At 63.5% G+C, this 54786-nt stretch carries 59 protein-coding genes (2 of these 59 cut by a window edge); 32 read left to right on the forward strand and 27 right to left on the reverse strand.

Translation table 11 applies throughout. From position 1 onward, the window contains the following. The 3 genes in view from AC07UC_RS02330 to bcoG are tightly spaced (at most 17 nt apart) and all read right to left on the reverse strand, a layout consistent with a single transcriptional unit that may run on beyond the window. On the reverse strand, positions 1 to 625 hold the 5' portion of the coding sequence (locus AC07UC_RS02330) for a carnitine 3-dehydrogenase (protein WP_140770327.1). The gene continues 470 nt to the left of window position 1, outside the view; the window shows 625 of its 1095 coding nt (coding positions 1-625); it begins with the start codon at positions 623 to 625; its stop codon lies beyond the left edge, outside the window. Then, entirely contained in the window at positions 622 to 1251 is a 630-nt protein-coding gene (locus tag AC07UC_RS02335) for an HD domain-containing protein (RefSeq protein ID WP_140770329.1), read from the reverse strand. Before AC07UC_RS02335 ends, AC07UC_RS02330 begins: the two co-directional genes overlap by 4 nt. Positions 1252 to 1268: 17 nt before the next feature. Next, a complete protein-coding gene (gene bcoG, locus AC07UC_RS02340) occupies positions 1269 to 2186 on the reverse strand; it encodes a 3-dehydrocarnitine:acetyl-CoA trimethylamine transferase BcoG (protein WP_056570308.1) in 918 nt (305 codons plus the stop codon). Between the two features lie 136 nt (positions 2187 to 2322). On the opposite strand from bcoG, the gene AC07UC_RS02345 reads away from it, so the two are divergent. Beyond that, on the forward strand, positions 2323 to 3303 hold the full coding sequence (locus AC07UC_RS02345) for a GlxA family transcriptional regulator (RefSeq protein WP_140770332.1): 981 nt from the start codon (positions 2323 to 2325) through the stop codon (positions 3301 to 3303). Here the strand turns inward: AC07UC_RS02345 and AC07UC_RS02350 are convergent. The 3 genes from AC07UC_RS02350 to xylA form a co-directional block, all read right to left on the reverse strand. Then, positions 3300 to 3503, reverse strand: a complete 204-nt coding sequence (locus AC07UC_RS02350) for a hypothetical protein (RefSeq protein WP_140770334.1) — start codon at positions 3501 to 3503, stop codon at positions 3300 to 3302. The two genes, AC07UC_RS02345 and AC07UC_RS02350, sit on opposite strands and share 4 nt — an antisense overlap. A 176-nt stretch (positions 3504 to 3679) precedes the next feature. Beyond that, positions 3680 to 4159, reverse strand: coding sequence for a GNAT family N-acetyltransferase (locus tag AC07UC_RS02355; RefSeq protein WP_202324939.1), 480 nt, complete (start codon positions 4157 to 4159; stop codon positions 3680 to 3682). 90 nt (positions 4160 to 4249) lie between these two features. Further along, positions 4250 to 5575 (reverse strand): xylose isomerase, encoded by a 1326-nt coding sequence (gene xylA / locus AC07UC_RS02360; protein WP_140770338.1) that lies wholly within the window; start codon positions 5573 to 5575, stop codon positions 4250 to 4252. Between the two features lie 113 nt (positions 5576 to 5688). Between xylA and AC07UC_RS02365 the strand changes: the two genes are divergently transcribed. Beyond that, positions 5689 to 6051 carry a nuclear transport factor 2 family protein gene (locus tag AC07UC_RS02365; RefSeq protein ID WP_494903798.1) on the forward strand — a complete coding sequence of 121 codons (363 nt, stop codon included), beginning with the start codon at positions 5689 to 5691 and terminating at the stop codon, positions 6049 to 6051. A 32-nt stretch (positions 6052 to 6083) separates the two neighbouring features. Here AC07UC_RS02365 and xylB read toward each other — a convergent pair whose 3' ends face one another. From xylB to AC07UC_RS02380, 3 genes are all read right to left on the reverse strand, one after another. Continuing rightward, positions 6084 to 7538 (reverse strand): xylulokinase, encoded by a 1455-nt coding sequence (gene xylB, locus AC07UC_RS02370; RefSeq protein ID WP_494903800.1) that lies wholly within the window; start codon positions 7536 to 7538, stop codon positions 6084 to 6086. Between the two features lie 81 nt (positions 7539 to 7619). Beyond that, positions 7620 to 8942, reverse strand: a complete 1323-nt coding sequence (locus tag AC07UC_RS02375) for a tetratricopeptide repeat protein (protein WP_494903802.1) — start codon at positions 8940 to 8942, stop codon at positions 7620 to 7622. 175 nt (positions 8943 to 9117) lie between these two features. Continuing rightward, a complete protein-coding gene (locus AC07UC_RS02380; protein ID WP_244735596.1) occupies positions 9118 to 9264 on the reverse strand; it encodes a hypothetical protein in 147 nt (48 codons plus the stop codon). Between AC07UC_RS02380 and AC07UC_RS02385 the strand changes: the two genes are divergently transcribed. After that, positions 9219 to 11957, forward strand: coding sequence for an autotransporter family protein (locus tag AC07UC_RS02385; RefSeq protein WP_494903803.1), 2739 nt, complete (start codon positions 9219 to 9221; stop codon positions 11955 to 11957). The genes AC07UC_RS02380 and AC07UC_RS02385 overlap by 46 nt on opposite strands. A 31-nt stretch (positions 11958 to 11988) precedes the next feature. Here AC07UC_RS02385 and AC07UC_RS02390 read toward each other — a convergent pair whose 3' ends face one another. Both AC07UC_RS02390 and AC07UC_RS02395 read right to left on the reverse strand, forming a co-directional pair. After that, positions 11989 to 12612 (reverse strand): LysE family translocator, encoded by a 624-nt coding sequence (locus AC07UC_RS02390; protein WP_140770348.1) that lies wholly within the window; start codon positions 12610 to 12612, stop codon positions 11989 to 11991. Positions 12613 to 12769: 157 nt separating this feature from the next. Next, positions 12770 to 12892, reverse strand: coding sequence for a hypothetical protein (locus AC07UC_RS02395; RefSeq protein ID WP_080680899.1), 123 nt, complete (start codon positions 12890 to 12892; stop codon positions 12770 to 12772). A 239-nt stretch (positions 12893 to 13131) separates the two neighbouring features. On the opposite strand from AC07UC_RS02395, the gene AC07UC_RS02400 reads away from it, so the two are divergent. The 4 genes from AC07UC_RS02400 (at position 13132) to AC07UC_RS02415 (ending at position 17785) form a co-directional block, all read left to right on the forward strand. Next, entirely contained in the window at positions 13132 to 13899 is a 768-nt protein-coding gene (locus AC07UC_RS02400; protein WP_140770350.1) for a L,D-transpeptidase, read from the forward strand. A gap of 186 nt (positions 13900 to 14085) precedes the next feature. After that, positions 14086 to 15252 carry a diphosphate--fructose-6-phosphate 1-phosphotransferase gene (locus AC07UC_RS02405; protein ID WP_494903804.1) on the forward strand — a complete coding sequence of 389 codons (1167 nt, stop codon included), beginning with the start codon at positions 14086 to 14088 and terminating at the stop codon, positions 15250 to 15252. A gap of 17 nt (positions 15253 to 15269) precedes the next feature. Continuing rightward, positions 15270 to 15989, forward strand: a complete 720-nt coding sequence (locus AC07UC_RS02410) for an MBL fold metallo-hydrolase (protein ID WP_494908882.1) — start codon at positions 15270 to 15272, stop codon at positions 15987 to 15989. A 254-nt stretch (positions 15990 to 16243) separates the two neighbouring features. Beyond that, positions 16244 to 17785: a DegQ family serine endoprotease gene (locus AC07UC_RS02415; RefSeq protein WP_494903805.1), complete on the forward strand. Its 1542-nt coding sequence runs from the start codon at positions 16244 to 16246 to the stop codon at positions 17783 to 17785. Between the two features lie 56 nt (positions 17786 to 17841). On the opposite strand, the gene coaA is transcribed toward AC07UC_RS02415, so the two are convergent. From coaA to hisB, 9 genes are read right to left on the reverse strand one after another with little or no spacing between them, the layout of a single operon-like run. Next, positions 17842 to 18801, reverse strand: a complete 960-nt coding sequence (coaA, locus tag AC07UC_RS02420) for a type I pantothenate kinase (RefSeq protein WP_056568914.1) — start codon at positions 18799 to 18801, stop codon at positions 17842 to 17844. Between the two features lie 24 nt (positions 18802 to 18825). Then, a complete protein-coding gene (locus AC07UC_RS02425; protein ID WP_494903807.1) occupies positions 18826 to 19149 on the reverse strand; it encodes a phosphoribosyl-ATP diphosphatase in 324 nt (107 codons plus the stop codon). Between the two features lie 9 nt (positions 19150 to 19158). Beyond that, the gene (gene hisF, locus AC07UC_RS02430) at positions 19159 to 19953 is read right to left on the reverse strand and encodes an imidazole glycerol phosphate synthase subunit HisF (protein ID WP_494908883.1); all 795 of its coding nucleotides are present in this window, start codon (positions 19951 to 19953) and stop codon (positions 19159 to 19161) included. Continuing rightward, a complete protein-coding gene (locus tag AC07UC_RS02435) occupies positions 19950 to 20786 on the reverse strand; it encodes an arginase family protein (protein WP_494903808.1) in 837 nt (278 codons plus the stop codon). The genes hisF and AC07UC_RS02435 overlap by 4 nt, the downstream gene beginning before the upstream one ends. Further along, entirely contained in the window at positions 20783 to 21532 is a 750-nt protein-coding gene (gene hisA / locus AC07UC_RS02440; protein WP_494903809.1) for a 1-(5-phosphoribosyl)-5-[(5-phosphoribosylamino)methylideneamino]imidazole-4-carboxamide isomerase, read from the reverse strand. Before hisA ends, AC07UC_RS02435 begins: the two co-directional genes overlap by 4 nt. A 3-nt stretch (positions 21533 to 21535) precedes the next feature. Next, positions 21536 to 21826, reverse strand: coding sequence for a DUF1330 domain-containing protein (locus tag AC07UC_RS02445; RefSeq protein ID WP_494903811.1), 291 nt, complete (start codon positions 21824 to 21826; stop codon positions 21536 to 21538). A gap of 3 nt (positions 21827 to 21829) precedes the next feature. Further along, on the reverse strand, positions 21830 to 22480 hold the full coding sequence (hisH, locus tag AC07UC_RS02450; protein WP_140770364.1) for an imidazole glycerol phosphate synthase subunit HisH: 651 nt from the start codon (positions 22478 to 22480) through the stop codon (positions 21830 to 21832). Between the two features lies 1 nt (position 22481). Further along, a complete protein-coding gene (locus tag AC07UC_RS02455) occupies positions 22482 to 22958 on the reverse strand; it encodes a DUF2628 domain-containing protein (RefSeq protein WP_140770367.1) in 477 nt (158 codons plus the stop codon). 4 nt (positions 22959 to 22962) lie between these two features. After that, on the reverse strand, positions 22963 to 23562 hold the full coding sequence (gene hisB, locus AC07UC_RS02460; RefSeq protein WP_140770370.1) for an imidazoleglycerol-phosphate dehydratase HisB: 600 nt from the start codon (positions 23560 to 23562) through the stop codon (positions 22963 to 22965). 259 nt (positions 23563 to 23821) lie between these two features. On the opposite strand from hisB, the gene hslV reads away from it, so the two are divergent. The 5 genes from hslV to AC07UC_RS02485 all read left to right on the forward strand — a co-directional run bounded on the left by hslV (position 23822) and on the right by AC07UC_RS02485 (position 27963). Then, positions 23822 to 24373: an ATP-dependent protease subunit HslV gene (gene hslV / locus AC07UC_RS02465; RefSeq protein WP_137928919.1), complete on the forward strand. Its 552-nt coding sequence runs from the start codon at positions 23822 to 23824 to the stop codon at positions 24371 to 24373. Continuing rightward, the gene (locus AC07UC_RS02470) at positions 24363 to 24914 is read left to right on the forward strand and encodes a GNAT family N-acetyltransferase (RefSeq protein WP_140770372.1); all 552 of its coding nucleotides are present in this window, start codon (positions 24363 to 24365) and stop codon (positions 24912 to 24914) included. The genes hslV and AC07UC_RS02470 overlap by 11 nt, the downstream gene beginning before the upstream one ends. A gap of 3 nt (positions 24915 to 24917) precedes the next feature. Continuing rightward, positions 24918 to 25517 (forward strand): DUF2585 domain-containing protein, encoded by a 600-nt coding sequence (locus AC07UC_RS02475; protein ID WP_140770374.1) that lies wholly within the window; start codon positions 24918 to 24920, stop codon positions 25515 to 25517. Positions 25518 to 25519: 2 nt separating this feature from the next. Next, positions 25520 to 26830: an ATP-dependent protease ATPase subunit HslU gene (gene hslU / locus AC07UC_RS02480; protein WP_140770376.1), complete on the forward strand. Its 1311-nt coding sequence runs from the start codon at positions 25520 to 25522 to the stop codon at positions 26828 to 26830. A 173-nt stretch (positions 26831 to 27003) separates the two neighbouring features. Next, the gene (locus tag AC07UC_RS02485; RefSeq protein WP_140770379.1) at positions 27004 to 27963 is read left to right on the forward strand and encodes a DUF1402 family protein; all 960 of its coding nucleotides are present in this window, start codon (positions 27004 to 27006) and stop codon (positions 27961 to 27963) included. 25 nt (positions 27964 to 27988) lie between these two features. On the opposite strand, the gene AC07UC_RS02490 is transcribed toward AC07UC_RS02485, so the two are convergent. The 4 genes from AC07UC_RS02490 to AC07UC_RS02505 are packed head-to-tail and all read right to left on the reverse strand — an operon-like array spanning position 27989 to position 30912. Continuing rightward, entirely contained in the window at positions 27989 to 28192 is a 204-nt protein-coding gene (locus AC07UC_RS02490; RefSeq protein WP_494903816.1) for a hypothetical protein, read from the reverse strand. Positions 28193 to 28232: 40 nt separating this feature from the next. Further along, positions 28233 to 29462, reverse strand: coding sequence for an NAD(P)/FAD-dependent oxidoreductase (locus AC07UC_RS02495; protein WP_494903818.1), 1230 nt, complete (start codon positions 29460 to 29462; stop codon positions 28233 to 28235). A gap of 5 nt (positions 29463 to 29467) precedes the next feature. Then, positions 29468 to 29782: a Rieske (2Fe-2S) protein gene (locus tag AC07UC_RS02500; RefSeq protein ID WP_202324958.1), complete on the reverse strand. Its 315-nt coding sequence runs from the start codon at positions 29780 to 29782 to the stop codon at positions 29468 to 29470. Positions 29783 to 29820: 38 nt separating this feature from the next. Beyond that, entirely contained in the window at positions 29821 to 30912 is a 1092-nt protein-coding gene (locus AC07UC_RS02505) for a fatty acid desaturase family protein (protein WP_202324959.1), read from the reverse strand. Positions 30913 to 31079: 167 nt separating this feature from the next. Here AC07UC_RS02505 and AC07UC_RS02510 point away from each other — a divergent pair, with 167 nt between their 5' ends. Next, positions 31080 to 32111, forward strand: a complete 1032-nt coding sequence (locus AC07UC_RS02510) for a LacI family DNA-binding transcriptional regulator (protein WP_494903821.1) — start codon at positions 31080 to 31082, stop codon at positions 32109 to 32111. A gap of 65 nt (positions 32112 to 32176) precedes the next feature. After that, the gene (locus tag AC07UC_RS02515) at positions 32177 to 32971 is read left to right on the forward strand and encodes a hypothetical protein (protein ID WP_494903823.1); all 795 of its coding nucleotides are present in this window, start codon (positions 32177 to 32179) and stop codon (positions 32969 to 32971) included. 110 nt (positions 32972 to 33081) lie between these two features. Here the strand turns inward: AC07UC_RS02515 and AC07UC_RS02520 are convergent, their stop codons facing one another. Beyond that, a complete protein-coding gene (locus tag AC07UC_RS02520; protein WP_202324962.1) occupies positions 33082 to 33879 on the reverse strand; it encodes an FkbM family methyltransferase in 798 nt (265 codons plus the stop codon). A gap of 627 nt (positions 33880 to 34506) precedes the next feature. Here AC07UC_RS02520 and AC07UC_RS02525 point away from each other — a divergent pair. The 7 genes from AC07UC_RS02525 (at position 34507) to AC07UC_RS02555 (ending at position 40959) form a co-directional block, all read left to right on the forward strand. Beyond that, positions 34507 to 35448 (forward strand): sugar ABC transporter substrate-binding protein, encoded by a 942-nt coding sequence (locus AC07UC_RS02525; protein WP_140770393.1) that lies wholly within the window; start codon positions 34507 to 34509, stop codon positions 35446 to 35448. A 108-nt stretch (positions 35449 to 35556) separates the two neighbouring features. After that, positions 35557 to 36633 (forward strand): ABC transporter permease, encoded by a 1077-nt coding sequence (locus AC07UC_RS02530; RefSeq protein WP_140770395.1) that lies wholly within the window; start codon positions 35557 to 35559, stop codon positions 36631 to 36633. Positions 36634 to 36635: 2 nt separating this feature from the next. Beyond that, positions 36636 to 37403 carry an ATP-binding cassette domain-containing protein gene (locus AC07UC_RS02535; RefSeq protein ID WP_027040720.1) on the forward strand — a complete coding sequence of 256 codons (768 nt, stop codon included), beginning with the start codon at positions 36636 to 36638 and terminating at the stop codon, positions 37401 to 37403. Positions 37404 to 37527: 124 nt separating this feature from the next. After that, positions 37528 to 38523, forward strand: coding sequence for an inositol 2-dehydrogenase (gene iolG, locus AC07UC_RS02540; RefSeq protein ID WP_494903826.1), 996 nt, complete (start codon positions 37528 to 37530; stop codon positions 38521 to 38523). Positions 38524 to 38555: 32 nt separating this feature from the next. Next, positions 38556 to 39350 (forward strand): SDR family oxidoreductase, encoded by a 795-nt coding sequence (locus AC07UC_RS02545; protein ID WP_494903828.1) that lies wholly within the window; start codon positions 38556 to 38558, stop codon positions 39348 to 39350. A gap of 88 nt (positions 39351 to 39438) precedes the next feature. Continuing rightward, positions 39439 to 39675, forward strand: coding sequence for a type II toxin-antitoxin system Phd/YefM family antitoxin (locus AC07UC_RS02550; RefSeq protein ID WP_494903830.1), 237 nt, complete (start codon positions 39439 to 39441; stop codon positions 39673 to 39675). Positions 39676 to 39867: 192 nt separating this feature from the next. Beyond that, positions 39868 to 40959 (forward strand): 3-deoxy-7-phosphoheptulonate synthase, encoded by a 1092-nt coding sequence (locus AC07UC_RS02555; protein WP_202324967.1) that lies wholly within the window; start codon positions 39868 to 39870, stop codon positions 40957 to 40959. Between the two features lie 206 nt (positions 40960 to 41165). Here AC07UC_RS02555 and AC07UC_RS02560 read toward each other — a convergent pair whose 3' ends face one another. Continuing rightward, positions 41166 to 41801: a LysE family translocator gene (locus AC07UC_RS02560; RefSeq protein WP_494903833.1), complete on the reverse strand. Its 636-nt coding sequence runs from the start codon at positions 41799 to 41801 to the stop codon at positions 41166 to 41168. A gap of 129 nt (positions 41802 to 41930) precedes the next feature. On the opposite strand from AC07UC_RS02560, the gene AC07UC_RS02565 reads away from it, so the two are divergent. After that, on the forward strand, positions 41931 to 42626 hold the full coding sequence (locus tag AC07UC_RS02565) for a helix-turn-helix transcriptional regulator (RefSeq protein ID WP_202324968.1): 696 nt from the start codon (positions 41931 to 41933) through the stop codon (positions 42624 to 42626). A gap of 12 nt (positions 42627 to 42638) precedes the next feature. Here AC07UC_RS02565 and AC07UC_RS02570 read toward each other — a convergent pair whose 3' ends face one another. Further along, positions 42639 to 43748, reverse strand: a complete 1110-nt coding sequence (locus tag AC07UC_RS02570; RefSeq protein WP_494903835.1) for a Gfo/Idh/MocA family protein — start codon at positions 43746 to 43748, stop codon at positions 42639 to 42641. 239 nt (positions 43749 to 43987) lie between these two features. On the opposite strand from AC07UC_RS02570, the gene AC07UC_RS02575 reads away from it, so the two are divergent. The 10 genes from AC07UC_RS02575 to AC07UC_RS02620 all read left to right on the forward strand — a co-directional run. Next, positions 43988 to 44833: a MurR/RpiR family transcriptional regulator gene (locus AC07UC_RS02575; protein ID WP_140770416.1), complete on the forward strand. Its 846-nt coding sequence runs from the start codon at positions 43988 to 43990 to the stop codon at positions 44831 to 44833. Positions 44834 to 45058: 225 nt separating this feature from the next. After that, complete coding sequence (locus tag AC07UC_RS02580) at positions 45059 to 46993, forward strand: bifunctional 5-dehydro-2-deoxygluconokinase/5-dehydro-2-deoxyphosphogluconate aldolase (protein ID WP_494903837.1); 1935 nt, start codon at positions 45059 to 45061, stop codon at positions 46991 to 46993. Between the two features lie 34 nt (positions 46994 to 47027). Next, positions 47028 to 48878, forward strand: a complete 1851-nt coding sequence (gene iolD, locus AC07UC_RS02585; RefSeq protein ID WP_494903839.1) for a 3D-(3,5/4)-trihydroxycyclohexane-1,2-dione acylhydrolase (decyclizing) — start codon at positions 47028 to 47030, stop codon at positions 48876 to 48878. Positions 48879 to 48985: 107 nt separating this feature from the next. Further along, positions 48986 to 49903, forward strand: a complete 918-nt coding sequence (gene iolE / locus AC07UC_RS02590) for a myo-inosose-2 dehydratase (protein WP_494903841.1) — start codon at positions 48986 to 48988, stop codon at positions 49901 to 49903. Positions 49904 to 49946: 43 nt separating this feature from the next. Then, positions 49947 to 50165 carry a DUF3329 domain-containing protein gene (locus AC07UC_RS02595; RefSeq protein ID WP_140770427.1) on the forward strand — a complete coding sequence of 73 codons (219 nt, stop codon included), beginning with the start codon at positions 49947 to 49949 and terminating at the stop codon, positions 50163 to 50165. A 199-nt stretch (positions 50166 to 50364) separates the two neighbouring features. Continuing rightward, entirely contained in the window at positions 50365 to 51177 is an 813-nt protein-coding gene (gene iolB, locus AC07UC_RS02600) for a 5-deoxy-glucuronate isomerase (protein WP_494903843.1), read from the forward strand. Between the two features lie 153 nt (positions 51178 to 51330). Further along, positions 51331 to 52038, forward strand: a complete 708-nt coding sequence (locus tag AC07UC_RS02605) for a DUF1045 domain-containing protein (RefSeq protein ID WP_140770433.1) — start codon at positions 51331 to 51333, stop codon at positions 52036 to 52038. Positions 52039 to 52074: 36 nt separating this feature from the next. Further along, a complete protein-coding gene (locus AC07UC_RS02610; RefSeq protein ID WP_494903846.1) occupies positions 52075 to 53214 on the forward strand; it encodes an alpha-D-ribose 1-methylphosphonate 5-triphosphate diphosphatase in 1140 nt (379 codons plus the stop codon). Then, complete coding sequence (gene phnN / locus AC07UC_RS02615) at positions 53211 to 53840, forward strand: phosphonate metabolism protein/1,5-bisphosphokinase (PRPP-forming) PhnN (RefSeq protein ID WP_181179708.1); 630 nt, start codon at positions 53211 to 53213, stop codon at positions 53838 to 53840. Before AC07UC_RS02610 ends, phnN begins: the two co-directional genes overlap by 4 nt. Positions 53841 to 54123: 283 nt before the next feature. Beyond that, positions 54124 to 54786, forward strand: the 5' portion of a protein-coding gene (locus tag AC07UC_RS02620; protein ID WP_494903848.1) for a MurR/RpiR family transcriptional regulator. It continues 261 nt past the right edge of the window; only the first 663 of its 924 coding nucleotides appear in the window; the start codon lies at positions 54124 to 54126; its stop codon lies off the right edge, out of view.

Below are 54786 nucleotides of genomic sequence, written 5' to 3' on the forward strand. Positions count from 1 at the left end.
AGATGCCGTCCTTGATCAGCCACAGCGCTTCGCGCCATGCCGCTTCGAGCAGGCGATCGCCGACGAAGGCCTCGATCTCCTTGCGGATGACGACCGGCTTCATGCCGATCGAGGCATAGATCTCCTTGGCGACCTCGATCGCCTCGGGGAAGGTCTGATCGCCGCCGACGATTTCGACCAGCGGCAGGAGGTAGACCGGGTTGAACGGATGGCCGACGACCAGCCGCTCCGGGTGCTTCTTCATCGCCACCTGCATGTCGGTCGGCTTGATGCCGGAGGTCGAAGAGCCGACAATGGCGTTGGCCGGCGCATGGGCGTCGATCTCGGCCAGCACCTTGTGCTTGAGGTCGAGCCGTTCCGGCACGCTTTCCTGGATGAAGTCGGCATCGGCCACCGCCTCGGCGATGGTCTTGGCGAAGGTCAGCTTGCCCTCTTTCGGCAAGCCGCCGGGCACCATCTGCTTGTAGGCGCGGCGCGCGCCCTTCATCACTTCCGATACCTTGCGCGAGGCCTCCGGGTCCGGATCGAAGATCGACACATCGATGCCGTTGAGCAGCAGCCGCGCCACCCAGCCGGCGCCGATGACACCGCCGCCTATGGCGGCCGCCTTGTTGATGATGCTCATGCGGAAGCTCCGGTTCTTGTCCTGGCTGTTTGGGGATCGATGAGAGGCACGCGCTCGCCGGCGCGGATCACCGCGGGGTCGTAGGCCTTGCGGGCGAAGACTTCGAGCACGAAGGGCCGAAAGAAGTCGATCGGCAGCGTCTCGTAATCGGGATCAAAGCTCGACTGGTCCCAGCGTTCGCAAAACTGGTCGCAGTCGTCGAAATAGGCATGGCCGGCGAAGCGGTCACGCGCATGGCGGTTGCCGCCGAGATGGTGGGCGTAATAGAGCCGCTGGAAGTCGCCGTGCTTTTCCACCACCCAGGTGCATTGTTCGCGCACGAAGGGTTTCAGGATCGAAGCGGCGTATTCATCATGATTGTAGGGCGCGTAGATGTCGCCGATATCGTGCAGCAGCGCGCAGGCGATCCAGTCGGTGTCGGCGCCGTCGCGCCAGGCGCGCGTCGCCGCCTGCAGCGAATGGCCGAGCCGGGTGATCTTGTAGCCGGACAGGCCTTCGTCGAGCTGCACCAAGGCGTCGAGCAGCCGCTCACCGGTCCTGGCGGCATAGTCGATTTCATGGGCGGTCAGGAACTCGTAATCGTCCTTGTCGCCATCCTTCATCGCGGTGAATTTGACGGTTGTCATTCTCGACGCCCTCCAAACTATGCCGCGATCGGCGCCCGCTTGGTCAGGTTGAGCTTCTTGCGCACTTCCTCCGGCCCCAGAATCCGGGCGCCGAGATTGGTGACGATGCTGGCGGCGCGCTCGACCAGCTGCGCATTGGTCGCGAGCACGCCCTTGTCCAACCACAGGTTGTCTTCCAGCCCGACGCGGACATTGCCGCCGGCAAGCACCGCGGCCGCTGCATAGGCCATCTGGTTGCGGCCGATGGAAAAGGCCGACCAGTTCCAGGTCGACGGCACGTTGTTGACCATGGCCATGAAGGTGTTGAGATCGTCCGGCGCGCCCCACGGCACGCCCATGCAGAGCTGCACCAGCGCGTCGGGGTTGAGCACCTTTTCCTCGACCAGCTGCTTGGCGAACCAGAGATGGCCGGTGTCGAAGGCCTCGATCTCGGGCTTGACGCCGAGCGCCGTCATCATGCCGCCCATGGCGCGCAGCATCCCGGGCGTGTTGGTCATGACATAGTCGGCTTCGGCGAAGTTCATGGTGCCGCAGTCGAGCGTGCAGATTTCCGGCAGGCACTGGCGCACATGTTCCATGCGGTTGGTGGCGCCGCCCATGTCGGTGCCCTTTTCGTTGAGCGGCAGCGGCGCTTCCGGCGAGCCGAAAACCATGTCGCCGCCCATGCCGGCGGTGAGGTTCAGGATGACGTCGACATCTGCCGCGCGGATGCGCTCGGTCACTTCGCGGTAGAGATGCACATCGCGGCGGGGCTTGCCGGTCTCGGGGTCGCGCACATGGCAGTGGACGATCGCGGCACCGGCCTTGGCCGCGTCAATGGCCGAATCGGCGATCTGCTTGGGCGAACGCGGCACATGCGGGCTGCGATCCTGCGAGCCGCCGGATCCGGTCACGGCACAGGTAATGAAGACCTCACGGTTCATCGCAAGCGGCATGGAATTCTCCTCCCAGTTCGAACAGCCATGCATGTCGCCCAAAAGTGGGAACCGGTTTTGGGGCAACGACATGCACAGGGACCCGCGTAACATTGCGCGACTTGCGGGAGACTGCTTTGCGCTTTACGAAGGCCGCATGATAAAAAGCGAAAAGACGACAATCTTTCGTGCCGAGCAGTCGCCGCTCAAGGTCACATTGCTGGTGTTTTCCGGGGCGTCCATCATGTGCGTGGCATGCGCCGTCGATCCGCTGCGTGCCGCCAACCGCATCGCCGGCGAAACCCTGTTCGACTTCAAACTGGTTTCGGTGACCGGGGAGGCACCGGTCACGACATGCGGCCTGCCCGTGGCGGTCAGCGGCCGGTTCGATGCGACGGAGCCAACCGATGTCCTGGTCGTGGTCGCGGGCTTCGGCACGCAGAACTATGCCACGTCGGCCTTGCTCGCCGGCCTGCGCCGCGCGGCGCGGGCTGCTCGCGCCTGCGGCGGCGTCGAGGCGGGCACATGGCTGGTGGCGCGCGCCGGCCTGCTGGAGGGGCGCAGCGCCACCACCCATTGGGAAGACATGGAGGATTTTTCGTCCGCCTTTCCCGGGGTCGACGTGCGCCCCGACCGATACATCATCGATGGGCCGGTCTTCACCACCGGCGGCGCGTCACCGACGCTGGACCTGATGCTGCACCTGATCCGCACCCGGCTCGGCATGGCCGTGGCGCTGGATGTGGCAAGCGCGTTCATCTATGACCAGGCGCGGGTGGCGACCGATGCGCAGCCGCTGGTCTCGCTTGGCCGGCTCGACGGCTACGATCCACGCCTGGCGCAGGCCATCCGGCTGATGGAAGCGCATGTCGACCAGCCGCTCACCATAGAAGCCATAGCCAAGCGTGCCGGCGTGACGGCGCGGACCCTGGAAAGCATTTTTCGCAAGTCGATCGGCGAGACGCCTGGCGCTTATTATCTGAGACTGCGCCTTGGCGCGGCGCGCAGGCTGGTGGTCGACACCAGGGTGGCGATGGCGGATATTGCCGGGCGGACGGGATTCTCATCCGCCGCGGCATTTTCCAGAGCGTTTTCAAGAGCATTTGGCGAAGCCCCGGTCAGGCTTCGTCGGGGTTAGGCCGCGTTCTGACGATCGGTGCCAGCGTCGATCTGTGAGCGCATCTGCCTCACAAGACGGACTTCAAAGCGGCTGCTGACGGCGCGATCCCATTCATTTTTCACGTCGTCGGTCGGCCGCGGCAGCGCCATCAGCCGGTCGATGATCGATCCGGTCTCACCGGATGAGAGCAGGGCGTCGATTTCGCGTTCGTGCTGCATATCGGTTCGCCTCCTTCCTTTTCACCCGCCACAAGGTCCCTTTTATACGAGATACGTGACGGCAGTTTGAAGGCAAGAGCGAGGTCATTGAGGGGCACCCAGGGGCAAAACCTTGTCGTCGAATGAGCGCTTTGGCGCAAAGCCGTTCCGCACGCCAAAATCCGAATCAGGTGACGTCAGCCCAGCCGCTTCTCGAACAGCACGGTGGTGAAACCACTGTCCCATTCGTCATCCGGATAGCGGTCTTTTTCGACATAGCCGACCGCCTTGTAGACATTCTGGGCGCGCTCGTTGAACGTGTCGGTCTCGAGCCGCGCCTGGCGGAATCCGGCAGCGCGGATAGCCTGTTCGGCGTGCGCCAGCAGCTTGCCGCCGACGCCCTGGCCCTGGCGGCTGACCCTGACATGCAAAGCCTCGATGAAATCGCCGCGCCAATGGATCAGGCCGGCAATCTCGCCATCGATCTCGGCAATGGTGAATTCCGGCCAGCTCTCCTCGACATAGTGCCCGCCAAGATCGGTCTCGACATAGCGTTGCGCCGATGCCTGGGTGATGTGCGGTAGCCAGGTGCCCTCGAACGTCTCCCGCAGCACCTTTTTGAGAGCCACGAGATCGCTCAGCCGTGCCTTGCGTACCGTGATCGGCCCGTTAGCCATTGTCATCTCCCTTCAGGAGAGCGGACTAGCAAAAGGCGATCACGGCGGCTTTCAGCCACACCGGGCAGATGTCGGTCCAGAAGTCAGGCGTCAGACGTAACGATTGACGATATTTTCCAGCAGTTCCTGACGGCCGGAGCGCGGCTGCGGCTCGATCTTCTTCTTCACCACGCGCTCGGCGATCTCCTCCAGCGTGCGCTTGCCCGCCAGCATCGCCTTGGCCTCGGCGCTGTTCCAGCCGGCATAGCGTTCCGCCAGCGGCGCGGACAACGCCTTGTCCTCGACCATGCGGGCGGCTGCCTTGAGGCCGCGCGCGCAGGAATCCATGCCGCCGATGTGGCCGATCAGCAGATCCTGCGGGTCGAGCGACTGGCGGCGCAGCTTGGCGTCGAAATTGGTGCCGCCGGTCTTGAAGCCACCGGCCTGCAGGACCTGGTAATAGGCCAGCGCCATCTCCGGCACGTTGTTGGGGAACTGATCGGTGTCCCAACCCGACTGGTAGTCGTTGCGGTTCATGTCGATGGAGCCGAAGACACCGAGCGCGTTGGCCAGCGCCAGCTCGTGCTCGAAAGAATGGCCGGCCAGGATGGCATGGCCCTGCTCGATGTTGAGCTTGACCTCCTTCTCCAGGCCGAAGCGCTTGAGGAAGCCGTAGACGGTAGCGACGTCGTAATCGTACTGGTGCTTGGTCGGCTCCTGCGGCTTCGGCTCGATCAGGATGGTGCCCTTGAAGCCGATCTTGTGCTTGTAGTCGACGACGAGGTTGAGGAAGCGTCCGGCCTGTTCCTGCTCGCGGGCAAGGTCGGTGTTGAGCAGCGTCTCATAGCCCTCGCGGCCGCCCCACAGCACATAGTTCTCGCCCTTCAGCCGCTTGGTGACGTCGATGCAGCTCTTCACCGTCGCCGCCGCATAGGCGAACACATCCGGATCGGGATTGGTGGCGGCACCCGACATGAAGCGGCGGTTGGAGAACAGGTTGGCCGTGCCCCACAGGAGCTTGACACCGGTCTGCTTCATCTTGGTGGCGAAATAGTCCGCGATCTCGTCGAGGCGGGCGGCACTCTCGGAAAAATCCTTGCCTTCGGGCCGGACATCGGCGTCGTGGAAGCAGAAATAGGGTGCGCCGAGCAGCGAGAACATCTCGAAAGCGACATCGGCCTTGAGTTTCGCCAGTTCCATCGTGTCGACGCCGCCGGCCTTGGGGAACCAGGGACGGTCGAAGGTCTGGCCACCGAAGGGATCGCCGCCCGGCCAGGCAAAGGAGTGCCAGTAGGCGACAGCGAAGCGCAGATGGTCTTCCAACCGCTTGCCGGCCACGACCTCGTCGGGGTTATAGAAGCGATAGGCCAGCGGATTGGTCGAATCCGGCCCCTCATATTTGATCTTCTGGATGTCGCCGAAAAATCCGCTGCTCATGATTTCTGTCCTCTCTCGAATAGTTCGCCCTGATTACCTCAGGCGTAATTGGTTTCGGTCCTGGGCCGGTCGAAAAGGCTGATGTCAAAGCCATCAAACAAAGGAGACAGACCATGACCGACCTCAACAAGATCGCCGAGGGCTACATCGCCGCCTGGAACGAAAGCGACGCCGGCCGCCGCGCCGACTTGCTGAAGGCCACCTTCACCGAAGACGTCAGCTATCGCGATCCGCTCATGCAGGGCGACGGCCATGAGGGCGTCGCGGCGCTGATCGACGGCGTGCATCAGCGCTTTGCCGGCTTCCGGTTCTCGCTGAAAGGCACGCCGGACGGGTTTGCCGACAAGATCCGCTTCTCCTGGAATCTCGGCCCGGAAGGCACATCTTCCATCATCGAGGGCACCGACATCGGTGTCATCGAGAACGGCCGCCTGAAGAGCGTCACCGGCTTCCTCGACAAGGTGCCGGCGCAGTGAGTTGCCGAGCCGCGGCGTGGGCGAGAAACCGCTCACGCCGTGGCGCCCTTGATTGCCGGATAGAGCGCCCGATAACGGTGATACGCATCGGCATAGGCACTGCCGAGCTTGGCATCCGGTTCGATCGTGGCATCTGTCCTGGGCGCGGAGCAGATGGCCAGCGGATCGGCGCCGGTCGCCGCGATCAGGCCAAGCCTGGCGGCGCCAAAGGCGGCGCCGAAATCGCCGTCGGCGGGAATATCCACCGGTACTTGCAGCGCGGTGGCGATCGATTTCAGCCAGTAGCGCGAACGCGAGCCGCCGCCGATCGCGGTGACGCGCGTCAGTGTGGTGCCGGCTTTCTTCAGGGCTTCGAGGCTGTCGCGGAAGGCGAAAGCGACGCCTTCCAGAACCGCCTGCGTCAGCACCGCGCGGCTCGATTCATGCGCCAGGCCGGTGAAGGAACCGCGAATGGCGGAATCATTGTGTGGCGTACGCTCGCCGGAGAGATAGGGCAGGAAGGACACGCCGCTTGGCGCCATCAGCGCGTCACCCAGTTCAGCGGTCAATTCGCCCGCGCCCTTGCCCGTGATCTCCGACAGCCAGTTGAGCGAATCGGTCGCCGACAGGATGACGCCCATCTGATGCCAGGTGTTGGGCAGGGCATGGCAGAAGGTGTGGACCGCGCTTGCCGGGTTGGGCAGATAGGACGCGTTGGCGGCAAACAGCACACCCGACGTGCCGAGCGAGACAAAGGCATGGCCGGCGCCAACCGTGCCCATGCCGCAGGCGGAAGCCGCATTGTCGCCGGCACCGCCGGCAACCGGGATACCGGCCTCGACGCCCCATTTCGACGCCAATTCGTCACGCAACCCGCCAGCCTTCTGCGTGCCCTCGACCAGGGACGGCATCTGCTCTTCGTCGAGCGACGTTGCCGCCAGCAATTCGGCCGACCAGCGGCGCTTGCCGACATCGAGCCAGGACGTGCCGGCGGAGTCGGACATTTCCGAAATGTGCTCGCCGGAGAGCCACAGCCGCAGGAAATCCTTCGGCAGCATCACCTTGGCAACCTTGGCGAAGACAGCGGGCTCGTTGTTCTTCACCCAGGCAAGCTTGGGTGCGGTGAAGCCAGGGAAAACGATGTTGCCGGTGAGCGCGCGGAAGCGTGGATCAGCGTCGAGCACTGCTGCCTCGGCATGGCTGCGGGTGTCGTTCCACAGGATGCAGGGGCGCAGCACGTGATCGGCCGCATCGAGCAAGGTGGCGCCATGCATCTGGCCCGACAGGCCGATGCCTTTAACCGCCGCGAACTGCTTGGGATGGGAAGCCCTGAGTTCGGCAATCGCGTCTTCGCAGGCGCGTATCCAGTGCGAGGGATCCTGTTCGGACCAGCCGGGATGCGGTCGCGAGACGTCAAGCGAGCCGTGGCCGGAGCCGACGACATTCTGTCCGGCATCGATCAGCAGCGCCTTGACGCCCGACGTGCCCAGGTCGAGGCCGAGATACATGTTTTCCTCCCACGTCCTTATTTTTTTCGGATCCCGAAAAAATCTGGCCGAGCCAGTTTTTAAGGCAAGATCCGCTCCGGGTCAATTCTCTGACAAATCGGCGGCGCGCCGTGAAAACAGGACCGACAGCGGACTGTCCGGCCGCGCCATCGATCGCTCGGCCGCGAGCGCCCTGGCGAGCACGCCGTCCCCGCCTCGCAGCGCGGCTTCGATGAGCGTCAGGTCGATGACGTCACGCTGCGCATGGCTTCCTCCGAAACGGTGGGCGATCGCGCGGATCGGCCGGATCAGGCGTATGGCCTCGGCGTAGTTGCCCTCGCCGAACGCCTTGATCGCCAGCGTCAGGGGATAGCCGACGTCCCGGGTAAAGGCGGCGTTGTCGTCGCTGCCACTCATGGCCTCGCGCTGTGCCTCGAGCAAGGTCCGGGCCGGGGCATCCAGCCCGGCGCCCACAAACGCCATCATCGCATGGGCGTCGTTGAAGGCATAGTCGCCGACGCCGGCCCCCGGCCAATTGGCGGCCAGCGCGGCCCAACGGTCGCCAATATCGACGCCGCCGAGATGGAGCCGCCACAGGAGTGCCGACGCATCGACCATATTGAGCGCCATCGTTGATGGTGTGCCGTAGATCGGCCCGTCGTAGAGCGCCAGCACCTGGTCGGTCTCGCCGAGATCGTAGTGAAACAGCGCCAGATGCCACCAATTGTGCACCTGCAGGAAGCTCTCCTTCGTCCACGCTTCGGGGTTGGCGCGCATCCAGGCAATGCCGTCTCTTTGCCGGCTTTGCATTTCCATCACATGGGCGACGGCGTGTTGCGCCCAGCCGTCGCGCGGCTCGATCTCGACCGCCAGGCGGCCGAGTTTCTCGGCCCTGACATAGTCACCCATCTCCTCCAGCCCGAAGGCCTGCATGCCAAGCATGGCATGGTAACCGGGCATGCCGCTCTGCCAGGATGGCAAGGCGCGCGCGATGCGGTCGCGCAGCATGCGGGCATTGCCGGTGAAAAAGTCGATCTGGTGCCCGACCTGCAGCGCAACGGCGTCGAGTGGGGTCTCGATGGTGATATCCTCAAGGATTCTGGCGGCGTCATGCCAGCGCCCGTTGGCGAGATGACCGAGGGCTGAGACATGGGCCTTTTCGCGCGTTGTCGCGGCAAGCGGCAACGCCGCCTCGTGGCAGGCCCTAGCCACGGACGTCGCCTCACGTTCGGTGGCAAGCCCGAAGAGATAGCCCTTGAAGACATGCGCCATGACAAAACCGGGGTCCTGCGCGATGGCGCGATCGACGGAAGCCACCGGATCGCCGATGAAGCACTGCAATTGGCTCACCGCTTGGCTGTAGGGCACGAATCCCGCTTGGGTCGCACCCGAAAGTGCCAGATCGAATGCATCCTTGATCGCCATGCAAACCCCCTTGACCGGCGCGTTGCGGGCACGATGCCCCTCGGTCCAACGCGATCTTAAAGCATGGGCCACGGACGCGCCAACAATGCGCCGCGCACACTGATTTCAGTAGATGTCGCAATTCATCAACCATGGCGAGCAGATTAGGCTTTGTAAAATCGAACGGATTGTGGCTTCATTGCGGCGCGGCGAAGGGCTTGTAATCGCGATCTGAGAGGGGACGCGATGCGGCATTTTGAAATACAGCTTCCGAACGCCCGTTCGGAGCACGTTGATATGCTGATTTCTTTGTTGCGGCGAAGGCCGCCGCAAATTCGACCATGGTTTATTAGCCTTCTTGCAACTACAGCGTTTGTGTTGCTGCCTGGGTCCGCAGCTTTCGCGGCCTGCGTGCTGGTTGCATCGGCGGGAAATACCACCTTCACCTGCGATAGCGGCGATTCAGGCGGCAGCCTCACCGACACCAGCGGCGACAATACGCTCACCTTTCCCGCCGGCGGCACCGGCCAGGTGAGCGGCAACGTCACTTTCGGCCCCGGCACGGACCGCATCAACATGCAGTCCGGCACCATCACCGGCACGGTCGACCAGGGCGACGGCACGGATTTCTTCACCATCGGCGGCGGCACCGTCGCAGGCAACGTCCAGCAGGGCGCCGGCATCGACGACTTCAACATGAGCGGTGGCCAGATTGGGTCGCTCAACCAGGGTGACGGGCTCGACACCTTCACCATGACCGGCGGGCGCATCGTCGATTTCTTCGACGATGGGGATCGTGCGGTGATGACCGGCGGCCGCATCGGCCGCGTCAACATGAAGCTCGACAAGAACTATTTCAACATGTCCGGCGGCACCATCGACCGCAACCTCGTCACCGGCTTCGACCAGGACACCATCATCCTCTCGGGCGGCACGATCGGCGGCAACATCAGCGTCAGCGGCGGCAATGACAGCGTGACAATCACCGGCGGCACGGTCGGTGGCGATGTGCTGATGAGCTTCGGCTCCGACAATTTCGTCTGGAATGGTGGCGGCATCATCTATGGCGCTGTCGATCTTGGCGCCGACAACGATACCGCCAAGCTCAGCAACCTCACCAACGCCAATCTCGGTGGCACGGATGCCATAAATGGCGGCCTTGGCACCGACGCGCTGACCTCCGACAACGTCAAACTGGACGGGATCGCCCGGGTCCAGAACTGGGAGAGCATCGACGCCACCAACGACACGCAGCTGACGCTCGACGGCAATCTCGTGCTCGGCGACAGCGGCACCGGAACGGGCTCGCTCAGCGTCGATGCCTCGAGCACGCTCTATGGCGGCGGCTTCAACTCGACGATCCAGGCCTTCACGGCTGGCCAGCTGGCTAAGGTCACCAATGCCGGGCGCATCGACCTGACCAACGGCACCACCGGAGCGATCGACCGGCTGACGATTTCGGGCAATTATGTCGGCGCCGGCGGCGTGCTGCTTGTCCAGACCGAACTCGGCGACGATTCTTCCGCGTCCGACAGGCTGGTCCTGTCAGGCGGGACAGCTTCCGGCTCGACCGGCATTTCCGTGGTCAATGTCGGCGGCGCGGGCGCGGCGACCACGCAGGACGGCATCATGGTCGTCCAGGCGGTCAACGGGGCCACCTCGGGCGCCTCGACCTTCGCACTTGACGGGCCGGTCGCCGCCGGCGCCTTCGAATACTATCTTTTCAAGGGCGGCGTCAGCGCCGGCAGCGACGAAAACTGGTATCTGCGCTCGACGCTGATAACACCGACATCGCCGGCCGCGGCGCCACCGGCGCTCGAGCCCTCGCCACCGGTGGAGCCGGTGCCCCCGGCGGCCGAGCCGCCGCCTCCGCCGCCCTCCGAACTGCCGCCGACGCCGCCGCCGAGCGAGGGCGACATCAACAATCCGCCGGTCGACCCGACGCCGCCGGTGCAAACCAGCGACCCGCAACCCGAACCACCGCCACCACCGCCACCAGCGCCTCCGGCGGATCCGCCACCGCCGCCACCGGTGGTGCCGACTGCCGTGCCCGACCTGCCGGTACCGGCGGCCGGTCAGGAAATCGTGCTCTACCGCATCGAGGTGCCGGTCTATTCGGCCTTGCCGCCCGTGGCCGAGCATCTGGCGATGACGACGCTCGGCACCTTCCACGAACGGCGCGGCGAGCAAAGCCTGTTGTCGGATACGGAGTTGTCGCCGGTCTGGGGCCGCATCTATGGCCAGGACGCTAAGATGGGCTGGTCGGGGACGGTGTCGCCATCCTTCGACGGCACCCTGTTCGGCCTGCAGGCGGGCTTCGACGTGTTCGGCCGCGACACCGCCTCGGGCGGTATCGATCGCGCCGGCCTGTTCGTCGCCTATGCCAGCATGAAGGGTGATGTGCGCGGCCAGGCGCTGGGATGGAACGACCTGTCCGTCGGCAGCCTCGACGTCAGCGGCACCAGTGTCGGCGGCTACTGGAGCCGCATAGGCCAGGGCGGCTGGTACCTCGACGGTGTCCTCATGGCCACCTTCTTCGGCGGCGACGCGACATCGTCGCGCGACATCGGCATCGATATCGGTGGGACAGGCGTCACCGCTTCACTTGAAGGCGGCTATCCCATTGCGCTGGCGCAGGGCTGGACGCTCGAACCGCAGGCGCAACTGGTCTGGCAGCATCTGTCGCTGGACGATACCAACGACCGCTTCTCGTCGGTTTCCTTCGGCACCGACGACAGCGTCAGCGGCCGGCTGGGTGCGCGGCTGCAGGGCGAGGCCACGATCAACGGCATGGCGCTGCAGCCTTATCTCAAGGCCAACATCTGGCACGATTTCGGCGGCACTGACCGTGTCAGTTTCGACACCACCGACATCACGACCGAGGGCAGGTCGACCTCGTTCGAGTTCGGCGGCGGCGTCGTTGCCAAGGTGACGGACAAGGTCAGCATCTTCGCCACCGGCGACTACACGACCAATATCGGCGGCGACAAGCGCCGCATCCTCGAGGGCAATCTGGGAATCAGCGTCAAATGGTGAGGCCCTCCGGGCCTCACCTCGCGTCAGGACGTCAATTGCCCGAACGCATTGCCACCGTGGCAATGCCGGCACCAACCAGCAATGTGCCACCGGTTCGGTTGAAGATGCGGATCGCCTTGGGATTGCGCACGACGTTTCGCGCGCGTGCCGCGATCAGCGCATAGCCAAAGGCATTGGCAAAGGCGAGCGCCAGGAAGGTGGTCTCGAAGATCAGCATCTGCGTCCAGAAGTCGGCGTGCCGGTCGAGGAACTGCGGCAGGAAAGCAACGAAGAAGGTGATGCTTTTCGGGTTGAGCGCGGTGACCAGCCAGGCATGCGCCATCATTTTTGCCGACGATACGGCATCGGTCCGGGGTTCGGCCTTCAGTGCGCCGCCGGCGCGGAACAGTTTCACGCCGAGATAGATCAGATAGCCGGCGCCGATCAGCTTCAGGATGGTGAAGACACCGGCCGAAGCGGCGAGCAGCGCGCCGATGCCCAGCATCGACAAGGTCATTGCGGTGAAGTCGCCGAGCGCCACGCCGACGGCCATCGGCAGGGCGGTGCGCCAGCCCTGGCCCAGCGCATAAGACACGACCAGCAGAATGGTCGGCCCCGGGATGATGAGAAGGATCGTCGAAGCGGCGGCGAAAGCGGCCCAGTTTTCGAAGGACATGTCTGTCTCCCTTGGGTTAAGGAAAAGGATAAATCCTCAGCCCCGGGAGAATGTAAAGGGGCATGATCTTTGTTTTTTGCGCAATTGCGCACGCAAGACCACCACGCATTTTTCCTGAAATTACCGCGCCATCAATTGCGCGAACGGCAGGTTGGCGTCAGTTCGCGCCGCCCAGCGTGCTCACGATATCGGCCAGGCTGACATTGGCACCGAGGACCAGCGCGGCCGCGACAATGGCAGCGGCAAAAAGCTTGATGTCGGTCTTTAACGTCTTGCACATGGAGGCCCCTCGCTGATCGCTTGCTGCGTAGGAGCCGCCGACGCCGGGATTATGACATGAGCTGGGTCTTTTTGTGCAGGACCTCTCGGTTGGCGGTCACCCGGGGGGGGCCGAACCCCGCCGGGCGACGCGCAAATGCACGCGGTGCAAGGCATTCACGCTTTATCAACCATGAATGATGAAAATGCCTGCTATCCGGCCGGACCGTGCTTCCCGCCGACAGCGTAAGGTTTGGGTATATGCGCGAGTTGCCGCAAGGTCTGACGCCGCCACGAAACGGCGACGCAATCGAAACCGATCATCATCTTTCCCGTCGCGCAGTCCTTTCCGGGGCAGGCGCGCTGGCGCTGCTCAGCGCCGCCGGCTGCTCGACTTCCGGCGGCGGCATGCCGGCGCTTGATCTCGACAATACGGTCACCGGTTCCGTGCCGCCGATGCGGCCGGCGATCAGCGTCGACAAGAACATCACCAGCCCCGACCTGATGTATGCCGCGTTGACGGACAACGGTTTCAACGTGCCCGAGGTGCCATATCTGAAGGTCAAGCCGGAATTCCGCCGCCAGATCGTCGTGGACACGACCGGCGAAGCGCCCGGCACCATTGTCGTCCATCTCAAGGAACGCATGCTCTATCTCGTCCAGCCGGGTGGCGACGCGATCCGCTATGGTGTCGGCATCGGCAAGGACGGCTTCCGCTGGTCCGGCCGCGCCAACATCCAGTATGGCCGCGAATGGCCGACCTGGACACCGCCGCCCGAAATGATCCAGCGCAAGCCCGAACTGGTGAAGTGGCAGGGCGGCCAGCCCGGCGGCCTCACCAACCCGCTCGGGGCGCGCGCGCTCTACATCTACCAGGACGGCAAGGATACAGGCTACCGCATCCATGGCTCGCCGGAATGGTGGAGCATCGGCCAGGCGATGTCGTCGGGCTGCGTGCGCCTGATCAACCAGGACATCATCGACCTCTACAGCCGCGTTTCGAAGAAGAACCCGGTCGTCGTCATGTGATCTTTCGAGCGGCCAACGCGGCCGCTTTATCGTCTTGTTCGAGCATGATTTCTGGACAAACGGAAACCGTTTGTCCGAGAGAACCGGTTTCCATTTTTCGGGATCGTGCCCGCGACTCCCCCGTTGCGCGATGCCGCGAGACAGGCGAAGGTGTCTTGAGACCCATCGCTTCGGGAGACGTCAGGAATGGCCGGAACTTTTGTTATCGCGCAAGGCGGCGGCCCAACCGCCGTCATCAACCAGACGGTTGTCGGCGCCACGCTGGAGATCCGCAAGCGGCATCCCGGCGCCAAGGTGCTGGGCTCCCTCCATGGCGTGCGCGGCATTCGTGACGGCAATTATGTCGACCTTTCGGCCATCCCCGAGGACCGGCTGCGGCTGATTGCCGGTACACCGAGCGCGGCGCTTGGCTCGACACGCGACAAACCGGACGCGGCCTACTGCGATGTCATCCTCAAGGGCTTGCAGAAGGCCGGGGCCGACGCCTTCATCTACATAGGCGGCAACGACACGTCGGGCACACAGCAGATCCTGACCGACGCCGCCGGCGGCTCCATTGCTTTCGTCCATGCGCCCAAGACCATCGACAATGACCTCGAGGAGAACGACCATACGCCGGGCTTCATTTCGGCGGCGGAGTTCGTCGCCGGCGCCTTTCTGTCCGTTGACCTCGATTTTCGCGCCTTGCCCGGCATCTATGTCGGCATCGTGATGGGCCGTCACGCCGGCTTCCTGACCGCCGCCGCCGCCGCCTGGCAGCTCGATCCCTACAGCGGCCCGCATCTCGTCTACGTGCCCGAGCGGCCGTTCTCGGCCAAAGGCTTCATCGAAGACGTGCGTGCCACGCTCGATCGCCACAAGCGCTGCATCGTCGCGGTGTCGGAAGGGGTCAGCACCGCCGACGGCAAGGCACTGGTCGAGAGCCTGGTGCCGCCGGAGAAACTGGAACGCGACCAGCATGGCAACGTCAAATTGTCGGGCAGCGACCTGCCGGCGGCGCTGGAACGGGCATTGGCCGACGGGCTTCCGGGCAAGCGGGCCCGCGTCGACGCACTCGGCTACATGCCGCGCGGCTATGTCGGCGCCATCAGCGCCGTCGACGCGCGGGAGGCTTTCGATGCCGGCGCCTTCGCGGTCTCCGTCGCCGAACAGGGCGGCGGCTCGGTGGCGCTGCAATATGATGGCACGAAGACCGTGCTGAAGAAGGTGCCGCTGAAGAATGTCGCCGGCAAGACCCGCCACATGCCGGACAATTTCATGAAGCCCGACGTCAGCCAGCTGTCGGACGCCGGCATGGCCTATCTCAAGCGGCTGGTGCCGGAAAAATACAAGGTAGGGAAGCCGTTCGTCTGATGTCAGGCTCACACCTGATGCCGGGCTGGTTCAGCAAGAGCATCGTCGACGGCAGGACGACGATGCTGACCGAGCCGTTCGTGCATAGCTATGTGCGCGCCAACATCTGGCATCTGCGAGGCCGTGACGCCGACCTTCTGGTCGATACCGGCATGGGCATCTGTCCGCTGGCGCCGGAGATCGAAACGCCGCGGGACAAGCCACTGCTGGTCGTCGCCACGCACATCCATCTCGACCATGTCGGCTCGCTGCACGAATTTCCATGGCGGGCCGGGCCGAGGATCAGTGCCGCGCAGTTCGAGAGCATGGATGAGGCGGCAACCTACGCCTACATGTTCCACCATCTCGAAGGTGCCGTTTCAAAACTGCCGGCGCCCGGCTGGAAGTCGGCGGATTACAAGATCCCATTGGCGCCGCTGACGCGGACCCTCGACGAGGGCGACGTGGTCGACCTCGGCGACCGGCAATTCCGCGTCCTGCATCTTCCCGGGCATTCGCCGGATTCGATCGCGCTGTTCGACGAGGCCGACGGGCTGTTCTTCAGCGGCGACGCCATCTACGACGATACGCTGATCGACTCGCTGCCGGATTCCGACCCGGCCGCCTATGTCAGCACCATGGAGCGGCTGCTCGACCTGCCGATCCGCATCGGCCATGGCGGCCACGGACCGAGCTTCGACCGCAAGCGTATGCGTGAAATTGCAACGGCTTACATCAAAAAAAGCGCCGATATCTGAACTTCGCCAAGCCCGCACACTGCAAGGAGCGGTCCTTCGACGGTCAGGCGCCTATCAGGCCGCGAAGAATTAAATCTTTGTAATATAACCGAAAAAACCTAATTCGCCCGCATCCGCGTCCTAGATTCCGGTTTCATCGACCTGAACGGCCACCGCATGAAGCGAGACAGGCGGCCGCGATGGCCGGTACGCCGAATGGGCCGCTCCCATGGAGTCCACGGCGCCGAACCCAATGTCTCGCACGGACAACGACCATGTCATCCCACAACATTCTTCGCAGACATCGCGTCGCCGCATTGCTGGGCGCCGCCCTCATCATCTCCCCCTTCGTCGTTTCATTTGCTCAAAGTGCCGGTAACACAGGCGTGAGCAACGTTGTCGCGACGACCCAGACCCCTGTCGCCGGTATCACCGCCCCCAATGGCTCCTTTGCTCCGATCGTGGCGGCCGACAAGCCCGCGGTGGTGACGGTCACAACCGTGATGAAAGCGCAGCCTGCAAATGACGACGAAGGGATGCCTCTCGGCAACTCCCCGTTCGACCAATATTTCCGCCAGTTCTTTGGCGACCAGGGCATGCCGGCTCCGCGGACGCCGCCGCAGCAGGCGCAGCGCGCCGAAGCGCTCGGCTCCGGCTTCATCGTCTCTGCCGACGGCACGATCGTCACCAACAATCACGTCGTCGACGGCGCTTCCTCGATCAAGGTTACGCTCGACGACGGTACCGAACTTCCCGCCAAGCTCATCGGCCGCGACGCCAAGAACGATCTCGCCGTGCTCAAGGTCAAATCCGACAAGTCCTTGCCGACGGTCAAATGGGGCGATTCCGACCGGCTGATGACCGGCGACCAGGTGCTGGCGATCGGCAATCCGTTCGGCATCGGCACCACGGTGACGGCAGGCATCGTTTCGGCCCGCGGCCGCGATCTGCATAGCGGACCGTTCGACGATTTCATCCAGATCGACGCGCCGATCAACCATGGCAATTCCGGCGGCCCGCTGGTGGATGTGAACGGCAATGTTGTCGGCATCAACACGGCGATCTATTCGCCCAATGGCGGCAGTGTCGGCGTCGGCTTCGCCATCCCGTCGGACCAGGCGCAGAAGGTCGTGGCCAAGCTGATGAAGGACGGCTCGATCCAGTATGGCTATCTCGGCGTCGAGATCCAGCCGGTGACGCCTGACGTGGCAAGCGCCATCGGGCTCGACCATCCCGGCGGCGCGCTGGTTTCGAAGGTCAATGACAGTTCGCCCGCCGCCAGCGCCGGCGTCGAGGCCGGCGACGTCATCACCGGCTTCGCCGGACAGGACGTCAAGGACCCCAAGGATCTGTCACGCGCCGTCGCCGATGTCGCCCCTGGCGCCAAGGAATCGCTCGATGTCTGGCGCAAGGGCAAGGCCATGCAGATTTCCGTCAATGTCGGGCAAAACAGCGACGACGTGAAGACGGCGTCGACTGACGATTCCGGCATGCCGAGCGCCGAACAAGGCTCACGCGCGCCGGCGATCGGCCTCGGCCTGATGGACATCACGCCCGACATTCGCCAGGAAATGAACCTCGCCGACAACGAGCATGGCGCGGTCGTTGCGCGCGTCAGTCCCGACAAGGCGGCGGCCGCGGCCGGCATCCAGCCGGGCGATATTATCGTCGCCGTCAACCAGGCGCCGGTGAAGAACGCCCGGCAGGTCACGCAGGCGATCGCCCAGGCCAGCAAGTCGGGCCGCAAGTCGGTGCTGCTGCTGGTCGAACGCGACGGCGGCCAGATCTATGTCGCAGTGCCATTCGCCAATGGCTGAGGCGCGGGGCCGGATCTGAACCGAGGGCGGGCTCGTCGCGACGAGCCCGCCGCTATCTAGAGTTTGCGCAGCGCCACTTCCTCGACCAGATGGTCGGCGCCCTTGCGCAGGATGAGGTCGGCGCGGGCGCGTGTCGGCAGGATGTTTTCGCGCAAATTCTTCAGATTGATGTTGGTCCACAGGCCTTCGGCGATGGCGCGCGCCGAATCCTCCGAGAGCTGCGAATAGCGGTGGAAGAAGGAATCCGGATTGCGGAATGCGGTCTCGCGCAGACGCATGAAACGGGAAATGTACCACTGGTGGATCAGTTTCTCGTCGGCATCGATATAGATGGCGAAATCGAAAAAGTCCGACAGGAAAGGCACGATCTTGCCGTCCTGCGGCAGCTTGCCCGGCTGCAGCACATTGATGCCTTCGAAGATCAGTATATCCGGCCGGTCGATGGTGACGAATTCGCCGGGAATGACGTCGTAGGTGAGATGCGAATAGACCGGCGCGCGCACATTGGGCAGCGCCGACTTGATGCCGGAGAGGAAACGCAGCAGCGCGCCGACATCGTAGCTGTCGGGAAAGCCCTTGCGTTCCATCAGGTTTTCGCGGCGCAGGACCTCGTTGGGCAGCAGGAAGCCGTCGGTGGTGATGAGATCGACCTTGGGGCTCGACGGCCAGCGCGCCAGCAATTCCTTCAGCACGCGGGCCGTGGTCGATTTGCCGACCGCCACCGAGCCGGCGATGCCGATGATGAACGGCGTCTTGACGATATCGACGGCGTTGAAGAAGGCCTGGCGCTGCCTGAACAGCAATTGGCTGGCCTCGACATGCGCGGATAAAAGCCGCGACAGCGACAGATAGATGCGCTTGACCTCTTCGAGGTCGACCGGGTCGTTGAGCGAACGCAGGCGGCGGAACTCGTCCTCGCTCAGTGTCAGCGGCGTGTCGGCTCGGAATTGCGACCATTGCTCGGCGGAGAAGAAACGAAAGGGGGAATATTTCTCGGTTGGCGCGAGCTGATCCATCGAGATACCTGCCCTTCCTCGTGCTCAGCCCTTGGGCCGCGACGCCTTCTCGGCGACACCCGAACGCGCGGTGCGGCTTTCGAGCTCCTGGAGCACGTCGCGCAACGGAACACCCGAAATGCCGAGAACGACGAGCCAATGATATATAAGATCGGCACTTTCGGAAACGAGGGCATGCCTGTCGCCCTTGACGGCGGCAATCACGGTCTCGACCGCCTCTTCGCCAAGCTTCTGCGCCGCCTTGTCGATGCCACGGGAAAACAGCTTGGCCGTCCACGAATCCGCATCGCCGGAATGGGCGCGCTCATGGACGATTTTTTCCAGATCGGACAGCGAAAACTCGGTCATGGCCGCCGTTTAAGACCGATTACCTGGGGAGTCCAGCCGCATCGGCAGGCCGGCATTGGCCATATGTGCCTTGGCCTGGGCAATCGTGTAGGTGCCGAAATGGAAGATGGAGGCGGCCAGCACGGCGCCGGCATGGCCATCGCGAATGCCTTCCACCAAATGATCGAGCGTGCCGACGCCGCCCGACGCGATGACTGGCGCGCGCACCGCATCAGCAATCGCGCGCGTCAGGGCGATGTCGTAGCCGGCCTTGGTGCCGTCGCGGTCCATCGAGGTCAGCAGGATCTCGCCGGCGCCACGATCGACCATTTTGCGGGCGAATTCGACCGCGTCGATGCCGGTCTTCTCGCGTCCGCCATGGGTGAATATCTCCCAACGATCGGCCTCGCCGGCGCCGGAGACCTTCTTGGCGTCGATGGCGACGACAATGCACTGATTGCCGAACTTGTCGGCCGCTTCGGCGACGAAATCCGGGTTCTTCACCGCAGCCGTGTTGATCGACACCTTGTCGGCGCCTGCCAAAAGCAGCTTCCTGATGTCGGCGACCTGGCGCACGCCGCCGCCGACGGTCAGCGGCATGAAGCACTGTTCGGCGGTGCGGGCGATGACATCGAAGATGGTTTCCCGGTTGTCGGACGAAGCGGTGATGTCGAGAAAGCACAGCTCGTCGGCGCCGGCGGCGTCATAGGCCTTGGCTGCCTCGACCGGGTCGCCGGCGTCGATGAGATCGACGAAATTGACGCCCTTGACGACACGGCCGTCCTTGACGTCGAGGCACGGGATGACGCGGGCTTTCAGCATCAGCGGCCCTCTATCGTGGCAATAAGGTCGTTGAGCAACTGGCCGACCAGCGGCGGCACGTCGGCCTGGGCATCGAAGGCCGGATCGTAGGCGGAAACGGTGATGCCGACGACTGGCACGGCAAGCGCCATGGCACAGGCCGCGTCGCGCAACTGTTCGGGGCTCGGCCCGCCAGGTGTGACATAGCGATTGGCCTGCAGCTCCTTCGGGTCGTGCACGTCGAGATCGAGATGCATGTGCACGCTTTTGGCGCCGGCGGCTTTCAGCCTTTCGGTCGCTTGTGCCACGCCGGGGCATTCAGTGCGGATCACCGGCAAGGCCTCGAGGAGTTTTTTCTCCGCCGGATCGAGATCACGGGCGTTGACGAGCACGCAGCGCGAGGGATCGATCGACTGGAAGCCGGGAATGGCTGATGCCATCGGACGCCAGCACAGGCCGAGCACGGTCGCCAGCGCCATGCCGTCAAGGAAGCCGTATACGGAGGTTTCGGGCGTGTTGAGATCGCCATGCTGGTCGGCCCAGATGATCGCATCGGCGCCTTCGCCGGCGACCGCGCCGGCGCTGGTCAAGCAGTTTCCGGCCAGCACGATAGGAAACCGTCCCCTGTCGATGGCAATGCGGACCTCGCCCGAGACGGCGTTGCAGACAGCGAAACCGGTGGCGATCTCCCGCTCCTGGTCGTCGCCGACCCTGCCGATATCCTCGACCGCGACGTCGTGGCCGGCCATGGTCAGGGCATCGACGAGACCGCCCGCAATCAGCGCGTCCGGCCCCTGGCCCATGCCGCCATGGTAGTGGCCGCTGTCATAGGAGGCGAGGATGATGGTGATTTTCACGATTTCGCCTCCGCCACCGGCCGGCCCTGCAGGATCGCCAGCGCCTCGGCCGGATCGATGCGGCCGTCATAGAGCGCGCGGCCCGAGATGGCGCCTTCGAGCTTTTGTGCGTCCGGCATGGTCATGCGCACGATGTCGGCGATCGAGGCCAGCCCCCCCGAAGCGATGACCGGGATCGATACGGCGTCGGCGAGGTCGATGGTGGCATCCCAGTTGATGCCGGTCAGCACGCCGTCACGGTCGATGTCGGTGTAGATGATGGCGGCGACGCCGGCGCCCTCGAACTTCTTCGCCAGTTCGATGACGCCAAGGCTCGACGCTTCGGCCCAACCCTCGACGGCGACCTTGCCGCTCTTGGCGTCGATGCCGACCGCGACCTTGCCCGGGAAAGCCTTGCAGGCCTGCTTGACCAGATCGGGATCGCGCACCGCCACCGTGCCGAGAATGACGCGGGCGAGACCGCGATCGAGCCAGTCCTCGATCTGCGCAATCGTGCGGATGCCACCGCCAAGCTGCACCGGGTTCTTGGTCGCCTTGAGGATGGCGCCGACCGCCGCGCTGTTGACGCTCTGGCCCTTGAATGCGCCGTTGAGGTCGACGACGTGCAGCCACTCGAAGCCCTGGTCCTCGAAGGCTTTTGCCTGCGCGGCGGGATCATCGTTGTAGATGGTCGCGGTCGCCATGTCGCCGTGCTTCAGGCGCACGCATTGGCCGTCCTTGAGGTCGATGGCAGGAAACAGGATCACGATTCAGGCGCCCTCAACGATGACGAAATGGCCCGTCGATGCGGCCAGCCTGAATTTCGAGGCATGCTGATATTCCGGCGAATGATAGCATTCCGCTGCCTTGTCGTAGGATTCGAACTCGATCACGACATGGCGATTGCCTGTCGGCTGTTCCGGGTTCTCGTGGCGGCCCGCCCGCACGATGAATTTGGCGCCGTACTTGGCAAAGGCAACAGCATTCGCCTCGATATATTGCTTGTAGACCTCGGGATCGCGAACATCGATCATCGCCATCCAATAGCCCTTCTTGCTCATGCTCTAGGGCCTCCACTTCAGGAAATTGGTGATCAACGCCAGCCCCAGCGCCTGGCTCTTCTCCGGATGGAACTGCGTGCCGACGAGATTGTCGCGGGCGACGGTGGCCGTCACCGGGCCGCCATAGTCGGCGACCGCCAGAACCTCGTCCGCCTTGCGCGCATCGAGATGATAGGAGTGGACGAAGTAGGCGTGCAGTCCCGCGGTTCCGGTTGGAATGCCGGCAAAAAGCGGATGCTGGCGCCGAAGCTCGATCGTGTTCCAGCCGATCTGCGGGATCTTCAGCGCCGGATCGGCCGGCGTGATCTCCTTGACGTCGCCCGATATCCAGCCAAAGCCGCTGGTGACGGTCTTTTCCAGGCCGCGCTGCGACATCAGCTGCATGCCGACGCAGATGCCTAGGAAAGGGCGAGCCTTGGCGATCGCGACGTCCTCGACCGCTTCCCACATGCCCTCGACGGCACGCAGGCCTGCCGCGCAGTCGGCATAGGCGCCGACGCCGGGCAGGACAATGCGGTCGGCCGTCCGCACCCGGTCGGCATCGGCCGTCAGCTCGATCTCGGCCGATATGCCGGCTTCGCGCGCGGCGCGCTCGAAGGCCTTGGTGGCCGAGCGCAGATTGCCCGAGCCATAGTCGATGATTGCTACCCGCATGTCAGGGCCGTCCCGGTATGTGGGTCAGGCCCAGCGCCATGCCCGGCTGCGCCGGGCGCGCCAGGGCGGCATCCGGAACCATGCGCGGCGCGGGAATGGCTTCCTCGGCGCGCCCCTCGGCCTCAAGCGCATAGCGCATGTCGGCGTCGTCGAGCCTGCCGGCGTGAACCACGCCCCATTCATGCCAGCCGCGCCGGCGAAGGGCCGCGATGCGCAACCCCTGCCCTTCCAGGCCGACATAGAACGAGACGAGCAGCGACAGCAGTGAACTGGCCAGACCGAGGCCAAGCTTCTGACCAGCCATCGAAAGCAGGCCCATGACGACGAAGGCAAGCCCGGCTTCAATCCACAGCCGATGCCAGGCGAGCCATAACGGCGGCACCAAGAAGCCGAGCCAGGTGAAGCCGTCGCGGACAAACGCCGTTGAGTCGGCCTTCTCGCTGCGGCCGGGCGGTTCCATCACGACATAGGCGGCCATGACGCTATCCCTTCAAAGATCCCTTGGTGGAGGGAACCGCGTCCGGCTGGCGCGGGTCCGGCTCGAGTGCCGTGCGCAGCGCGCGCGCCACCGCCTTGAAGCAGGTCTCGGCGATATGGTGGTTGTTGGCGCCATAATGGTTGGTGACATGCAGCGTGATGCCGGCATTTTGCGCCAGCGCCTGGAAGAATTCCCGCACCAGTTCGGTGTCGAAGGTGCCGATCTTGGGCGACGAGAAGGACACGTTCCAGACCAGGAACGGCCGGCCCGACACGTCGATCGCCGCACGCGTCAGCGTCTCGTCCATGGCAAGGTCGATCGAGGCATAGCGCATGATGCCGCGCCGTTCGCCCAGCGCCTTGGTCAGCGCCTGGCCGAGCGCGATGCCGGTGTCCTCGACCGTGTGATGGTCGTCAATATGCAGGTCGCCCTTCGCCCTGACGGTCATGTCGATCAGGGAATGGCGCGAGAGCTGGTCCAGCATGTGGTCGAAGAAGCCGACGCCCGTGGCGATATCGGATTTGCCCGAGCCGTCGACATGGACCGACACCGAGATGTCGGTTTCCCTGGTCTTGCGGCTGGCTTCGGCGGAACGGGGCGCCATCACTCTATCCTTGTCCCAGCGGTTGACGTGGTAAACCGGGTTCACGTGGTAAACCGGTTCACAGGCTCCAAGCGCTCGCGGGCTTGAAAACGAATGCCTTCTATCAGCATGATCCGGCGATTGCCAGTTGCCTCGGACAGAGGTATCGGCCTTGCCGGAGAGGCGATTTGCAATCATTGGTCCCGTGCATACATATGGCCGATAAATCACTCGTACCGCGCCAATCGCCTTTTGGGATCGCGCGAATCGGAGCCAGGAAATGTCTGATAATCTGACCATGCACGCCACGACCATCGTGACGGTGCGCAAGGGCAACAAGGTGGTGATCGCTGGCGACGGCCAGGTCAGCCTTGGCCAGACCATCATGAAGGGCAATGCGCGCAAGGTCCGCCGCATCGGCAAGGGCGGCAATGTGATTGCCGGTTTCGCCGGCGCTACCGCCGACGCCTTCACCCTGCTGGAGCGGCTGGAAGCCAAGCTCGAACAATATCCTGACCAGTTGACGCGCGCCTGCGTCGAACTTGCCAAGGACTGGCGCACCGACCGCTATCTGCGCCGGCTCGAGGCGATGATGCTGGTGGCCGACAAGTCGGTCTCGCTGGCGCTGACCGGCAACGGCGACGTGCTCGAACCGGAACATGGCGTCATGGCCATCGGCTCGGGCGGCAATTACGCACTGGCCGCGGCGCGCGCCTTGATGGACACCGACAAGGATGCCGAGGAAATCGCCCGCAAGGCGATGCAGATCGCTTCCGACATCTGCGTCTACACCAACAACAACTTCGTCGTCGAAACGCTCGATGCCGCCTGAGCAGCTCTACGATTTTCGGCCGGTGACCACGAAAGACCTGCCGATGATCGCCGGCTGGCTCGCCGAGCCTGAAGTCGCTCGGTGGTGGAACGATCCGGAGACGGAAATCGCCGAGATCCGCGATCATATCGACTCGATTTCGGTCGAGCCGTTGATCGTCGAACTCGACGGCAAGCCGATCGCCTATCTGCAGAGCTACGATCCGCATATGGAAGACGACCATCCCTATGCCGACCAGCCGTTCGGCACGCTCGGCATCGACCTGTCGATCGGCCGGCCCGAACTGATCGGCATCGGCCATGGCTCGGCCATCGCCAGGCAATTCGTCGAAGACCTGTTCAGGGAAGGCGTACCGCGCGTCATCATCGATCCGGACCCGGCCAATATCAGGGCCATCCGCGCCTATGAAAAAGCCGGATTCCGGGCCATTGATCGCAGGCAATCGGTCTATGGCAACGTGGTGCTTATGGCTATCGATGCTGAAGAGGGCGATGCCGAAGGGGGCGATGCCGAGGAAGACGACGCGGAAGAGGGGCTATAGGGCATGGACGCATCCGGCGAGGAGAAGAACCTCTCGGCCTACGAAAACAGCTGGCGGATGGGGCTGCTGATCGTTGCCGGGCTTATCATCGTCCAGGCCGTCACGCTCTATCTGATGGGCCGGACGCCGATCTGCACATGCGGCTACGTCAAACTCTGGCATGGCGTGGTGAACAGTTCCGAGAATTCCCAGCACATTTCGGACTGGTACACCTTCTCGCACATCATCCACGGCTTCCTGTTCTACGCGCTGGCACGGTTCCTGTTCCCACGCTCGCCGATCGGCCTGAGGCTGGCATTCGCCGTTCTCATCGAAGGCGGCTGGGAATTGCTCGAGAACAGCCCGTTCATCATCGACCGCTACCGCGCCGGCACCATCTCGCTCGACTATTATGGCGACTCGATCATCAATTCGGTATCCGACACACTGGCCATGGTGCTGGGATTTGTGATGGCGCGAAGGCTACCTATATGGGTGATCGTCAGCCTCGCCATCCTTTTTGAACTGGGTACCGGCTACCTCATCCGGGACAATCTGACACTCAACGTGATCATGCTGCTGCATCCGTTCGAGGCCATCAAGCAGTGGCAAAGTGGAATTTAGCTATGACGACATTTTCTCCCCGCGAAATCGTTTCCGAACTCGACCGCTTCATCATCGGCCAGAAGGACGCCAAGCGCGCCGTGGCCATCGCCTTGCGCAACCGCTGGCGCCGCCAGCAGCTGGAAGGCCAGATGCGCGAAGAGGTGATGCCGAAGAACATCCTGATGATCGGGCCGACCGGCGTCGGCAAGACCGAGATCTCGCGCCGCCTGGCGCGTCTGGCCGGTGCGCCTTTCGTCAAGGTCGAGGCAACCAAGTTCACCGAAGTCGGCTATGTCGGCCGTGACGTCGAGCAGATCATCCGCGATCTCGTCGAGATCGCCATCGGCCTGGTGCGTGAAAAGATGCGCGAGGACGTCAAGGCGCGCGCCCACATCAATGCCGAGGAACGCGTTCTGGAAGCGCTGGTCGGCAAGACGGCGAGCCCGGCGACGCGCGACAGCTTCCGCAAGAAGCTGCGCGACGGCGAACTCGACGACAAGGAGATCGAGATCGAAGTGGCCGATACCGGCAATGGCGGCATGCCCGGTTTCGAGATTCCCGGCATGCCGGGCGCCAATATCGGCGTGCTCAACATCAACGACATGTTGTCCAAGGCGATGGGCGGCAAGAAGACCAAGCAGCGCAAAACGACGGTGAAGGAATCCTACGATCTGCTGGTCAGTGACGAGTCCGACAAGCTGCTCGACCAGGACGAGGTGGTGCGCCGGGCGCTCGATGCCGCGGAAAACGACGGTATCGTCTTCCTCGACGAGATCGACAAGATCGCGGCCAGATCGGACATTTCGGGCGGCCCTTCGCGCGAAGGCGTGCAGCGTGACCTGCTGCCGCTGGTCGAAGGCACCACGGTGGCGACCAAATACGGGCCGCTGAAGACCGACCACATCCTGTTCATCGCGTCGGGTGCGTTCCACGTCTCGAAGCCGTCCGACCTGTTGCCGGAATTGCAGGGCCGCCTGCCGATCCGCGTCGAGCTGCGCGCGCTGGAGAAGGAGGATTTCGTCCGCATCCTGACCGAGACGGAAGCGAGCCTGATCAAGCAGTATATCGCGCTGATGAAGACCGAAGGGGTCGACCTGACCTTCACCGACGACGCCATCGATTCGCTCGCCGGCATCGCCGTCGACCTCAACGCCAGCGTCGAGAATATCGGCGCCAGGCGGCTGCAGACAGTGATGGAGCGGGTGCTGGACGAGATCTCCTACGACGCACCCGACCGCAACGGCACGAGCGTCACCATCGACGCGGCCTATGTGGAAAAGCATGTCGGCGATCTGTCCAGAAACACAGATTTGTCGCGATTCATCCTGTAAACGACAGCTCTGGAACGTTCCGGCGCCGGATCAGGCAATATCTTCCGGCGGAAATCATGTGTGGCCAGATGGTACCATCTGGCCACCTTTCGTCTTGCCGGCGGAAAGGGTGCTCTCGACTCAACCCGGAGCATTACCCTAGTTTGCGCGGCAATACTTCAGGGCGGCGGCGCATGAAAAAACTCATACTGGTCATTCTCGGCTTGACGCTGGCGGCGACGCTGTTCGCGGCTGATGCGGCGACATTGGTGCCGCCGGGAAACCGCAATGCCGAGCAGCCCGACATTCCCGGCGCCTCGAGCCGGCGCACGCAGGCGACCAACACCACCTTCCAGGCGAAATACCGCAAGGTCTACGCCCTGCTGCAGAACGACGCCGATCTGCGCGCCAAGATCAAGAAGGCCGCTTCCGCCTACGGCATCGATCCCCTGCACATCGTCGGCGCCATCGTCGGCGAGCATACCTACAATGTCGACGCCTATGACCGGCTGCAGACCTACTACGTCAAGGCGATCTCCTATCTCTCCAGCAAGCTGTCCTTCGCCTATGACGGCGAGGACATCACCGATTTCGTGCAGCGGCCGGAGTTCAAGAAATGCGCCGCAATGTCGGACAGCTATGACCTTTGGGAATGCCGCGAGCAGGTCTGGAACCATTCGTTTCGCGGCAAATCCGTCGGCGGGACAAGCTTTCCCGACGACCGCTTCGGCGCCACCTTCTTCCAGCCTTACTATGCCGGCCAGACCTTCGGCCTTGGCCAGCTCAACCCTTTGACGGCGCTGCAGATGAGCGATCTCGTGCACAAGGTGTCCGGCCTGCCGAAGCTCGACGTCGGCGACCCCAATTCGGTCTACAAGACCATCATGGATCCCGACCTGACGCTGCCCTACGTCGCCGCGACGATCAGGAAATCGATCGATGCCTACAAGAGCATCGCCGGGTTCGACATTTCGGGCAATCCGGGACTGACCGCCACGCTCTACAATGTCGGCAATCCGGAGCAGCGCGCCTATGCGCTGAAGGCGGAGAACGACAAGCGTCGCGCCGCCGGTGAACAGGTGAAGCTGCCGGAAGAGAATTATTATGGCTGGCTGGTCAACGACAAGCTGCCGGAACTCAAGGCGCTTTTCTAGAGCATTTCAAGGAAACCGCAGAACCCTACGTCTGCCCGTCGCCGTCTTCGATCTTGGCAAGTGCATTCAGTTGCGCTTCGCTGATCTCCGCGCCATTCTCGTCCAGAACGATGATACCCAAGGCCTTGCCGCGCCGCAGTGCTTCGAGACGCGCGACAGCCTCTTTCGCGGCGGCGAAATCATCCCTGATCTGCGCGACCGAAATGCCGTAGAGGATCGAATAAGGCATGAGCCGGAAACCTGGAGCAACCCGCGCAGGCTAGCACGGCTCAAGCCGCCAGCAACGATTTCAGCTTTACCGCCTGCGATCCCAGCGCCTCCGGCGCCGGCCTGGCCTGCTTGCCGATCAGCATTTCGGCCAGCCGGATGTCGCGGGCGACCGCGTTGCCTGGACCGATTCCGCTGGCCGCCACCAGCCTGCCATCCTCGGCCAGGTGGAAGAGGATGAAGGCGCCGTCATCGAGATCGCGCCGCACGGTGCGGCGGCCTTCGTCGGCAAGGCCGGATATCTGCAAAGTGAGCCCATACTGATCCGACCAGAACCACGGCACCGCCACATGCGCCTCGCCGGCACCAAGCATGTTCTTCGCGGCAAGCGCGCCCTGTTCCTGCGCATTGCGCCAGGCCTCCAGCCGCACGCGGCGACCGCCATAGACGGCAAGCGGGAAAGAACAGCAGTCGCCGGCGGCAAAGATATCGGGATCGCTGCCGCGCAGCTCGGCATCGACCGCGATGCCGTTGTCGATGGCCAGGCCAGCCTCGGCCGCAAGCCCGCTCACCGGCAGGGCGCCGACGCCGATGATAGCGAGATCGGCTGTGATTTCGCGTCCGCCGGCAAACCTCACGCGCACTTCGTTGCCGTCGTCGGCGATGGACGCAATGCCTTCACCGCACAGGATGTCGACGCCTTCGGCGACATGCGCCGCATGGACGATTTCGGCGATCTCGGCCGGCACGCCGCGCATCAGGATGCGCGGCTGTGCCTCGATGACTGTGACCGCAGCGCCGAGCTTGCGGGCCGCAGCGGCGAGTTCGAGGCCGATGAAGCCGCCGCCGATGACGGCAATGCGGTTGCCCGCACGGAGGTGGGCGCGAATGGCCAGCGCATCGGAGAATGTCCTGAGATAAACGCAGCGCTTGCCGAGGCCAGGCATCTGCAGTTTGCGCGGGGTCGAGCCGGTGGCCAACAGCAACTTGTCGTAGGGCAGGACCGAACCGTCCGACAGGCGCACCGTATGCGCCGCGCGATCGATCGCGACGGCCCGCACGGAATGGATATGCCGGATCGATTTCTCGGCCAGGATCGCGTCGCTGGCGATCGCCTTGATTTCCGGCGCATCGCTGGCCATAGCGTCCTTGGACAGAGGCGGCCGTTCGTAGGGCAGGTGTGGCTCGTCGCCGACCAGCGTCACCGGCCCGTCATAGCCGAGATCGCGCAGCGTAAGCGCTGCCCGCCCGCCGCATTCGCCGGCCCCGACGATGACCATTCCGTGCGCCATCTCCGTCACCCGATCTGCACGAGGACTTTGCCGCCGTCGACCCTGACCGGATAGGTCCTGAGGTTGACGCAGACCGGCGCGCCCCTGGCCGCGCCCGTCTTGTAGTTGAAGCGGCCATTGTGCTTGGGGCATTCGATGATGTCGTCCATCACCAGGCCGTCGGCGAGATGCACCTTCTCATGCGTGCAGAGCCCGTCCGTGGCGAAGTATTCGTCGTCGGGGCTGCGATAGATGGCGAAGGTGCGCCCACCATGATCGAAGCGCATCACGTCCTCTTCATCGATGTCATCGGCAGCACAGGCCTCGACCCAGTCGCTCATTCAGTCCTCCGCAAAAGAGTGTGGATCGGATGCCGCGATCATTCCGCCGCGGCGGCGACGGCATCGCTATGAAACTCCTCGCGGTACGGCCTGGCGGTCGGCGGCAGTTCGCGCTTGAGGAAATAATCCTCGTTGCGCAGCTGGCGCAGGAAGACCGGGATCATCTCGCGGTAGCCGGCCAGGATCGATGGCGTCGGCGCCGGCAGATCATGCTTGATCAGCGCATGCAGCCTGGGCAGCGCGTGGTAGGGCACCATCGGGAACATGTGATGCTCCACATGATAGTTCATGTTCCAGTAGATGAAGCGGCTGATCGGGTTCATGTAGACGGTGCGGCTGTTGAGCCGATGGTCGATGACATTGTCGGCGAGGCCGCCATGCTGCAGCAGGCCGACCATGACGTGGTGCCAGGCGCCATAGAGCCTGGGCAGGCCGACCAGCATCAAGGGCAGGAACGATCCAGTGTAGAGCGCCAGCGCGATGGTCGCGGCATAGATCGCGGTCCAGATGCGGGCAACACGGATCGCCTTGCCCTGCTCCTGCTCGGGAATGAAGGTCTTTTCGGCCGCACTGATGTTGCCGGCGGCGTTGCGCAGCATGTCCGACATCGCATGCCAGGCATCGAGCACGCCGACAAAGCCGAGGATGGCGCGTACCAGGTCCGGCGGCCGCATGACAGAGATTTCCGGGTCGCGGCCGACGATGATGGTGTCGGTGTGGTGGCGCGTATGGCTCCAGCGCCAGGTCACCGGGTTGCGCATGATCATGAAGCAGGCGACCTGATAGATCACATCATTCATCCACTGCGTCCGGAAGGCCGTGCCGTGGCCGCATTCGTGCCAGCGTGAATCGGTGGAGGAGCCGTAGAGGACGCCATAGACGAAGAAGAACGGTACGCACCACCAAGTACCCCAGAACCAGGCGCCGCCGGCACCGCTGGCGACGAGGGCGGCCAGCCAGATCGCGGTGTCGCGGATCGCCGGCCCGTCGGAGCGTTGCATCAGCTCCTTCATCTGCTTGCGCGGGATGTCGGTGTGATACCACTCGGCCGCCGACAGGCCATTTTCCACGGCGAGCTTGGCGTCGCGGCCGATCAGGCTGTAGTCACGCCGGGACGGCGTTGTCGTCATGATTGCCTCCCTCGGCAAGGCATCCGCCCAGGCGAATGCCGCTTACCCATTGGCTTCGAGCCTAAAAATACCGCCGAGCCATGATAGACTCAATATCACAAAGATAGTTTCTATCATTTCCTATCAGAATGATGTATCCCTGCTTTGGGAATAGAACGAGGGCGATCATGGCGAAACGGCCGACTATCACCGATCTGGCGCGCATTTCCGGCGTCAGCGTTGCCACGGTGGACCGGGTGCTGAACAACCGCCTGCCGGTACGCGAGGAAACCGCCCGCCGCGTCTACGAGACCGCGACCGAGATCGGCTATCACGCCGCCGGCCTGATCAAGCAGCGGATGCGCCATGAGCTGCCGGAGTACCGGCTCGGCTTCCTGCTGTTGAGAGGCAATGACGTGTTCTATTCGGAGTTCGCGCGGCAGCTCGAGCTCGCGGTGTCGCAATCACAGCGCTTCCGCGGCGTCGCGATCATCGATTTCGCCAGCTCGCTGACGCCGGACGAAATCGTCGAGCGCGCGCGCAAGCTGGCGGCCAGATGCAGGGCCGTCGCGCTGGTCGGGCCGGATCACCCGACGCTGACGGTCGTCGTCGAGGAGATGAAGGCCAAGGGGTTGCCGGTGTTTTCGTTGCTGTCCGATTTCGCGGCCGGCATTCGCGAAGGCTATGTCGGCCTCGACAACCGCAAGGTCGGCCGCACCGCGGCCTGGATGATCTCGAAAGCGGCGAAACGGCCGGGCAAGGTCGCGCTGTTCGTCGGCAGCCACCGCTTCCACGGGCATGAGCTGCGCGAGATCGGCTTCCGCTCCTTCTTCCGCGAACAGGCGCCGGACTTCACCTTGCTTGAAACGCTGGTCAATCTCGAGGCCAACCAGATCACGCAGGATACGCTGCTCGATGTTCTCGCCCGCCATCCCGATCTGGTCGGCTGCTATGTCGCCGGCGGCGGCATGGAAGGCGCGGTCGCGGCACTCAGGCAAGCCAGGCCGGCACAGATGCCGGCGGTGATCTGCAACGAGATCACGGCCGTCTCGCGTTCGGCCCTGGCCGACGGCATCCTGACGATGGTGATCTCGACGCCGCTGACCGCACTTTGCCGCGAACTCATGGACCTGATGGCGCATGCCATCGAGACCGGCGCCGCGAACGCGCCGGGACAAACCTTCCTGCCGTTCGAAATCTACCTGCCCGAAAACATCTAGCGATGCGCCTGCAAGTGTCGCCCGGCTGAGTTGACGCAGAATCCGGTCGCCAATATAGACCGCTAATGGGTGAGGACAGGTTTGGGTACATCGCCTTTGGCAAGGATGAGCTCTATGCTCGCGGGGCGCTTTTCAGCGCCCTTCGGCTGTTGCATTACACGCCAGGAGCCAGAATTTCAGTCCTGACGGACCGGCCAGGCGTTTTCGACGGCTATCCGATCGAAGCGATCGAGCTTACCGCCAAAGAGATGACCGAGATGTCTTTCGGCGATCGGTACCTGTTTGGCATCAAGGCTGCCGGCATCATTGAGCTGTTGCGGCGTTGCGATCGCCTGTTTTTCATGGATACCGACATCTACCCCGTCGGCAATGTATCGAGATGCTTCCGACAAATCTCCGCCTCGCACTCGATCATGAGAAAATGCGAAGGGACGCCGAAGGCCGCCGCCTATCAGGCAATCGCGGACAAGGGATTTTTGCTTGGGGACCAGCGGCTGTCCGGACGCGAGCCGATGTGGAATAGCGGCGTCGTAGGGGTCCACAATTCCAATCTTCCGGCGCTGGCTGACGCTTACCAGGCCATTGAGCAAATGATCGGCGTGGTCAGAGCACACACGTCCGAACAGTTCTGCATTGGTGTGGCGTTATCGCAGCACGGCCGTTCCATAAGCGGACACTGGCTGCCCCTGCGGAACTATAACACCAGGGGTCGAAAGCTATTTGCCAGGCAGCGCATTGAAGCCTTTTTCGAGCGCGCCAATCGTCTGACCGTAAGTCAGCAGATAGAGTCCGCGGCGAAATACCGGGTGTGGCGGGCTCCGCTCGACTTGTTGATGCAGCGGGACATCTGGCACTTCTAGGCCGCGCCCATCACAGGCATCGCGATACTGCGGACGGCAGCACCCCGCGGGAAGAGGCCGCCGAGGACCGTGGCAACCACCCGCCGCCTAACTGGTTGGATGGCGATCGTTTACTTTGGCAGAAAGAGAATATCGTTGGTCCCACTGGGTAAGTTGCGAATGTCTACATCCCTTTCGGACTTTCCGCTGAAGACGACACAACGTCCAAAATATTGGGCCAAATCCGCCGCCATTTCACTTGCTTCCGACGGCTCATACCGAGATGGCACATATTCCATCAGGATTGGAACTCGGCGTTCCAGCAAGTCCCTCATGGATCTCAGGGCCGCCGGTTCAGCTCCCTCGATGTCCATCCAGACGAGGCCAATATCGTCAGGACTGACGTCGACTTCACGCAGGATTTCATCCACGCGTCGAAGAGGCACTTGGACAGATCGAGCACCCTCACCAGGCCTGGTAACGCTGCCTGCTCCAGAATTTTTTTCGTCAAAGTAGAAGTCGACGACGCCGTTGTGGTCACCCACCGCACACTCAATAACGGCTGTTCCATCCATCAGCCCATTGAGAGACAGATTTTGTTTCAAGAGCTGAATATTGTCGGGCGCAGGCTCAATGCAAACCAGTCGGTCGAAGCGGCCGCTACGTGTCAAGTAGACGCTATGTGTACCGATATTGGCGCCAATCTCCAGGAGTGTTCTCCCGCCGGTCTGCCCAATGATCTCCAGCACTCTGTCCGCCAGATCGCGTTGGTAATGGCCGTCCTTGAATAAGCTTCTCCCTATGTACTCATGTGGCGAGAAGGTAAGGCGATGATCCGCGAACTGTCTTGTGACGAGGACAATATCTTCGTTAATGGTCAGCAGGCTGAAGTAGCGGAATCGGTCGAAGGTTCGAAGTCCCGCAAACATCCTATCGCGTGAACGCCGAAGTGCCCTATCAATTGGCCGAAATAATCTCATATGCAGATCCCCAAAATGTTTCGAGGGACCTGATTGATGGCAAACGCCATATATTGGTGCGCATATTTTAAAATCCCCCCACTATTTTTTATCTCCAAGCGCGAGTTCTTACAAGATTGGTAAATGACAATGTTTCCTGGTCTCCTAGATTACTCGGCCAGCTTAGCTTTCGCCTCTGCCAAACAACCACGGCATGGCTCTGGTGGAGGCAACGGCAAAGGCTGGCGATCTGGCCATCACTGATATCCCCGGACTTGCCTCGGCTTGGGTCGGCCCTCGCACCGAGCACGCTCGCCCAGCCCGCATCGACGCCGCATTCCCGCATCGGCCAAAATCGCGCGTCCGGTTTTGGAATCGCCCTTGACGCCTTGTGGCAAAATGGAATAAATATTTCACCAACTGTACATTTTGGTTCTTTCGTTCCGGAACGTCTGTTTCAAACGGAGAGTTTGGCGTTCCAGCCGATGCAGGGAATGCAGCGCGGAACGAAACGATATCAGGGAGAGATTCCCCGGGGAGATCGGGGATTCCGGATAGATCGGTGCAGCCGGACACCAAAAGTGGAGGAGAGATACAATGAAGAAACTGCTTTTGGGCGTCGCCTTCGCGGCGCTGATGAGTTCATCGGCCATGGCCGCCAAGATCGGCGTATCGATGGCCAAGTTCGACGACAATTTCCTCACCGTGCTGCGCAACGGCATGATCGAGCAGGCCAAGGGCATGAGCGGCGTCGAGCTGCAGGTCGAGGACGCACAGAACGACGTCGCCAAGCAGCTCGACCAAATCAAGAACTTCGCCGCTTCGGGCGTCGACGCCATCATCGTCAACCCTGTCGACACATCGGCCACCCAGGCGATGTCGGACGCCGCCGCGGCCGCCAAGATCCCGCTGGTCTACGTCAACCGCGAGCCGGTCAATGTGAACTCGCTGCCGGACAACCAGGCCTTCGTCGCCTCGAACGAAGCCGATTCCGGCACGCTCGAGACCAAGGAAGTCTGCCGCCTGTTCAAGGAAGCCGGCAAGAAGGAAGCCAATGTCTATGTGATCATGGGCGAGCTTTCCAACCAGGCCGCCGTGCAGCGCACCAAGGACATCGAAGAGGTGATCGCCACGCCGGACTGCAGCTTCATCAAGATCATCGACAAGCAGACCTCGAACTGGAACCGCGACGAGGCGCAGAACCTGATGACCAACTGGCTGTCGACCGGCAAGCCGTTCGATGGCGTCATCGCCAACAATGACGAAAGCGCCATCGGCGCCATCCAGGCGATGAAGGCCGCCAACATCGACATGAAGTCGGTTGTCGTCGGCGGCGTCGACGCCACCCAGGACGCTCTGGCGGCGATGCAGGCGGGCGACCTTGATGCAACAGTGTTCCAGGACGCGGCCGGCCAGGGTGCCGGCGCGCTGGATGCGGCGCTCAAGCTGTCCAAGGGTGAGAAGGTCGAGCACAAGGTCTACGTGCCGTTCCAGCTCGTCACCCCGGCCAACATCGACAAGTTCCTGAAGAAGAACTGAGCCGCGGACATACGGAGCGGCGCTTTCGCGCAGAGAAGGCGCCGCTCCTCTTTCCCTCAGCGCCTGAAGGCGATCGAGGAACGACCGCGGCTGACGGAGGATAGAAGATTGTCACAGACATCCCATGGCGTCGGAGGGCTCACCTACGATGCGAAGAAGCGCGCATGGCCGGCCGAACTCAACGTTTTCCTGGCGCTTGTCATCCTCGTCGTCGCCTTTGAAGTGATCGGCCGGGTCTTTCTCGGCGACAGTTTCCTGTTCAACACCCGCAGCGACGTCGGCGGGATCTTCAACGAGGCGCGCCTGCAGATCATCATCCTGCAGGTGTCGATCGTCGGCATCATCGCCATCGGCGTGACGCAGGTGATCATCACCGGAGGTATCGACCTGTCCTCGGGTTCGATTGTCGGCGCCACCGCCATGATCGCCATGAGTTTTGCCCAGGTGGCAACCGTCAACGGCAATCCAAATCCCAAGGCGATGTTCCTGGCGCAAGGCTGGACCGACCTGCCTGTGATCGTGCCCCTGCTGGTCGCGATCGGCTGCGGCCTGCTGGCCGGCCTCGTCAACGGCGCCTTGATCGCCTACACGCGCATTCCGCCCTTCATCGCCACGCTCGGCATGATGGTGACCGCGCGCGGCATCGCCAAATGGTGGTCCAAGGGCCAGCCGATCTCGTTTCCCACCGACAGCTTCGCCGCGATCGGCAAGGGCCTGATGCCTGTCATCATCTTCCTGTCGCTGGCGGTGCTGTTCCAGCTGATCCTGACCTACACCCGCTACGGCAAGCACTGTTATGCGATCGGCTCCAATGAGGACGCAGCGCGCATGTCCGGCATCAAGATCGCCAACCACAAGATCCTGGTCTACGTCATCGCCGGCATTCTCGCCTCGCTCGCCGCCGTGGTGCTCTCCTCCAAGAACCTCACCGCCCAGGCCGGCATGGGTGTGATGTACGAACTCGACGCCATCGCCATGGCGGTCATCGGCGGCGTCTCGCTGTCGGGCGGCCGCGGCTCGATCATCGGCACGGTGATCGGTTCGCTGATCTTCGGCGTCATCATCTCCGGCTTCACCTTCCTGCGCCTCGACGCCTACTACCAGGAGATGGTCAAGGGCGTGATCATCGTCGGCGCGGTGGTTCTCGACCAGTGGCGCCAACGCCTGCGGGCATTGAGGGCTTGACCATGTCAGACATCGTCCTGAAGACCGAAAACCTCACCAAACGCTATGGCGGCGTGCATGCGCTGGAAGGCGCCAACTTCGAGCTGCGCAAGGGCGAGCATGTCGCCATCATGGGTGACAATGGCGCCGGCAAGTCGACCTTCGTTCGCCAGATCACCGCTGTGGAGCAGCGCACCAGCGGCCAGATCTGGTTCGATGGCAAGGAAGTGAATTTTGCCGGGCCGATCGAGGCCCGCACGGCGGGCATCGAGACGGTGTTCCAGAACCTGGCATTGGCCGACGATCTCGACGTGCCGTCGAACCTGTTCCTCGGCCGCGAAAAGGTGCTGTTCAATCTCGGGCCGTTCTCGATCCTCGACCGCAAATACATGCGCAAGGCGACCGAGGCGGCGCTGATCCGCACGGCGGTGAAGATCCCCAATCTCTCCAACACCATCCGCCACATGTCGGGCGGCCAGCGACAGTGCGTGGCGATCGCCAGGACCGCCACTTTCGCCTCCAAGCTGATCATCATGGACGAACCGACGGCGGCCCTCGGCGTGCAGGAGACGGCGCAGGTCGAAAACATCATCCGTACGCTGAAGGACAATGGCGAGCCGCTGATCCTGATCAGCCACAATATGCGCCAGGTGTTCGACCTGTGCGACCGCATCGTCGTCTTCCGGCGTGGCCGCATCGTCGCTAATCTGCGCAAGGAGAACACCGACGGCCAGGACATCGTCTCATACATAACCGGCGCCAAGACCGGAGAGGCGGAACTCGCGGCTTGAGGCCGGGCGTGGTCTCCCGGTTCCGGGACGATCCGCCGCGCCAGGAAAATACCCCAGCCACCTTTCCCTGACAGGAAAGGTGCGGACACAACTCTCTCGAACCCATCCCTCAGAGGAAATATCCATGACTGTTCGTTTCGCCCTCCTCGGTGCCGGCCGCATCGGCAAGGTCCACGCCCGCGCCGTCGGCTCCAACCCCGATGCAAAACTGGTGGCCGTGGCCGATGCCTTCGAGAAGGCAGCTAAAGAGCTGGCGAGCGCCTATGGCGCCGAGGTGCGCACCATCGACGCGATCGAGACAGCCAAAGATATCGACGCCGTCGTGATCTGCACGCCGACCGACACCCATGCCGATCTGATCGAGCGTTTCGCCAAGGCCGGCAAGGCGATCTTCTGTGAAAAGCCGATCGACCTGAACGTCAAGCGGGTGGAGAAGTGCCTGGCCGTGGTCGAGAAGGCCAAGGCGACGCTGATGGTCGGTTTCAACAGGCGCTTCGACCCGCATTTCGCCGCCGTGCGCAAGGCCATCGACGACGGCGCCATCGGCACGGTCGAGATGATCACCATCACGTCGCGCGATCCCGGCGCGCCGCCAGTCGACTACATCAAGCGCTCGGGCGGCATTTTCCGCGACATGACCATTCATGATTTCGACATGGCGCGCTTCCTTCTCGGCGAAGAGCCGGTGGCGGTCAGCGCGCACGCCTCGGTGCTCGTCGACAAGAAAATCGGCGAGGCCGGCGATTTCGATAGCGTCAGCGTCATCCTCGAGACGGCGTCCGGCAAGCAGGCGATCATTTCGAACTCACGCCGCGCCACCTATGGCTACGACCAGCGCATCGAGGTGCATGGCTCAAAAGGCATGATCGCGGCCGAGAACCAGCGGCCGGTATCGATCGAGCTGGCCAATGAGAAGGGCTATACCCGCCCGCCTTTGCACGACTTCTTCATGACCCGCTACCTCGACGCCTATGCCAATGAGATCGCTGCCTTCATCACGGCCGCGACGAAGGGCAAGAAGGCAGCGCCAAGCGGCGCCGACGGCCTGGTGGCGCTGAAGCTGGCGGACGCGGCGCTGAAGTCGGCAACGACAGGCAAGACCGTCCGTCTCGACAAGTAAGAACCCGGAACCCAAGGCACAGGAGCAAAGCGATGAGCGCATCCGCCGATCGCAATCACGAGACACGCGCCATCGTCACCGGCGGCGCGCAAGGCATCGGCTTCGCGGTCGCCGAGGCACTCGCCGACGAGGGCTGCCGGGCGCTGGCACTCATCGGCCGCTCGCAGGAGAAGGGCGACAAGGCGGTTGCTCATTTCAAGAAGTTGGGTGTCGACACGATCTTCATCAGCGCCGACGTTTCCAAGGTGGCCGACTGCAAGCACGCGGTGGCGACCGCGCTCTCGCATTTCGGCACCATCAACGCGCTGGTCAACGCCGCCGCCACATCGGCGCGCGGCTCGCTGGTCGAGACCTCGGAAGAGCTGTTCGACACCATTTTCGACACCAATGTGCGTGGCCCATTCTTTCTGATGCAGGGCGTGGTGGCGCATCTCCTGGAGAAGAAGGCTCCCGGCTCGATCGTCAACGTGCTGTCGATGTCGGCGCATACCGGCCAGTCCTTCCTGACGCCTTATTCGACCAGCAAGGGCGCGCTGATGACGCTGACCAAGAACGTCGCCAACGCCTATCGCTTCAACCGCATCCGCTGCAACGCGGTGCTGCCGGGCTGGATGGACACCGAGGGCGAGGACATCGTGCAGAAGAAATGGCATGACGCCCCGGACGACTGGCTGGCGAAGGCCGAAGCCGCGCAGCCGATGGGTCAGTTGGTGAAGCCGGACCAGCTCGCCCGGCTGATCAGCTACATGGTCAGCCCGCAATCGGGGGTGATGACCGGGTCGCTGGTCGACTACGACCAGAGCGTTGCGGGGTCGTCACCGGAGTAGTCGGAACGGAGTAGCCTCGTGCCCTGTTGCTGCAGCATTGCCATTCCCGCATAGTCCGTGAAATCAGAACCGTCGGGGGGGGGTTGGAATGCAGTCTGCGTCCAGAGATACCAACTGGACTGTCACGGGAGCAAAGGCCCAGTTCTCAGAGGTCATTGAGCGCGCGCAGTTGGCACCGCAGAAGATAACCAGAAACGGCAAACCAATCGCGGTTGTCGTCTCGGTCGAAGAATGGGAGCGGAAGACTGCGCGAAAGGGTACCCTTGCGGAGTTCCTTCTGAACTCGCCGCTACACGGCGCCGATCTCCTTGTATCAGGCACGTGACAAACGCCTCGGCTTCGATTATATGAGCCGCATGATCCACCTGTCCGCCACCTATTGGTACTTTAGCAGCTCGCTGGCGGCGGGAGGATTGCGCTCGATCTGAAGATTGCAGCAACAACATCCGAACAGCCGCCAGACCTGGCGGCTTTTTTGTTTCAGCCGGCAGGTCTCCTAAACCAGGAGCAGAAAGCCGTGTTGACCACCACAGACGACCTTCGGGTCAAGGAAATCCGAGAACTGAGCACGCCGGACCAGGTGATGCGGGAGATCCCGCGCACGCTGACGGCGACGCGCACCGTCAGCGCATCACGCAATGCCATCCACGCTATTCTGAACGGCACCGACGACCGGTTGCTTGTCGTCGTCGGCCCCTGTTCGATCCACGATCCGGTCGCGGCCGTTGACTATGCCAGCCGTCTGGCGGCGCTGCGCGAGACCCTGTCCGACCGGCTCGAGATCGTCATGCGGGTCTACTTCGAGAAGCCGCGCACCACGGTCGGCTGGAAAGGGCTGATCAACGATCCCGACCTGGACGGCAGCTTCAATATCGACAAGGGGCTGCGCATGGCGCGCAATGTGCTCTCGGCCGTCAACAATCTCGGCCTGCCGGCGGCGACCGAATTCCTCGACATGACCACCCCGCAATACATTGCCGACCTCGTCGCCTGGGGCGCGATCGGCGCGCGCACGACGGAGAGCCAGATCCACCGCGAGCTGGCGTCGGGCCTGTCCTGCCCGGTCGGCTTCAAGAACGGCACCGACGGCAATCTCAGGATCGCCGGCGAGGCGGTGAAATCGGCTGCCCAGCCGCACCATTTCATGGCGGTGACCAAGGGCGGACGCAGCGGCATCGCGACCACCACCGGCAATGAGGACTGCCATGTCATCCTGCGCGGCGGCGTCCAGCCCAATTATGACGCGGCGAGCGTCGAGGCGGCCTCGGTCGAACTCGCCCGCATCGGCGTCGCGCCAAGGCTGATGATCGATGTCAGCCACGCCAATTCGAGCAAGAAGCCGGAGAACCAGCCCAAGGTGGCGGCCGACGTGGCAGGCCAGGTCGCGGCGGGCGACGAGCGCATCATAGGCTTGATGATCGAGAGCAATCTCGTCGCCGGCCGGCAGGACGTCGTGTCCGGCAAGCCACTGGTCTACGGCCAGAGCATCACCGATGGCTGTATCGACTGGGCGACCACCGAGACCGTATTGCACGGCCTTGCCGGTGCCGTCGAATGGCGCCGGTCGGCGCGCCGCGCCATGCTGGAGAGCCGGCAGGGAGCCGCTTGAGAAGCCGATGCCAGTATTGCCGGCGTTTGCCCGGCACGTACCCCCACCCCTAACCCCTCCCCACAAGGGGGAGGGGAACTTTGCATAGGCGCTGGACTCAGCAAACTGCCGACGCTCAATGCCAAAGAAGGCACGGCATGCGGCAGCATTCCCTCCCCCCTGTGGGGATGGCTAGGGTGGGGGTCCTCTTCGCAAGAATCCATGGGCTACGCCGCTCTCAGCCCTTCCCAAGCGGTGAAGACCGAGACCGCGAAGAGCAACAGACCGGCCGCCCGGCCCGCAAGAGTGGTCGCCCGTGGATTGGCGATCAGAAGGTTGCGGCTGCGGCCGGCCGTGATCGCGAGCCCGCCATAGATCGCGGCCTGGGTCAGCACCGTCATCAGCCCCATCACCGTTGCCTGTATCCAGATCGGGCCGTAGTCCGGCTTCAGGAACTGCGGGTAGACGGCAAGCACGAACAGATACGCCTTCGGATTGACAAGGCAGGTCACCAGCCCCTGCCGAAACGCCTTCCATGCGGAGCGGCTGCCGGCAGGCCCGTCATGACCGACGGTGATGGAGCTGCGCATCAACGAGATGCCGATGAAGGCCATGTAGGCGGCGCCGGCGATCAGCAGCGGCTTGAACAGGATCGGCACGAAATGCATCAGAAGCCCGACGCCGATGGCACCGTTCAGCGTGTGCACCATGCCACCGACCATGATGCCGCCGGTCGCGGCTAAACCCCTGTCGCGGCCGCCGGTCAGCGCATTGGCCAGCACGAACAGCATGTCCATGCCTGGAACGATGATGATGCCGAACAGGAGAATGAAGAAAAGCCAGAGATTTTCCGCGTAGCCCATGTCAGTTGCCTGTCACCTCGTTCCACCAAGCCGCAGCGGAACCTGTTGATTTTCAATTCGATAGGCAGTCCTATAGGTCGACCCAACTGACAATGGTGTGTCAGTTGGGATCGAAGCCGGGTGAGGAAAATGCGCAAGGCGTCACGCCTGTTCGAGATCATCCAGATCCTGCGTCTGGCGCGGCAGCCGGTGACGGCGGCCATGATTGCCGAGCGGCTGGAGGTGACGATCCGCTCGATCTATCGCGACATCGCCGCGCTGCAGGCGATGCGCGTACCGATCGAGGGCGGACGCGGCATCGGCTATATACTGCGCCCCGGCTTCGACCTGCCGCCGCTGATGTTTTCGATCGAGGAGATGGAGGCGATCGTGCTGTCGCTGGCGCTGCTGGAGCGCACGGGCGACAGCGAGCTCAAGCAGGCGGCCAAGCGGGTCAGCGCCAAGATCGCCGGCGCGGTGCCACCGCCCTTGCGCCAGACGCTCGACGCCAATGCGCTGCATGCGTGGGGGTTCGCCGCCCCTTCGGCCGGCACGATCGACCTGGCGCTGGTGCGCCGCGCCATCCGCGACGAGGAGAAGCTCGACCTCTCCTACCGCGACGAAATGGGCCGCGCCTCCGAGCGCCTCATCCGTCCGATCGCGCTCATCTACTACGCCGAGACCGCCAACATCGTCGCCTGGTGCGAGCTTCGACAGGCGATCCGCAATTTCCGCAGTGACCGGATCGAGGATTGCCGGCCGACCGGGCTGCGCTTCAAGGGCGAAGGCGACCGCTTGCGGCAGGTCTGGGTCGACGGCTGGGAAACCCCGGCCGCCGGCGGCTGAGGCGCGCTTGTATTACCGCACATCCACCCAGCGTTTTTCCTGGAACGAGCGCGCCATGGCGTGCACGGTGCGCTCGATCTCCAGACCTTCGGCGAATTCGATGAGCCGCGCCGGTCCGCCGGCGAGCCGCGTCAGCAGTTCGTGGCACTCGATGATCTTGAGGTCGTTGAAGCCGAGATTGTGGCCGGGCGCCGGCAGGAAGGCGTCGTAGGGTCTGTGATGCGGCGCCATCAGGATGGTGCGGTAGCCCTGTTCGGTCGGACGATCCGCGGTGACATAGAGCTGGATCTCGTTCATCCGCTCCTGGTCGAACAGGATCGACCCTTTCGACCCGAAGATCTGGATGGCGATGCGGCCCTTGCGGCCCCAGGCCGAGCGATTGACCTGAAGCGTGCCGGCGATGCCGTTTTCCAGATGCATCAAGACGCTCGCAATATCATAGGTCTCGACCGCCCGGCGTCCGCCGGCCGCCAGCTTCCGATCGGCATAGGGCTTGGCCATATCGCAGATGACGCCGGCGACGCGGCCGAACAGCGCCGAGACCAGCGACAGCGGATGCACGGCGAAATCATCGAGCGCTCCATAGCCGGAAGACGCCTCGTGCTTCCAGAAGAACAGCGCCTCGGGATCGGCCATGAAATCCTCGTCCATCTCGATGCGCAGATGGTTGACCTCGCCAATGATCTTCTCCTCGAGCAGCGCGCCGATGTGACGGATGGCCGGGCTCTGGATGTAGTTGTAGCCAAGCGCCGCGATCTTGCCTGAGGTCTTCGCCGCGGCCGCCATCGCCTCTGCCTCGGCAAAGCTTGGCGCCATCGGCTTTTCGCACCACAAATGCTTGCCGGCCTGAAGAACCGCGATGGCCATTTCCGGATGGAACTGGTTGGGCGTGGTCAGCGAGACAATGTCGACCTCCGGGTCGTTGACGACGGCGCGCCAGTCGCCGGAGGCCTTGGCGAAGCCGAATTCGCCGGCCTTGCGTCGGGCCAACTCCTCATTGACCTCGCCGAGATGGACGAGCCTGGGCTTGGCGACATCCGGAAAGACGGCGCCGACGGCACTCCACGCGATGGCATGGCATTTGCCCATGAAGCCCGTGCCGATAAGACCGACGCCAACCATTTTCCATTTCTCCGCTGCCTGAAGCACTGCGTGGATGAATTAATCCATTTTCTCTCGAAATGGAATGTCTGCCTCATTTTTTATGGCGTTCTTGCGCAGCCTCGCTATGATGGGGCAGAGAGGACGCTTCCAATGCATGTCGCCCAAAAGTGCGTAGCGGTTTTGAGACAACGACATGCATGGAATCAAACGGTCTGAAGCGCGCTGACGCGCCTTGGACAAGCTTGGACGGGCCGACGATGGACGAACGGGTACCTCGCGACTTCGAGACGCTGCGCGCCACGATCCTCGATCGTCGCGAAACCCTGCCGAAACGCATCGCGCAGATCGCCGCCTATGCGCTCGACAATCCCGATGACATCGCCTTCGGCACCGCCGCCAGCATCGCCGCTTCGGCCGGCGTGCAGCCGTCAACCCTGATCCGGTTTGCACAACAGCTTGGCTTCGACGGCTTCACCAGCCTGCAGCAGGTGTTCCGCGAGCGGCTGCGCGAACGCAACTCGTCCTACGACGAACGGTTGCAGGCCTTGCGCACCAAGGCCGAGGGCGGCGCCGGCCATCGCGCCATCTTCGACGGATTCGTTGCCGCCGCCAGCACCTCGCTCAACGACATTTCCCGCACGCTGGATGACGCGCATCTGGAAGACGCGATTTCGCTGCTGGCAAAAGCGCAGACCATCTATGTGCTGGCCAAGCGCCGCTCCTACCCAGTGGCGACCTACATCGCCTATGCGCTGGGCAAGCTGAAGATCCGCAACCAGCTGATCGAATCGGCCGCCGGCCTGAACGCCGAAATGGTCGGGTTCGCGACGCCGGCGGACGCCGTCATCGCCATCTCCTTCTCGCCCTATGCGCCGGCCACCATTGAGGAAGCACGCACCATCTCCGAACAGGGCGTGCCGATCGTCGCCATCACCGACAGCTCGTTCTCACCGCTTGCTCAGTTCGCCAGGGTCTGGTTCGAGGTTGCCGAGGCGGACTTCGCCGGCTTCCGTTCGCTGTCGGCGACGATGGCGCTGGCCATGGCGCTGACCGTCGGCGTTGGCGAGAAACGACGCGACGCAAGCCGCAAGCGCAAGGGCTGAGCCTGTCTTCGCCGGCCTCGGGCCAGGTTCAAAATCGGGCGCCGGCTCTCGCTTCCCACGCCTTCACCGCGGGATCCTGATTCCTTACTTTTCGATCCGGGAATGCTCATTCCATATTGACTATGGATTGGAATTATTATTTCATATTCCCGGCACCACGCTGCCGCTCGCGCGTGTTACCCAAACAAATGTTGTTCCTGACAACAAGACCGACGGGAGGTTCCAATGAGCGAAGCCGTGGACTTAAAACAGGCGCCGCTCGACGTCATCACCATCGGTCGCGCTTCCGTCGACCTCTATGGCCAGCAGATCGGCTCGCGGCTGGAGGACATCACCTCCTTTGCCAAGTCGGTCGGCGGCTGCCCGGCCAACATCTCGGTCGGCACGGCCAGGCTCGGCCTGCGCTCGGCGCTGCTGACGCGCGTCGGCGACGAGCAGATGGGCCGCTTCATCCGCGAACAGCTCAAGCGCGAAGGCGTCAACACCGACGGCCTGAAGACGGACAAAGAGCGCCTGACGGCTCTGGTGCTGCTCTCGGTCGAGAGCGAAGGCGTCTCGCCGATGATCTTTTATCGCAGCGACTGCGCCGACATGGCGCTGGCGCCGGAGGACATCGACGAGGCGTTCATCGCTTCGGCGCGTTCGATCGTCGTCACCGGCACGCATTTTTCCCGCCCCAACAGCGACGCCGCCCAGCGCAAGGCGATCCGCATCATGAAGGCCAGGGGCGGCAAGGTTGTCTTCGACATCGACTATCGGCCCAATTTGTGGGGCCTCGCCGGCCATGCCGAAGGCTTCGAGCGCTATGTGAAGTCGGACCGCGTCTCGGCCCAGCTGAAGACGGTGCTGCCCGATTGCGATCTCATCGTCGGCACCGAGGAAGAGATCATGATCGCCTCGGGCGCGGACGACTGCCTGAGCGCGCTGAAGACGATCCGCGCGCTGTCCTCGGCCACCATCGTACTGAAGCGCGGCGCCATGGGCTGCATCGTCTATGACGGACCGATCAGCGAAGATCTGGAAGACGGCATCGTCGGCAAGGGTTTCCCGATCGAGATCTACAATGTGCTGGGCGCCGGCGACGCCTTCATGTCCGGCTTCCTGCGCGGCTGGCTGGGTGGGGAAGACCATGCGACCGCGGCGACCTGGGCCAATGCCTGCGGCGCCTTTGCCGTGTCGCGGCTGCTGTGCGCGCCGGAATATCCGACCTTCGAGGAGCTGCAGTTCTTCCTCAAGAACGGCAGCAAGCACCGGGCCTTGCGCAAGGACGAGGCGATCAACCACATCCATTGGGCGACCACCCGCCGGCGCGACATTCCCTCGCTGATGGCGCTCGCCTGCGACCATCGTGTGCAGCTCGAGGACGTGGCGGCCAAGGCCGGCGCCGATCCTGCGCGCATCCGCGATTTCAAGGTTCTGGCGGTCAAGGCGGCGGCCAAGGTCGCCGCCGGCCGCGACGGCTACGGCATGCTGATCGACGAAAAGCATGGCCGCGAGGCGATGTTCGAATTCGCCAGGCATCCCTTCGCATGGCTTGGACGGCCGGTGGAACTGCCGGGTTCAAGGCCACTGCGCTTCGAGTTCGCACAGGACATCGGCTCGCAACTGGTGGAATGGCCGGTCGACCACTGCATCAAGTGCCTGTGTTTCTACCATCCCGACGATCCGGCGGCACTCAAGGAAGAACAGCAGCAGAAATTGCGCGCGCTGTTCGAGGCGGCACGGAAAGTCGGCCGGGAACTGCTGATCGAGATCATCGCCGGCAAGCACGGCAAGCTCGACGACACCACCATTCCGCGCGCGCTGGAGGAACTCTATGCGCTTGGCATCAAGCCCGACTGGTGGAAGCTGGAGCCGCAGGCTTCGAGCGGCGCCTGGGCCAGGATCGAAGCGGTGATCCTGAAGCATGATCCGTGGTGCCGCGGCATCGTCCTGCTTGGCCTGGAAGCGCCGCAGGACGAGCTGGAGGCGGCTTTCGCCGCCACCGCCAAGGCACCCATCGTCAAGGGGTTTGCCGTCGGCCGCACCATCTTCGTCCACGCGGCCGAGGAGTGGCTGGCCGGCAGGATGTCGGATGACGAGGCTGTCGCCGACATGGCCTCGCGCTTCGAGCAACTGACCGAAGCGTGGCTTGCCGCGCGCGGACGCAAGGCGGCATAAGAAGGCGCGGCACAAGGACTGCGGAGGAAACACAATGAGCAAGACAATCCGCCTGACGATGGCGCAGGCGCTGACCCGCTTCCTGTCACGCCAGATGACCGAGATCGACGGCAGACGAGTGCCGATCTTCGGTGGTGTCTGGGCGATCTTCGGCCATGGCAATGTCGCCGGCGTCGGCGAGGCGCTCTACCAGGTGCGCGACGAATTGCCGACCTTCCGCGCCCACAATGAGCAGGCGATGGCGCATGCGGCGATCGCCTACGCCAAGGCCAATTTCCGCCGCCGCTTCATGGCCGCGACCTCTTCGATCGGCCCGGGCGCGCTCAACATGGTGACGGCCGCGGCGCTTGCCCATGTAAACCGGTTGCCTGTCCTGTTTTTGCCCGGCGACGTCTTTGCCAACCGCATCCCCGACCCGGTGCTGCAGCAGGTCGAGGATTTTTCCGACGGCACGGCAACGGTCAATGACTGTTTCCGCCCGGTGTCGCGCTATTTCGACCGCATCACCCGGCCTGAGCAGATCATCCCGGCACTCAGCCGCGCCATGCAGGTGCTGACCGATCCGGCCGATTGCGGGCCGGTGACGCTGTCGCTTTGCCAGGATGTGCAGGCCGAGGCCTATGATTATCCCGAGAGCTTCTTTGCCGAACGGGTCTGGCACCAGCGCCGGCCGCGCCCGGACCGCCATGAGCTTGCCGCGGCTGTCGCGGCGCTGAAGGGTGCTAAGAAGCCGCTGATCATTGCCGGCGGCGGCGTGCTCTATTCTCAAGCCTCAAGCGAACTGGCCAAATTCGTCGAAGCCGCCGGCATTCCGGTCTGCGAGACGCAAGGCGGCAAATCCTCGCTGCCGGACGATCATCCGCTCAACATGGGGGCAGTCGGCGTCACCGGCACTTCGGCGGCCAACCGGCTGGCGGAAGAAGCCGATGTGGTGCTGGCCATCGGCACGCGGCTGCAGGATTTCACCACCGGCTCGTGGGCGCTGTTCAAGAATTCCGGCAAGACCATCATCGGGCTCAACGTCCAGCCTTTCGATGCCGGCAAGCACCGGGCGCTGCCGCTGGTCGCCGATGCGGCCGAAGGGCTAGCTGAACTCGGTGCCGCTCTGAAGGGCTGGAAAGTGCCTGCCGCCTGGACCGACAATGCAGCCACCGGCAAGAAGGCCTGGCAGGCCGACGCGGCCAAGGTGACGGCGTCGACCAATGCCGCTTTCCCTTCCGACGCGCAGGTGATCGGTGCCGTGCAGCGGGCCATGGGCTCAGGCGTGACGCTGCTGAATGCATCGGGCGGCCTGCCGGGCGAACTGCATAAGCTCTGGCAGGCGGGCGCGCCCGGCTCGTACCATGGCGAATACGGGTTCTCCACCATGGGTTACGAGATCGCCGGCGGGCTCGGCGCCAAGATGGCCAAGCCCGACCAGGAGGTCGTCGTCATGATCGGCGACGGCTCCTACCTGATGATGAATTCCGAAATCGCCACATCGGTTATGCTCGGCTTGAAGCTGACCATCGTGCTGCTCGACAACCGTGGCTATGGCTGCATCAACCGGCTGCAGATGGCGACCGGCGGCGCCAACTTCAACAATCTCCTGAAGGACGCGCGCCACGAGATCCTGCCCGATGTGGACTTCGCCGCCCATGCGGCGAGCCTGGGCGCGATATCAGAGAAAGTACCCTCGATCGCCGGGCTCGAAAACGCGCTGCAGAAGGCCAAGAAGAACGACCGCACCACCGTTGTGGTCATCGACACCGATCCGCTGGTTTCCACCGATGCCGGCGGCCACTGGTGGGACGTGGCGGTGCCGGAAGTCTCGGCGCGACCACAGGTCAACGCGGCGCGCAAGGCCTATGACGAGAAGCGCCAGATGCAGAGCGTCGGCGATTGATGCGAGCTCCCTTCTCCCCGTCCCTATACGGGGAGAAGGTGCCGGCAGGCGGATGAGGGGCGGCGCCAGCGGCCAAAGAATGAACTGTTCTAATCTGGAGTGACGACTTGAAAGCCAAACTGGGCATGTCCCCCATCGCGTGGTGGAACGACGATCTTGCGGAACTGAGCGATGACGTGTCGCTGGAGGAGTGCCTGCGCCAGTCGCGTTCGGCCGGCTTCACCGGCATGGAAATGGGCCGGCGTTTTCCCAACGACCCCGCCGTCATGCTGCCGATCCTGAAAGCGGCCGACGTGACGCTGTGCGGCGGCTGGTTTTCCGGAACGCTGGTCGATGAGGAGATGGGCAAGAACAAGGACCGCATCCAGCCGATGATCGACCTGTTCAAGGCGGTCAATGCGCCCTGCATCGTCTATGGCGAGGTCGGCCGCTCGATCCAGGGCGACCGGTCGAAGCCGCTCGCCACCAAGCCGAAGCTCACCAGTGACGAAATGAAGGCCTATGGAAGGCGCCTGACCGAGTTCGGTGAATGGTGCGCCGAGCAAGGCATGCCGCTTTCCTACCACCACCACATGGCGGCGGTGGTCGAGACCGAGCCGGAACTCGATGCCTTCATGCGCCATTCCGGGGCGGGGATTCCGCTGCTGCTCGATGCCGGGCACCTGGCCTTTGCCGGCGGCGACGTGCTGCGCGCCATCGACAACCACCACAAGCGCATCAGCCATGTCCATGTGAAGGATGTGCGCATGGGCGTGATCGACAAGCTCGACCGCACGAAACAGTCCTTCCTGGACGCGGTGGCGCTCGGCGCCTTCACCGTGCCGGGCGATGGCTCGCTCGATTTCGGCGCCATCGTGCAGCGCTTCGCCGACCATGGCTATGAAGGCTGGTTCGTGGTCGAGGCCGAGCAGGACCCGAAGAAGAACCCGCCGCTCAAGATGGCGCAGGTCGGCCACAAGGAACTGATGCGGGTGATGACATCAGCCGGTTACATGGTCGAAACCCAGGGTTTTCCGAATGCCTGACGCGATGGGTTCACGGCGAGGCAGGTTGCTGTAGATTGGCCCGATGAAAGATTCCGAGCACCCGTTCTTCCGCCCCTTGTGGCGGCGTGTCGCCGTCGTCGCGGTCTGCGTCATCTGGTCGATCATCGAGTTCGCCACCGGCACGCCGTTCTGGGGCGTCATTGCGCTCGGCTTCGCCGGCTATGGCGTCTGGCAGTTTTTTTATCTGTACAAGCCGGTTGATGAGAGCAAGGCGACGGCCGAGGCCGAACCGAAGGAGTAACTGATCGCGTGCGTTGGCGATTAGCTTGCGGCGCTTCCACCTTCGTCATCCTAGGACGGAGCAAGGAGCGCAGCGACGCAGCGCAGACCCTAGGATGACGAAGATGGAAGCGCGCCGACCAAAGATTTGCGATGGCCCTTTCAAACAGACGGCTTGGCTTCACGGAGCCCCTCAAGCCAGTGGAATAGGAGAGACAAAAATGTCGAAGCTGCTCGTGAAGGCCGACAAGAGCCATGGCCGCGTCGCCCACGTCACGCCGAAAAGCGCCGGCTGGACCTATGTCGGTTTCGACCTGCATCGGCTGCGGCCTGGCGAAAGCGCCTCGGGAAAGACGGACGATCGCGAGGTCTGCCTGGTGTTCGTCACTGGCAAGGGCACCGCGAAAGCCGGCGGCAAGGATCTTGGCCTGCTCGGGGAACGCATGTCGCCCTTCGAAGGCAAGCCTTGGTCGGTCTATATCCCCGAGGGATCGGACTGGTCGGTAACGGCCGATACCGAACTGGAACTGGCGGTGTGCTCGGCGCCCGGTCTTGGCGGCGGCCTGCCGGTTCGGGTGATCGGACCCGACGATCTCGGCCAGGAGGTGCGCGGCAAGGGCACCAACACCCGTTACGTCACCAACATCCTGCCGGAAGGCAAGCCGGCGGACTCGCTGCTGGTGGTCGAGGTCATCACGCCCGGCGGCCACACGTCGAGCTACCCGCCGCACAAGCATGACCAGGACAATCTGCCTGATGAATCCTATCTCGAGGAAACCTACTATCACCGTCTCAACCCGCCGCAGGGCTTTGCCTTCCAGCGCGTCTACACCGACGCCGACAAGAACGGCCATCGCGCGCTGGACGAAGCCATGGCGATCGAGGATGGCGATGTCGTGCTGGTGCCCGAGGGTTATCACCCCTGCGCCGCCTGCCATGGCTATGATCTTTACTATCTCAACGTCATGGCCGGGCCGAAGCGGACGTGGAAATTCCACAATGCCCCCGAGCACGAATGGTTGATGAAGGCCTGATCATTCCGGCGGCGCCGGCTGAAGTTATTGGTCCAGCTTGAAAAAATCGTCGGCTAAGGACCGCCTGGCTCGATTTGCCTTCGAAAACCCTTCAAAGCTTCGTCAATCCGTCATGGAAATCACCTATGGCAACGGATCTGACGAGGACTTCCCATGCGTTATGCCATCTATTTCACCCCCCGGCAGGACGAACCGCTGGCGCGGATCGCCGCGAATTGGCTGGGCCGCGACCCGTTCGGCGCGGCGACAAGGCCGGTCGAGGCCGTGGCCGATCTGGCGGCGGCGGAAGTTGCCTTTCACACCGCTTCGGCCCGCCGCTATGGCTTCCACGCGACGCTGAAAGCCCCCTTCCGGCTTGCGGCCAACGAGAGCGAGACCTCGCTGCGCGCGGGGCTCGACCATTTCGCCGAAGCGACGCCGGTGGTGACGATACCGCGGCTCGTCGTCAGTCAGATCGACAGCTTCTTCGCGCTGGTGCCCGAGGGACCGTTGCCTTCGCTCAACCGTTTCGCCGACGAGGTCGTGCGCGACTTCGACCGCTTTCGCGCGCCACTGACCGAGGCCGAGATCGAGCGGCGCAGCCCCGATTCGCTGAAGCCGGCCGAGTTCCGCAATCTCTGCCAGTGGGGCTACCCCTATGTCTTCGAGACCTTTCGCTTCCACATGACGCTGTCGGGTCGGGTCGGGCCACAGGAAAGCCCTCGTCTTCGCCTAGCAATCGACAGCCTGTTCGCCGAAGTGCTGCAACAACCTGTGCTGGTGGACGCGCTGACGCTGTTTGTCGAGACCGAACCCGGGGCGCCGTTCATGGTGCTTTCCCAGCACGCGCTGGGACGCCGACCGGCCAGAAAAATCGCCTGAACAAGCCCTGTCCCAAATGATCAAGGACTGCCCGAAATGACCGCCGAGACCGTTCTTTCCAACGCCCGCATCGTGCTTGCCGACGAGATCGTCGAAGGGTCGCTGGTGCTACGCGACGGCTTCATCGCCGGCATCGATGCCGGTGCTGCCCGCACCGGCGAGGACATGGGCGGCGACTATGTCATTCCGGGGCTGGTCGAACTGCACACCGACCACCTCGAGGGCCATTACGCACCACGGCCGAAGGTACGCTGGAACCCGATCGCCGCGGTGCTTGCCCATGACGCCCAGGTGGCGACGGCCGGCATCACCACCGTGCTCGACGCCTTGCGCGTCGGCATGGATGAGGACGCCGATCTCACCTTGGCCGATATCCGCAAGCTGGCCGATGCAATCGAGGACAGCGTCGCGCAGGATCGTCTGCGCGCCGATCATTTCCTGCATCTGCGTTGCGAGGTTTCGGCGCCGGATTGCCTGCAGGCCTTCGCCAATTTCGATCAGGACGACCGGGTCAAGTTGGCCTCGCTGATGGACCATGCGCCCGGCCAGCGTCAGTTCGTCAATCTCGAAACCTATGCCTATTACTACCAGCGCAAGCTGAAGCTGACCGACCGCGACTTCAAATTGTTCTGCGAGAAGCGGATGGCGGAATCGGCGCGCTATTCTGCGCCGAACCGCGCGGTGATCGCCGCTGCCTGCCAAGAGCGCGGCATCGTGCTCGCCAGCCATGACGACGCCACGTCGAGCCATGTCGACGAGGCGATCGAGCAAGGCGTGCGGGTCGCCGAGTTCCCGACCACCGAGGAAGCGGCGCGCGCTTCGAAGGCCGCGGGCCTGGGCGTGCTGATGGGCGCGCCTAACGTCATGCGCGGCGCTTCGCATTCGGGCAATGTCTCGGCGCGCACGCTGGCCAGCGACGGCCTGCTCGACATACTGTCATCCGACTATATTCCGTTCAGCCTGATCCAGTCGGCCTTCTTCCTCGGCGACATGGTCGAAGGCATTTCGCTGCCGCAGGCGGTCGCCATGGTTTCGAAGAACCCGGCGGAAGCCGTTGGCCTGACCGACCGCGGCATCATCGAACAGGGCCGCCGCGCCGATCTGGTGCGCGTGCGTGTCGACGACCATGTTCCGGTCGTGCGCACCGTCTGGCGTCAGGGGCGCCGGGTCGCATGATGGTGTCGGCCTTGATCGAACGTGAACTGTCCGCCGAGACGTTTCCGATCCGCCACGGCGTCTTTGTCGCCGTCGTGGGGCCTAGTGGCGCCGGCAAGGACACGGTGATCGGCTACGCCCGCGCGCTCTTTGCCGACGAGAGCCGGCTGGAGTTCGTCCGCCGCGTCATCACCAGGCCGAGCGATGCCGCGAGCGAGGATCACGACACGCTGGCCGACGCGGCCTTTGTCGAGGCCGAGGCCGACGGCGCCTTCGCAATCTCGTGGGAAGCACACGGCTTGCGCTATGGCCTGCCCGCCGACGTCGACTGGTCGGTCGCCAATGGCCATGTCGCGGTCGCCAATGTGTCGCGCGCGATCATCCCCACCTTGCGCGAGCGCTATGCCAATCTGGCCATTGTCGAGATCACCGCCTCGCCTGATGTGCTGGCCGAGCGGCTGGCAATGCGGGGCCGCGAGTCGCGCGGCGAAGTGCTGGCGCGCCTGGCGCGCAGCGCCAACGTCACCCTGTCCGGCCCCGGCGTCACCTCGATCGACAACAGCGGCCAACGCGAGGTCGCCGGCGAACGTTTCGCCGAGCTGCTGCGCAAGGCAATGGCCTTCTCCGACATGTCGGGTATGATCTGATTCAACTCGCCAGCGTGATTCCGGCACCACGACTTGACTAAAAGACGACTTGAGGCACGCCGACTGAAGTCGCTTGGCGCGAGCCGCCTTGGCGTGAGCAATCTCCAGATTTGATTTCGCCGCATCATGGCGCACGGCCACGTATCCGGTGCATCGCTGCTGTTCGCCGCTGGCAGGCCGCATGCCCGCCCGCGCCTGGCCGCCGGTGTCACACCGCTGTAACAGACATTTCGGATGGTGGCTCTCGTTGTAATCACTACAGGCAGCGAACGAGCCGGCCACCATGACTTATGATGCACCCGAAGAGCAGAAAATGACGGTCGACGCCCTTGTCCAGGCGGCGCTCGATAGCCTGCCGCCCGCCGAGCAGCGCATGGCGCGGTTCTTCGTCGACCAGAAGCAGGCTGTGCTCCTGGGGTCCGCGGCCGAGATCGCCGAGCAGGCCGGCGCCAGCGACGCCACCGTGGTCCGGACGGCGCGCTCGCTTGGTTTCGATAGCCTCTCGGCGCTTCGCCAGATGCTGCTGTCGGACCTCACCGGTACCCCGTCACCCGGCAAGCGACTGGCGCGCACCTTGCAGGAGACCGGCGACGACGGCGCGGCAGCGTTGCGGCACGTGATCGACATCCACGAAAGCGTGCTCGATGTGCTCAAGCGCCCGGAAATGGCGGCCGCATTCGAGCGCAGTATCGACATCCTGGCGCGGGCCAATCGCCGCCATGTCTTCGGCATCGGTCCGTCGGGCGCCATGGCCGATTATGCCAGTTTGCAGTTCAACCGGATCGGGCTGCCGACCAGCGCGCTGTCGGTATCGGGAATTGCGCTCGCCGACCGGCTGCTGTGGCTGGGCAAGGGGGACGCGGTGCTGATGATGGCCTATGCGCCGCTCTACCGCGAGGTCGAGGTTGTTCTCGAGCAAGCCATGCAGATCGACGTCCCGGTCGTG

The sequence above is a fragment of the Mesorhizobium sp. GW821-FHT04C10 genome (assembly GCF_059420305.1).

Bases quoted from the DNA above. Each gene is read 5' to 3' on its own strand.
- AC07UC_RS02335 (WP_140770329.1), bottom strand. From the start codon at position 1,251: ATGACAACCGTCAAATTCACCGCGATGAAGGATGGCGACAAGGACGAT.
- bcoG (WP_056570308.1), bottom strand. From the start codon at position 2,186: ATGCCGCTTGCGATGAACCGTGAGGTCTTCATTACCTGTGCCGTGACC.
- AC07UC_RS02345 (WP_140770332.1), top strand. From the start codon at position 2,323: ATGATAAAAAGCGAAAAGACGACAATCTTTCGTGCCGAGCAGTCGCCG.
- AC07UC_RS02350 (WP_140770334.1), bottom strand. From the start codon at position 3,503: ATGCAGCACGAACGCGAAATCGACGCCCTGCTCTCATCCGGTGAGACC.
- AC07UC_RS02355 (WP_202324939.1), bottom strand. From the start codon at position 4,159: ATGGCTAACGGGCCGATCACGGTACGCAAGGCACGGCTGAGCGATCTC.
- xylA (WP_140770338.1), bottom strand. From the start codon at position 5,575: ATGAGCAGCGGATTTTTCGGCGACATCCAGAAGATCAAATATGAGGGG.
- AC07UC_RS02365 (WP_494903798.1), top strand. From the start codon at position 5,689: ATGACCGACCTCAACAAGATCGCCGAGGGCTACATCGCCGCCTGGAAC.
- xylB (WP_494903800.1), bottom strand. From the start codon at position 7,538: ATGTATCTCGGCCTCGACCTGGGCACGTCGGGCGTCAAGGCGCTGCTG.
- AC07UC_RS02375 (WP_494903802.1), bottom strand. From the start codon at position 8,942: ATGGCGATCAAGGATGCATTCGATCTGGCACTTTCGGGTGCGACCCAA.
- AC07UC_RS02385 (WP_494903803.1), top strand. From the start codon at position 9,219: ATGCTGATTTCTTTGTTGCGGCGAAGGCCGCCGCAAATTCGACCATGG.
- AC07UC_RS02380 (WP_244735596.1), bottom strand. From the start codon at position 9,264: ATGGTCGAATTTGCGGCGGCCTTCGCCGCAACAAAGAAATCAGCATAT.
- AC07UC_RS02390 (WP_140770348.1), bottom strand. From the start codon at position 12,612: ATGTCCTTCGAAAACTGGGCCGCTTTCGCCGCCGCTTCGACGATCCTT.
- AC07UC_RS02395 (WP_080680899.1), bottom strand. From the start codon at position 12,892: ATGTGCAAGACGTTAAAGACCGACATCAAGCTTTTTGCCGCTGCCATT.
- AC07UC_RS02400 (WP_140770350.1), top strand. From the start codon at position 13,132: ATGCGCGAGTTGCCGCAAGGTCTGACGCCGCCACGAAACGGCGACGCA.
- AC07UC_RS02405 (WP_494903804.1), top strand. From the start codon at position 14,086: ATGGCCGGAACTTTTGTTATCGCGCAAGGCGGCGGCCCAACCGCCGTC.
- AC07UC_RS02410 (WP_494908882.1), top strand. From the start codon at position 15,270: ATGCCGGGCTGGTTCAGCAAGAGCATCGTCGACGGCAGGACGACGATG.
- AC07UC_RS02415 (WP_494903805.1), top strand. From the start codon at position 16,244: ATGTCATCCCACAACATTCTTCGCAGACATCGCGTCGCCGCATTGCTG.
- coaA (WP_056568914.1), bottom strand. From the start codon at position 18,801: ATGGATCAGCTCGCGCCAACCGAGAAATATTCCCCCTTTCGTTTCTTC.
- AC07UC_RS02425 (WP_494903807.1), bottom strand. From the start codon at position 19,149: ATGACCGAGTTTTCGCTGTCCGATCTGGAAAAAATCGTCCATGAGCGC.
- AC07UC_RS02445 (WP_494903811.1), bottom strand. From the start codon at position 21,826: ATGAGCAAGAAGGGCTATTGGATGGCGATGATCGATGTTCGCGATCCC.
- hisH (WP_140770364.1), bottom strand. From the start codon at position 22,480: ATGCGGGTAGCAATCATCGACTATGGCTCGGGCAATCTGCGCTCGGCC.
- AC07UC_RS02455 (WP_140770367.1), bottom strand. From the start codon at position 22,958: ATGGCCGCCTATGTCGTGATGGAACCGCCCGGCCGCAGCGAGAAGGCC.
- hisB (WP_140770370.1), bottom strand. From the start codon at position 23,562: ATGGCGCCCCGTTCCGCCGAAGCCAGCCGCAAGACCAGGGAAACCGAC.
- hslV (WP_137928919.1), top strand. From the start codon at position 23,822: ATGTCTGATAATCTGACCATGCACGCCACGACCATCGTGACGGTGCGC.
- AC07UC_RS02470 (WP_140770372.1), top strand. From the start codon at position 24,363: ATGCCGCCTGAGCAGCTCTACGATTTTCGGCCGGTGACCACGAAAGAC.
- AC07UC_RS02475 (WP_140770374.1), top strand. From the start codon at position 24,918: ATGGACGCATCCGGCGAGGAGAAGAACCTCTCGGCCTACGAAAACAGC.
- hslU (WP_140770376.1), top strand. From the start codon at position 25,520: ATGACGACATTTTCTCCCCGCGAAATCGTTTCCGAACTCGACCGCTTC.
- AC07UC_RS02485 (WP_140770379.1), top strand. From the start codon at position 27,004: ATGAAAAAACTCATACTGGTCATTCTCGGCTTGACGCTGGCGGCGACG.
- AC07UC_RS02490 (WP_494903816.1), bottom strand. From the start codon at position 28,192: ATGCCTTATTCGATCCTCTACGGCATTTCGGTCGCGCAGATCAGGGAT.
- AC07UC_RS02495 (WP_494903818.1), bottom strand. From the start codon at position 29,462: ATGGCGCACGGAATGGTCATCGTCGGGGCCGGCGAATGCGGCGGGCGG.
- AC07UC_RS02500 (WP_202324958.1), bottom strand. From the start codon at position 29,782: ATGAGCGACTGGGTCGAGGCCTGTGCTGCCGATGACATCGATGAAGAG.
- AC07UC_RS02505 (WP_202324959.1), bottom strand. From the start codon at position 30,912: ATGACGACAACGCCGTCCCGGCGTGACTACAGCCTGATCGGCCGCGAC.
- AC07UC_RS02510 (WP_494903821.1), top strand. From the start codon at position 31,080: ATGGCGAAACGGCCGACTATCACCGATCTGGCGCGCATTTCCGGCGTC.
- AC07UC_RS02515 (WP_494903823.1), top strand. From the start codon at position 32,177: ATGGGTGAGGACAGGTTTGGGTACATCGCCTTTGGCAAGGATGAGCTC.
- AC07UC_RS02520 (WP_202324962.1), bottom strand. From the start codon at position 33,879: ATGTTTGCGGGACTTCGAACCTTCGACCGATTCCGCTACTTCAGCCTG.
- AC07UC_RS02525 (WP_140770393.1), top strand. From the start codon at position 34,507: ATGAAGAAACTGCTTTTGGGCGTCGCCTTCGCGGCGCTGATGAGTTCA.
- AC07UC_RS02535 (WP_027040720.1), top strand. From the start codon at position 36,636: ATGTCAGACATCGTCCTGAAGACCGAAAACCTCACCAAACGCTATGGC.
- iolG (WP_494903826.1), top strand. From the start codon at position 37,528: ATGACTGTTCGTTTCGCCCTCCTCGGTGCCGGCCGCATCGGCAAGGTC.
- AC07UC_RS02545 (WP_494903828.1), top strand. From the start codon at position 38,556: ATGAGCGCATCCGCCGATCGCAATCACGAGACACGCGCCATCGTCACC.
- AC07UC_RS02550 (WP_494903830.1), top strand. From the start codon at position 39,439: ATGCAGTCTGCGTCCAGAGATACCAACTGGACTGTCACGGGAGCAAAG.
- AC07UC_RS02560 (WP_494903833.1), bottom strand. From the start codon at position 41,801: ATGGGCTACGCGGAAAATCTCTGGCTTTTCTTCATTCTCCTGTTCGGC.
- AC07UC_RS02565 (WP_202324968.1), top strand. From the start codon at position 41,931: ATGCGCAAGGCGTCACGCCTGTTCGAGATCATCCAGATCCTGCGTCTG.
- AC07UC_RS02570 (WP_494903835.1), bottom strand. From the start codon at position 43,748: ATGGTTGGCGTCGGTCTTATCGGCACGGGCTTCATGGGCAAATGCCAT.
- AC07UC_RS02575 (WP_140770416.1), top strand. From the start codon at position 43,988: ATGGACGAACGGGTACCTCGCGACTTCGAGACGCTGCGCGCCACGATC.
- AC07UC_RS02580 (WP_494903837.1), top strand. From the start codon at position 45,059: ATGAGCGAAGCCGTGGACTTAAAACAGGCGCCGCTCGACGTCATCACC.
- iolD (WP_494903839.1), top strand. From the start codon at position 47,028: ATGAGCAAGACAATCCGCCTGACGATGGCGCAGGCGCTGACCCGCTTC.
- AC07UC_RS02595 (WP_140770427.1), top strand. From the start codon at position 49,947: ATGAAAGATTCCGAGCACCCGTTCTTCCGCCCCTTGTGGCGGCGTGTC.
- iolB (WP_494903843.1), top strand. From the start codon at position 50,365: ATGTCGAAGCTGCTCGTGAAGGCCGACAAGAGCCATGGCCGCGTCGCC.
- AC07UC_RS02605 (WP_140770433.1), top strand. From the start codon at position 51,331: ATGCGTTATGCCATCTATTTCACCCCCCGGCAGGACGAACCGCTGGCG.
- AC07UC_RS02610 (WP_494903846.1), top strand. From the start codon at position 52,075: ATGACCGCCGAGACCGTTCTTTCCAACGCCCGCATCGTGCTTGCCGAC.
- phnN (WP_181179708.1), top strand. From the start codon at position 53,211: ATGATGGTGTCGGCCTTGATCGAACGTGAACTGTCCGCCGAGACGTTT.